Annotated in this window: 49 protein-coding genes; 28 read left to right on the forward strand and 21 right to left on the reverse strand. The window is 67.0% G+C overall.

What is annotated here, in order from left to right; genetic code table 11:
- From EG885_RS09765 to EG885_RS09775, 3 genes are all read left to right on the forward strand, one after another.
- On the forward strand, positions 1-1354 hold a 1354-nt coding region (locus EG885_RS09765), incomplete at its 5' end, for an ATP-binding response regulator (RefSeq protein ID WP_242679597.1).
- 90 nt (positions 1355-1444) lie between these two features.
- Entirely contained in the window at positions 1445-2056 is a 612-nt protein-coding gene (locus EG885_RS09770) for a hypothetical protein (protein ID WP_131574296.1), read from the forward strand.
- A gap of 134 nt (positions 2057-2190) precedes the next feature.
- Positions 2191-2493 carry a hypothetical protein gene (locus tag EG885_RS09775; RefSeq protein ID WP_242679598.1) on the forward strand — a complete coding sequence of 101 codons (303 nt, stop codon included), beginning with the start codon at positions 2191-2193 and terminating at the stop codon, positions 2491-2493.
- Between the two features lie 50 nt (positions 2494-2543).
- Here EG885_RS09775 and ubiB read toward each other — a convergent pair whose 3' ends face one another.
- Positions 2544-4076, reverse strand: coding sequence for a 2-polyprenylphenol 6-hydroxylase (gene ubiB / locus EG885_RS09780; protein ID WP_131574297.1), 1533 nt, complete (start codon positions 4074-4076; stop codon positions 2544-2546).
- 4 nt (positions 4077-4080) lie between these two features.
- Positions 4081-4827, reverse strand: a complete 747-nt coding sequence (gene ubiE, locus EG885_RS09785; protein ID WP_131574298.1) for a bifunctional demethylmenaquinone methyltransferase/2-methoxy-6-polyprenyl-1,4-benzoquinol methylase UbiE — start codon at positions 4825-4827, stop codon at positions 4081-4083.
- 136 nt (positions 4828-4963) lie between these two features.
- On the opposite strand from ubiE, the gene mutM reads away from it, so the two are divergent.
- The 9 genes from mutM (at position 4964) to EG885_RS09830 (ending at position 15411) form a co-directional block, all read left to right on the forward strand.
- A complete protein-coding gene (mutM, locus tag EG885_RS09790) occupies positions 4964-5809 on the forward strand; it encodes a bifunctional DNA-formamidopyrimidine glycosylase/DNA-(apurinic or apyrimidinic site) lyase (protein ID WP_131574299.1) in 846 nt (281 codons plus the stop codon).
- Between the two features lie 69 nt (positions 5810-5878).
- Positions 5879-6655, forward strand: coding sequence for an enoyl-CoA hydratase (locus EG885_RS09795; RefSeq protein WP_131574300.1), 777 nt, complete (start codon positions 5879-5881; stop codon positions 6653-6655).
- Between the two features lie 177 nt (positions 6656-6832).
- On the forward strand, positions 6833-7102 hold the full coding sequence (gene rpsT / locus EG885_RS09800; RefSeq protein WP_131574301.1) for a 30S ribosomal protein S20: 270 nt from the start codon (positions 6833-6835) through the stop codon (positions 7100-7102).
- 549 nt (positions 7103-7651) lie between these two features.
- Positions 7652-9013, forward strand: a complete 1362-nt coding sequence (gene dnaA, locus EG885_RS09805; RefSeq protein WP_131574302.1) for a chromosomal replication initiator protein DnaA — start codon at positions 7652-7654, stop codon at positions 9011-9013.
- An 87-nt stretch (positions 9014-9100) separates the two neighbouring features.
- Positions 9101-10219 carry a DNA polymerase III subunit beta gene (gene dnaN / locus EG885_RS09810; protein ID WP_131574303.1) on the forward strand — a complete coding sequence of 373 codons (1119 nt, stop codon included), beginning with the start codon at positions 9101-9103 and terminating at the stop codon, positions 10217-10219.
- Positions 10216-11289, forward strand: coding sequence for a DNA replication/repair protein RecF (gene recF / locus EG885_RS09815; protein WP_131574304.1), 1074 nt, complete (start codon positions 10216-10218; stop codon positions 11287-11289). Before dnaN ends, recF begins: the two co-directional genes overlap by 4 nt.
- A complete protein-coding gene (locus tag EG885_RS09820) occupies positions 11286-11921 on the forward strand; it encodes a LysE family translocator (protein ID WP_131574305.1) in 636 nt (211 codons plus the stop codon). The genes recF and EG885_RS09820 overlap by 4 nt, the downstream gene beginning before the upstream one ends.
- Before the next feature lie 123 nt (positions 11922-12044).
- Positions 12045-14483, forward strand: coding sequence for a DNA topoisomerase (ATP-hydrolyzing) subunit B (gene gyrB, locus EG885_RS09825; RefSeq protein WP_131574306.1), 2439 nt, complete (start codon positions 12045-12047; stop codon positions 14481-14483).
- Positions 14484-14664: 181 nt separating this feature from the next.
- Positions 14665-15411 (forward strand): outer membrane protein, encoded by a 747-nt coding sequence (locus EG885_RS09830; protein ID WP_131574307.1) that lies wholly within the window; start codon positions 14665-14667, stop codon positions 15409-15411.
- Between the two features lie 51 nt (positions 15412-15462).
- Here EG885_RS09830 and pdeM read toward each other — a convergent pair whose 3' ends face one another.
- From pdeM to EG885_RS09865, 7 genes are all read right to left on the reverse strand, one after another.
- Positions 15463-16152, reverse strand: a complete 690-nt coding sequence (gene pdeM / locus EG885_RS09835) for a ligase-associated DNA damage response endonuclease PdeM (protein WP_131574308.1) — start codon at positions 16150-16152, stop codon at positions 15463-15465.
- Entirely contained in the window at positions 16149-18524 is a 2376-nt protein-coding gene (locus EG885_RS09840) for a ligase-associated DNA damage response DEXH box helicase (protein WP_131574309.1), read from the reverse strand. The genes pdeM and EG885_RS09840 overlap by 4 nt, the downstream gene beginning before the upstream one ends.
- Positions 18521-20071: a cisplatin damage response ATP-dependent DNA ligase gene (locus tag EG885_RS09845; protein ID WP_131574310.1), complete on the reverse strand. Its 1551-nt coding sequence runs from the start codon at positions 20069-20071 to the stop codon at positions 18521-18523. Before EG885_RS09845 ends, EG885_RS09840 begins: the two co-directional genes overlap by 4 nt.
- The gene (locus tag EG885_RS09850; protein WP_131574341.1) at positions 20068-21060 is read right to left on the reverse strand and encodes a ligase-associated DNA damage response exonuclease; all 993 of its coding nucleotides are present in this window, start codon (positions 21058-21060) and stop codon (positions 20068-20070) included. Before EG885_RS09850 ends, EG885_RS09845 begins: the two co-directional genes overlap by 4 nt.
- 112 nt (positions 21061-21172) lie before the next feature.
- Complete coding sequence (locus EG885_RS09855; RefSeq protein ID WP_131574311.1) at positions 21173-22063, reverse strand: DMT family transporter; 891 nt, start codon at positions 22061-22063, stop codon at positions 21173-21175.
- Between the two features lie 193 nt (positions 22064-22256).
- Positions 22257-22556: an HU family DNA-binding protein gene (locus EG885_RS09860; protein WP_131574342.1), complete on the reverse strand. Its 300-nt coding sequence runs from the start codon at positions 22554-22556 to the stop codon at positions 22257-22259.
- Between the two features lie 147 nt (positions 22557-22703).
- Positions 22704-24188: an AMP nucleosidase gene (locus tag EG885_RS09865; RefSeq protein WP_131574312.1), complete on the reverse strand. Its 1485-nt coding sequence runs from the start codon at positions 24186-24188 to the stop codon at positions 22704-22706.
- 95 nt (positions 24189-24283) lie between these two features.
- Here EG885_RS09865 and EG885_RS09870 point away from each other — a divergent pair, with 95 nt between their 5' ends.
- From EG885_RS09870 to EG885_RS09880, 3 genes are all read left to right on the forward strand, one after another.
- On the forward strand, positions 24284-25144 hold the full coding sequence (locus EG885_RS09870) for an SDR family oxidoreductase (protein WP_131574313.1): 861 nt from the start codon (positions 24284-24286) through the stop codon (positions 25142-25144).
- Between the two features lie 63 nt (positions 25145-25207).
- The gene (locus EG885_RS09875) at positions 25208-26431 is read left to right on the forward strand and encodes an FAD-dependent monooxygenase (RefSeq protein ID WP_131574314.1); all 1224 of its coding nucleotides are present in this window, start codon (positions 25208-25210) and stop codon (positions 26429-26431) included.
- A gap of 57 nt (positions 26432-26488) precedes the next feature.
- On the forward strand, positions 26489-27400 hold the full coding sequence (locus EG885_RS09880) for a glutaminase (protein WP_131574315.1): 912 nt from the start codon (positions 26489-26491) through the stop codon (positions 27398-27400).
- Positions 27401-27465: 65 nt separating this feature from the next.
- On the opposite strand, the gene EG885_RS09885 is transcribed toward EG885_RS09880, so the two are convergent.
- Both EG885_RS09885 and EG885_RS09890 read right to left on the reverse strand, forming a co-directional pair.
- Complete coding sequence (locus EG885_RS09885; protein WP_131574316.1) at positions 27466-28887, reverse strand: UdgX family uracil-DNA binding protein; 1422 nt, start codon at positions 28885-28887, stop codon at positions 27466-27468.
- Entirely contained in the window at positions 28887-30119 is a 1233-nt protein-coding gene (locus EG885_RS09890) for a putative DNA modification/repair radical SAM protein (protein ID WP_131574317.1), read from the reverse strand. The genes EG885_RS09885 and EG885_RS09890 overlap by 1 nt, the downstream gene beginning before the upstream one ends.
- Positions 30120-30270: 151 nt before the next feature.
- Between EG885_RS09890 and EG885_RS09895 the strand changes: the two genes are divergently transcribed.
- The 4 genes from EG885_RS09895 to EG885_RS09910 all read left to right on the forward strand — a co-directional run bounded on the left by EG885_RS09895 (position 30271) and on the right by EG885_RS09910 (position 33795).
- The gene (locus tag EG885_RS09895; protein ID WP_131574318.1) at positions 30271-30861 is read left to right on the forward strand and encodes a LolA family protein; all 591 of its coding nucleotides are present in this window, start codon (positions 30271-30273) and stop codon (positions 30859-30861) included.
- A 98-nt stretch (positions 30862-30959) separates the two neighbouring features.
- Positions 30960-32201 carry an MFS transporter gene (locus EG885_RS09900; RefSeq protein ID WP_131574319.1) on the forward strand — a complete coding sequence of 414 codons (1242 nt, stop codon included), beginning with the start codon at positions 30960-30962 and terminating at the stop codon, positions 32199-32201.
- 63 nt (positions 32202-32264) lie between these two features.
- Positions 32265-33032, forward strand: a complete 768-nt coding sequence (locus tag EG885_RS09905) for a 5'-nucleotidase, lipoprotein e(P4) family (protein WP_207392254.1) — start codon at positions 32265-32267, stop codon at positions 33030-33032.
- 64 nt (positions 33033-33096) lie between these two features.
- Entirely contained in the window at positions 33097-33795 is a 699-nt protein-coding gene (locus EG885_RS09910) for a 5'-nucleotidase, lipoprotein e(P4) family (RefSeq protein ID WP_131574320.1), read from the forward strand.
- A 199-nt stretch (positions 33796-33994) separates the two neighbouring features.
- Here EG885_RS09910 and EG885_RS09915 read toward each other — a convergent pair whose 3' ends face one another.
- The 3 genes from EG885_RS09915 to EG885_RS09925 all read right to left on the reverse strand — a co-directional run bounded on the left by EG885_RS09915 (position 33995) and on the right by EG885_RS09925 (position 37774).
- Complete coding sequence (locus EG885_RS09915) at positions 33995-34558, reverse strand: hypothetical protein (RefSeq protein ID WP_131574321.1); 564 nt, start codon at positions 34556-34558, stop codon at positions 33995-33997.
- A 153-nt stretch (positions 34559-34711) separates the two neighbouring features.
- Positions 34712-37264 carry a rhamnan synthesis F family protein gene (locus EG885_RS09920; RefSeq protein WP_131574322.1) on the reverse strand — a complete coding sequence of 851 codons (2553 nt, stop codon included), beginning with the start codon at positions 37262-37264 and terminating at the stop codon, positions 34712-34714.
- Positions 37265-37774 (reverse strand): hypothetical protein, encoded by a 510-nt coding sequence (locus EG885_RS09925; RefSeq protein WP_131574323.1) that lies wholly within the window; start codon positions 37772-37774, stop codon positions 37265-37267.
- Between the two features lie 271 nt (positions 37775-38045).
- On the opposite strand from EG885_RS09925, the gene EG885_RS09930 reads away from it, so the two are divergent.
- Positions 38046-39425 carry an MmgE/PrpD family protein gene (locus tag EG885_RS09930; protein WP_165571099.1) on the forward strand — a complete coding sequence of 460 codons (1380 nt, stop codon included), beginning with the start codon at positions 38046-38048 and terminating at the stop codon, positions 39423-39425.
- A 37-nt stretch (positions 39426-39462) separates the two neighbouring features.
- Here EG885_RS09930 and EG885_RS09935 read toward each other — a convergent pair whose 3' ends face one another.
- On the reverse strand, positions 39463-40392 hold the full coding sequence (locus EG885_RS09935) for a LysR family transcriptional regulator (protein ID WP_131574325.1): 930 nt from the start codon (positions 40390-40392) through the stop codon (positions 39463-39465).
- A gap of 15 nt (positions 40393-40407) precedes the next feature.
- On the reverse strand, positions 40408-41532 hold the full coding sequence (locus EG885_RS09940; RefSeq protein WP_131574326.1) for a zinc-dependent alcohol dehydrogenase family protein: 1125 nt from the start codon (positions 41530-41532) through the stop codon (positions 40408-40410).
- Between the two features lie 174 nt (positions 41533-41706).
- On the opposite strand from EG885_RS09940, the gene EG885_RS09945 reads away from it, so the two are divergent.
- The 8 genes from EG885_RS09945 (at position 41707) to EG885_RS09980 (ending at position 49789) form a co-directional block, all read left to right on the forward strand.
- Entirely contained in the window at positions 41707-42714 is a 1008-nt protein-coding gene (locus EG885_RS09945) for a cyclase family protein (protein WP_242679599.1), read from the forward strand.
- A 30-nt stretch (positions 42715-42744) separates the two neighbouring features.
- Positions 42745-44028, forward strand: a complete 1284-nt coding sequence (locus EG885_RS09950; protein ID WP_131574327.1) for an ABC transporter substrate-binding protein — start codon at positions 42745-42747, stop codon at positions 44026-44028.
- A 114-nt stretch (positions 44029-44142) separates the two neighbouring features.
- Positions 44143-45048 carry a branched-chain amino acid ABC transporter permease gene (locus EG885_RS09955; protein WP_131574328.1) on the forward strand — a complete coding sequence of 302 codons (906 nt, stop codon included), beginning with the start codon at positions 44143-44145 and terminating at the stop codon, positions 45046-45048.
- 9 nt (positions 45049-45057) lie between these two features.
- Positions 45058-46098 carry a branched-chain amino acid ABC transporter permease gene (locus EG885_RS09960; RefSeq protein WP_131574329.1) on the forward strand — a complete coding sequence of 347 codons (1041 nt, stop codon included), beginning with the start codon at positions 45058-45060 and terminating at the stop codon, positions 46096-46098.
- Positions 46095-46865, forward strand: a complete 771-nt coding sequence (locus EG885_RS09965) for an ABC transporter ATP-binding protein (RefSeq protein ID WP_131574330.1) — start codon at positions 46095-46097, stop codon at positions 46863-46865. The genes EG885_RS09960 and EG885_RS09965 overlap by 4 nt, the downstream gene beginning before the upstream one ends.
- The gene (locus EG885_RS09970) at positions 46865-47545 is read left to right on the forward strand and encodes an ABC transporter ATP-binding protein (RefSeq protein ID WP_131574331.1); all 681 of its coding nucleotides are present in this window, start codon (positions 46865-46867) and stop codon (positions 47543-47545) included. Before EG885_RS09965 ends, EG885_RS09970 begins: the two co-directional genes overlap by 1 nt.
- Positions 47542-49011, forward strand: coding sequence for an aldehyde dehydrogenase family protein (locus EG885_RS09975; protein WP_131574332.1), 1470 nt, complete (start codon positions 47542-47544; stop codon positions 49009-49011). The genes EG885_RS09970 and EG885_RS09975 overlap by 4 nt, the downstream gene beginning before the upstream one ends.
- 28 nt (positions 49012-49039) lie before the next feature.
- Positions 49040-49789 (forward strand): SDR family oxidoreductase, encoded by a 750-nt coding sequence (locus EG885_RS09980; RefSeq protein ID WP_131574333.1) that lies wholly within the window; start codon positions 49040-49042, stop codon positions 49787-49789.
- Positions 49790-49831: 42 nt separating this feature from the next.
- Here EG885_RS09980 and EG885_RS09985 read toward each other — a convergent pair whose 3' ends face one another.
- The 5 genes from EG885_RS09985 to EG885_RS10005 form a co-directional block, all read right to left on the reverse strand.
- On the reverse strand, positions 49832-50641 hold the full coding sequence (locus EG885_RS09985) for an HpcH/HpaI aldolase/citrate lyase family protein (RefSeq protein WP_131574334.1): 810 nt from the start codon (positions 50639-50641) through the stop codon (positions 49832-49834).
- Positions 50635-51540 carry an HTD2 family dehydratase gene (locus tag EG885_RS09990; protein WP_131574335.1) on the reverse strand — a complete coding sequence of 302 codons (906 nt, stop codon included), beginning with the start codon at positions 51538-51540 and terminating at the stop codon, positions 50635-50637. The genes EG885_RS09985 and EG885_RS09990 overlap by 7 nt, the downstream gene beginning before the upstream one ends.
- 3 nt (positions 51541-51543) lie before the next feature.
- Entirely contained in the window at positions 51544-52641 is a 1098-nt protein-coding gene (locus EG885_RS09995; RefSeq protein ID WP_131574336.1) for a CaiB/BaiF CoA transferase family protein, read from the reverse strand.
- Positions 52641-53804: an acyl-CoA dehydrogenase family protein gene (locus EG885_RS10000; RefSeq protein WP_131574337.1), complete on the reverse strand. Its 1164-nt coding sequence runs from the start codon at positions 53802-53804 to the stop codon at positions 52641-52643. Before EG885_RS10000 ends, EG885_RS09995 begins: the two co-directional genes overlap by 1 nt.
- 98 nt (positions 53805-53902) lie before the next feature.
- Positions 53903-55411, reverse strand: a complete 1509-nt coding sequence (locus EG885_RS10005; RefSeq protein WP_131574338.1) for a fumarate hydratase — start codon at positions 55409-55411, stop codon at positions 53903-53905.
- Positions 55412-55540 lie beyond the last annotated feature (129 nt).

Consider the following 55540-nt stretch of genomic DNA (forward strand, 5'->3'; position numbering starts at 1 on the left):
CCCCCGGACCCTGCGCCTTCAGACCGGCCCCATCATGCTGCGTGACGACGATCCGCCCGCCCGGCAGGTCGAAAAGCTGATCCGGATCAACGCCGTGCTGATCGACCGCATCGACCGGCTGGAAGAAACGCGCGGGTCCGCATGGTCGGTCTTTCAGGGCGCCGTGGCGCTGGAACAAGAGGTTCTGGCCCGCACCCGCGATCTGGAACGCGCCATGGCCGATTTGTCGCAACGAAACCGCGAACTGGCCGTCGCCCGCGCCTCGGCGGAAGAGGCCAACCGCTCCAAGACCCGGTTCCTGCGCGCCGCCAGCCACGATCTGCTGCAGCCCCTGTCGGCGGCGCGGCTGTTTCTGTCGGCGCTGACCGACACCGCGATGGATGATCATCAGACCGAACTGACCGACAGGCTGGGCAGCGCCTTCGAATCGGTCGAACAGCTGATGCATGCGGTGCTGGACATCTCGCGCCTGGACAGCCAGCGGATCGAATTCAACCGCCAGCCCGTGCCGCTGGACGACCTGTTTCGCAGGCTGGCGGCCGAATTTGCCCCGGTGGCGCAGGCCAAGGGGCTGCGGCTGACCTTCATGCCGACCGGGGCGGTGGTGGACAGCGACCCGATCTTTCTGCGCCGCATCGCCCAGAACCTTGTGTCGAACGCGATCAAATACACGCAGCGCGGCGGTGTGGCAGTGGGCGCGCGCCCGCGGGCCGGCATGTGCTGGCTGTCGGTCTATGACACCGGGATCGGCATTCCAGCGGTGGACCGCAACCGCATCTTTGACGAATTCCAGCGTCTGACGCATGATTCGGCAACGCCCGGCATGGGGCTGGGCCTGTCGATCGTGCGCCGCGCCTGCGCCAAGCTGGGCCATCCCATCAGCATGAGCTCTGAGGCGATGCGCGGCACCGTCTTCCGCGTCGGCCTGCCGCCGGTGGGCGGGGCGGATGCGACCGCGCGGCTCAGCGATGCGGCCTTGCCGGGGCTGCGCGGGCGGGTGGCGCTGGTGGTGGAAAACGACCCCGACATGCGCCGCGGATACGAGATGATCTTGCGCGACCGCCTTGGCATGGTGCCCCGCCTTGCCGGGGGCACCGCCGAGGCGCTGGCCACGATGGGCGAGGAACCCCCTGACGTGATCCTGGCCGATTATCATCTGGAAAACGGCGATACCGGATTCGCCGCGATCGAGGCCCTGCGCGCCGCCGCAGGCCGCCGCGTGCCTGCGGTGATGGTCACCGCGCATCGCGATCCCTCCATCTCGCGCAGCTGCGCGGCGATGGGCATGCATCTGCTGGAAAAACCGGTCCGCCCGCCCGAGCTGGCCGAGATTCTGGGGCGGCTGCTGGCCTAAGACCAAGGGGGGATGCGGTCCATGCCGGGGCTTGCGCCCGGCCCCGTCCGGCGCCCATCATGGCCAAGGGACCGTTTGGGAGGACAGACCATGAAACACGCAATCGCCACGGCCATCTGGCTGGGGTTGGCAGGCCTTGCACCCCAGCCCCTGATCGCGGCCGAGGCCGGAGATGCGGTGTTTGCCGAACGCGGCCCCTGGGATCTGGACCGGTCGCTGGAATGGCGCTTGACCGTTCAGGGACCGCAGGCCGAGGGCTTTCGTCCCACCGCCAATGCCAGCCTGATCCTGTCCGAAGAGACCGACCCCTCGGACCAGCAGCCGATCCTGCAACTGACGCAGGACAGCGGTGAACGCAGCCGCAAGATCGGCCCCTTTCCGATCTCGGGTGGGGATCCGGTCCTGACCTTCTTTCTGGAACAGACCAGCCGCGACGTGGCGGCCCTGACCGGGGGCAGCGCCCATTACATCCGCAACCGGATGAAGGACGCCCTTTTTCGCGGCGGAGAGATCGCGCAGGGCGATGACGGCCTGACCGCCACCTTCCAGCCCTTTGCCGAAGACCCCAATGCCGACCGCATGGGCGGATTTCAGACACTGAGGCTGACCTTCGTGATGGCCGACCCCGCCCAGCCCATCCGCGAATTGCGCGCTGAAACCGATCCCGAACCCGGCTACACCAACAGTCTGGTGCTGCAATGAGGGCGCCGCGCCCCGCCTTCTTCTTCACGAAAATATCCCGGGGGTCAGCCAGTGGTTCGCCATCGGTTCGAGAACCGCTGGCTGACGCGGGGGGCTGGCCCCCCGCTCTGCTTGGCACCGTTCTCGCCCTGACCTTGGGCCTTCCTGCACAGGCGCAGGCCGTCAACGATTATCCCACCAATGCCCGCGTCGAATATGTCTTTGCCTGCATGGCCACGAACGGCCAGAACCGGGAAATGATCGACCGATGTTCCTGCGCGATCGACCGCATCGCCGAGGTGCTGCCCTATGATGATTACATCAATGCCGAAACCGTGCTGCGGATGCGCCAGACCACCGGTGAACGTTCGGGCATGTTTCGCGGCATGGCGCAGCTGACGGAAACCGTCGCCGTCCTGCGCCGCGCCGAGGCCGAGGCCGAGATCATCTGTTTCTGAAGCCCGCGCGGGGCTTGTCTCTGCGGGGCCTGCGACCCGCCACACAAGCCCTACAGCGCCAGCCCGATCCCGGTTCCTGCAGCCAGTGCCAGGAATGCCACCAGCCACAAGGGCACCGCGGGGCGGGTCTGGATCAGGGTCAGCCGCGCCTCTTCGGGATGGGCGCGCTCCCACAGGATCTGTTCGATGATGCGCGGCAGCAGGGGGCCATAGCGCCCGACCGTCTGCGCCACCTGTCCCAGATCGCGCACGGCTGCCTTGGGGCCGATGCTGGCCTTGATGTAATCGGACACGACCGGTTTGGCCGCATCCCAGATGTTCAGCTGCGGGTCCAGCGACCGGGCCACGCCCTCGACCACGACCATCGTACGCTGCAGCAGGATCAGTTCGGTCCGGGTGGGCATGCCGAACCGCTCGGTCACCTCGAACAGATAGGACAGAAGGTTCCCCATCGAGATGCGGCTGGCATCGGCACCGAAGATCGGCTCGCCCACCGCGCGCAGGGCGCGGGCGAAGGCGGCCTCGTCGCGGTCGCGGGGGACATAGCCCGCCTCGAAATGAACGCGCGCCACCAGCCGGTAATCGCGCTGGATGAAGCCGTACAGGATCTGGGCATAGACGCGGCGGGTATATTCGTCGATCTCGCCCATGATCCCGAAATCATAGGCGATCACGTCGCCATTGGCCGCGACCTTGAGGTTGCCGTGATGCATGTCGGCGTGAAAGAAACCGTCGCGCAGCGCGTGGGACAGAAACAGCTGGATCACCCGGCGCGCCAGATCGGTCGTGTCGTGACCGGCGGCGATCAGCGCGTCGCGGTCGCCCATCGGCAGGCCTTCGGCCCAATCGGCGGTCAGAACCCGGCGCGAACACAGCGCAAAATGCGGCATCGGCACCTGAAAGGCGGGATCGCGGGCGGTGTTTTCGGAAAACTCGGATGCGGCGGCGGCCTCCAGCCGCAGATCCTGTTCCCCCATGACGGTCTTTTCGAAATGGGTCACCACGTCGCGGGGCCGCAGGCGGCGGGTGCCGGGCGACAGCATCTCGACCATGCGGGCGCCGAAATGAAACGCGTCGATATCGCGCCGGAAGGCCGCGCCGATGCCGGGGCGCACGACCTTGACCGCGACCTCTCGTCCGGTCTCGCGCACCCGCGCGCGGTGGACCTGCGCGATCGAGGCCGCCGCGACCGGTTCGGAAAATTCGGAAAACAGCTGATCGACCGGGGCGCGCAGGTCAGCCTCGATCACCGCCTTGGCGATGTCGGTGGGAAAGGGCGGCAGGCGGTCCTGCAGCATGCGCAGTTGTCCGGCCAGTTCGGGGCCCACCACATCGGCCCGCGTCGACAGAATCTGTCCGAACTTGATGTAGGCGGGGCCAAGCGCGGTGATCGCCCGCGTGATCGGCGGCAGGGTCGGATCGCCCTTGTAGCCCAGCCAGCGGAACGGCCAGCCCATCACCCGCGCCGCCAGCCGCAGCCGCATCGGCGCATCCACCGCGTCCAGAACGGCGGCCATCGCGCCGGTCCGTTCGAACGTGGCGCCGGTGCGGATCAGGCGCAGGATGTTATGAGGGCCGCGCATGGGCCTAAAGCTTCCAGCCGGAATGCAGCGCGGCGATGCCCATGGTCAGGTTGCGCCATTGCACGCGGTCGAAACCCGCCTGCCGGATCATGGTCGCGAAATCCTCTTGTTCGGGGAATTTGCGGATCGATTCAACCAGATACTGATAGCTGTCGCGATCGCCCGTCACCGCCTGTCCCATCGCCGGAATGACGTTGAAGCTGTAGCGGTCATAGGCCCATTGCATCGCGGGCACCGGCATCTGGCTGAATTCCAGCACCATCAGGCGACCGCCGGGCCGCAGCACGCGGTAAGCCTCGGCCAGCGCATCACTGATGCGGGTCACGTTGCGGATTCCAAAGCTGATCGTATAGCGGTCAAAGCTGTTATCGGAAAACGGCAGCGCCATCGCATCGCCCGTGACCCAGGACAGGCGGTCGGCCTTGTCCACGGCATCGGCGCGCTTGCGCCCCTCGACCAGCATCTGTTCGGTCATGTCGCATACGGTCACCCGGCCGCCCGGCGCGCGGTCCAGAAAGCGAAAGGCGACATCGCCGGTCCCGCCCGCCACGTCCAGCAGATGCTGGCCATCGCGCGGCGCCAGCCAGTCCATCATCGCGGTCTTCCACAGGCGATGGACGCCACCGCTCATCAGATCGTTCATCAGGTCATAGCGCGAGGCGACGCTGGAAAAGACCTCGTGGACCAATCCGGCCTTCTGATCCTCGTCCACGGTCCGGAAGCCGAAATGGGTCTGTTTCTGATCGCTCATCACGCTTGCCGTTTGCCTGTTCCATGGCCAGATAGGTCCGGCCCGCCGCCGGCACAATGACCGCGAAGCGGCTAAGGTGCAATGCGACGGTTATGCCGCAGGTCCGTGGCAGGCGGGCCGCGCGAAAGGAGCCATCATGCCCGAACTGCCCGAGGTCGAAACCGTCCGACGCGGCCTTGCCCCCCATCTGGAAGGCGCCCGCATCGCGCGGGCCGAGGTTCGCCGCCCCGATCTGCGCTGGCCCATGCCGGTCGATCTGGTGCAGGTGCTGACCGGCGCGCGGGTGACGGCGCTGCGGCGGCGATCAAAATACCTGCTGGCCGATCTGGACCGGGGCGGCACGGTGCTGTGGCACTTGGGCATGTCGGGGCGGATGCTGGTCGAGGGCGCGGGGCTGGCGGGGTTTCACCGCGATCCGGGCATCCATGCGCGCCATGATCATGTCGTGCTGACCACTGATGCGGGCACGACCATCACCTTCAACGACGCGCGCCGCTTTGGCATGGTCGATCTGATCCGCGAGGGGGTGTCCCATCCCCTGCTGGATCATCTGGGCCCCGAGCCCTTCGATCCGGGCTTTACCGCCGATTATCTATCGCTGGCCTTTGCGGGCCGCCGCGTGCCGGTCAAGCAGGCGCTGCTGGATCAGCGGATCGTGGCGGGGCTGGGCAACATCTATGTCAGCGAATCCCTGTGGCGGGCGGGTATCGATCCGCGCCGCGCGGCGGGACGGATCGGGCAGGCGCGCATCGCCGCCCTGGTGGGCCATATCCGCGACGTGCTGACCGACGCGATCGCGGCGGGCGGGTCATCTCTGCGCGACCACCGCCAGGCCAGCGGAGAGCTGGGCTATTTCCAGCACAGCTTCCGCGCCTATGACCGCGCGGGCCAGCCCTGCCTGCGCGAGGGATGCGGCGGCACGATCCACCGGATCGTGCAATCGGGGCGGTCCTCCTTCTGGTGTCCGGCCTGTCAGAGGTGAACGGTTGGACGCCCGCGCGGCCCTCTGCTAGGACGGGGGCCTGACATTCTGGCAACGAGGTTCCAGCCTATGGCTTACGAAACCATCATCGTGGAGATCGAGGACGAGGTCGCCCTGATCCGGCTGAACCGTCCCGAGGCGCTGAATGCGCTGAACGCCACGCTTCTGGACGAGCTGTCGAGCGCGCTGTCCGATGCCGACCGCAACGACAAGGTCCGCTGCATCGTGCTGACCGGCAGCGAAAAGGCCTTTGCCGCAGGCGCCGACATCAAGGAAATGTCGACGAAATCCTTCGTCGAGGTTTACGATTCCAACCTGTTCGGCACCCAGATCGACGCGATCGGACGCATCCGCAAGCCGATCATCGCCGCCGTCAGCGGCTATGCCCTGGGTGGCGGATGCGAGCTGGCGATGGTCTGCGATTTCATCATCTGCGCCGAAAACGCCAAGTTCGGACAGCCCGAGATCAATCTGGGCGTCATCCCCGGCATCGGCGGCACGCAGCGCCTGACCCGATTCGTCGGCAAGGCCAAGGCGATGGACATGATCCTGACCGGCCGTTTCATGGATGCGACCGAGGCCGAGCGTTCCGGCCTTGTCAGCCGCGTCGTACCCACCGCCAAGCTGGTCCCCGAGGCGCTGGCCGCCGCGCGCAAGATCGCCGACAAGTCCCAGATCGCCACCAAGGCCGTCAAGGAGGCCGTGAACCGCGCCTATGAGACGACCCTGACCGAGGGGCTTTTGTTCGAACGCCGCAGCTTTCACGCGCTTTTCGCGACCGAAGACCAGAAAGAGGGCATGGCCGCCTTTCTGGAAAAGCGCGAGGCGCAGTTCCGAGACCGTTAAGAGGGGGATTTGCGCGAAAAGGGTTTCCTTTTGCGCAGCCCTGCCCTATAGGCCGCAACTTACATGCGTGTGGGCCCGCTTTGGCAAGAATCATGTCCGTCCCCGATCCGGGACGGCGCCATGGGGCTTTTGCACGTTTCGAATTCAGACATGCAACTGACCCGATAGGAAGACCCCATGGCCAATACGCCCCAGTCCAAGAAACGCGCCCGCCAGACCGAAGCACGCACCGACGTGAACAAGGCGCGCCGTTCGCGCATCCGCACCTATCTGCGCAAAGTCGAAGAGGCGATCGCCTCGGGCGACGCCGCTGCCGCGAAAGACGCGCTGAAGGCCGCCCAGCCCGAACTGATGCGTGGTGTGACAAAAGGCGTCGTGCACAAGAATACTGCATCGCGGAAAGTGTCCCGCCTGGCGGCGCGTGTGAACGCCCTGACCGCGGCCTGAGCCAACCCCTGAACGGTCGCGGATTCCCCGGCAAAGGGGCGGTTCAGACCTTATGATCCCGGATCGGGCGCAAGCGATTGCTTGGCGCCCGATTTGCATTTCCGCACCTGCAACATGCCCAGAATATTACACGTTTTCAGTGATTTGGCAAAATAGTGTGTTGAGTCAAAGGCATCGCAGATTCGAACCGATCAAGACGCTGTCAAGCGCAGAGTTCGGTTGCAGCGCGCCGTGCAAGGGGGCTAGTTTCGGCCTTGCGATTCACGTCGCTTTGGGGACAGACCGGACCTCATGAACCACATCGCTTGATGGGTTCGCGACCAACGGTCGGGCTGCGAAGACTTAGGTCTTCCGCCCCTCGGATTCGGGACGGCCGGCTGCCACCGGCATGTCAGGATCTGTGTCTGTGAACGGAAACGGGCTGACGCCCTCCAAGCGACCGTCTTCGGTCGCCGGGGCCGCTTTTTTCGTTTGCGACCAGAGTGACGTGATTTCTGTCCCGCCGGATCAACCGGCGGGGATCGGGGACAGGCACGGGACGATAGGGCGATGATGGATAAGATCTGGGGTCAGGCATGCGCGGAACTGGAACAAAGCGTGGGGCCGAACAACTATAACCACTGGATCAAGCCGCTTCGCCTGACCGCCATCGACGAGGGCGCGGCGCGGTTCGTCAGCCCGACACGGTTCATCTCGGACTGGGTGAACCGGCATTTCGCCAAGGACATCATGGCCTCGCTGACGCGCAATGGCGCAGTGGTCGAACGCCTGCGCTTTGACGTGGGTGCGGCGGTGGCGCGGCCCACGGCGCAGGCTGCGGCCCCGGCAGGCCAGCCCGCTGCGGCGCCGACCACCCGGGCGCCCCGCGCCGATCTGGGTGCGCCCCTGGACCCCCGCTATACCTTCAGCAATTTCGTCGTCGGCAAGCCGAACGAGCTGGCCCATGCCGCCGCGCGCCGCGTGGCCGAGGGCGGGCCGGTGGGCTTCAACCCGCTGTTTCTGTATGGCGGCGTGGGTCTGGGCAAGACGCACCTGATGCACGCCATCGCGCATGATTATCAGGCGGGCCACCCGTCGGCGCAGGTGCTGTATCTGTCGGCGGAACAGTTCATGTACCGCTTTGTGCAGGCCTTGCGCGAAAGCTCGATCATGGATTTCAAAAGCATGTTCCGCAATGTGAACATGCTGATGGTCGATGACGTGCAGTTCATCGCCGGCAAGGACAGCACGCAGGAAGAATTCTTCCACACGTTCAACGCGCTGGTCGATCAGGGCAAGCAGATCGTGATTTCCGCCGACCGCGCCCCCGCCGAGATCAAGGGGCTTGAGGAACGCATCAAGTCGCGCCTGTCCTGCGGGCTGATCGTCGATCTGCATCCCACCACCTATGAGCTGCGCCTTGGCATCCTGCAGTCCAAGACCGAGGTGTTCTGCGCCCAGCAGCCCGATCTGGAGATCGGCGCGGGCGTGCTGGAATTCCTGGCCCATCGCATCACCACCAACGTGCGGGTGCTGGAAGGTGCGCTGCAGCGTCTGTTCGCCCATGCCAGCCTGTTGCGCCGCGAGATCACGCTGGAGGTCGCGCAGGAATGTCTGGCCGATATCCTGCGCACCAATGACCGCAAGATCAATATCGACGACATTCAGCGCAAGGTCGCCGAACATTACAACATCCGTCTGGCCGACATGATGGGCCCCAAGCGCGCCCGCAACGTCGCCCGGCCCCGGCAGATCGCCATGTACCTGTCGAAACAGCTGACCAGCCGCAGCCTGCCGGAAATCGGTCGCCGCTTTGGCGGGCGCGATCACACCACGATCATGCATGGCGTCCGCAAGATCGAGGAATTGCTGGTTGACGACAATGCGCTGGCCGAAGATGTCGCCATGCTCAAGCGGATGCTGGAAGCCTGATCACGAAATTCTTGTGAGCGCCCGCCGGGGCGGTTACACATCAGGTCCGACGATGGGCCGGATGGGCCAAAGGCACAGGGGACTTGCATGAAATTCTCGATCGAGCGCGCCGTTCTGGTCAAGGCCGTGTCGCAGGCCCAATCGGTCGTCGAACGCCGCAACACGATTCCGATTCTGGCCAATGTGCTGATCGAGGCCACGGCCGACGGCGTCAGTTTCCGCGCCACCGATCTGGATACCGAGGTGGTGGACCGCGCCATGGCGCAGGTCGAACGCAATGGCGCCACGACCGTCAGCGCGGTGATGCTGAACGAAATCGCCCGCAAGCTGCCCGATGGCGCGCTGGTGCAACTGGCGCTGGACGAGGCGACGGGTCGTCTGTCGGTGCAGGCGGGGCGGACCTCGTTCAGCCTGGCGACCATGCCGCGCGACGATTTCCCGGCGATGGCCGACAGCAAGTATACCGCCAATTTCCGCGCCTCGGCCAAGGTGCTGCGGCGGTTGTTCGACAAGTCGAAATTCGCCATCTCGACCGAGGAAACCCGCTATTACCTGAACGGCGTCTATCTGCATGTGGCGCAATCCGAGGATGGGCCCCAGCTGCGCTGCGTGGCGACCGACGGCCACCGTCTGGCCCGCATCGACGCGCCCTTGCCGGTGGGTGCCGACGACATGCCCGGCGTCATCGTGCCCCGCAAGACTGTGGGAGAGCTGCGCAAGCTGCTGGACGATGACGATGCCGATATCGCCGTGTCGGTCAGCGAGACCAAGGTGCGCTTTGCGACGCCGACGATCACCCTGACCTCGAAGGTGATCGACGGAACGTTCCCCGATTACAGCCGCGTCATCCCGCAGGGCAACACCCGCAAGCTGGAGGTGGACGCAGCCGATTTCGCCCGCGCCGTGGACCGCGTCGCCACTGTCAGCAGCGAACGGTCCCGTGCCGTCAAGCTGTCGCTGGATGCCGACCGGCTGGTCCTGTCGGTCAACGCCCCCGATGCGGGCGCGGCCGAGGAAGAGCTGATCGTGGCCTATGCCGACGAGCCGCTGGAGATCGGCTTCAACGCCAAATATCTGCAGGAAATCGCCTCTCAGGTGGATCGCGACAATGCGGTGTTCCTGTTCAACGGCTCGGGCGATGCGGCGCTGATCCGCGAGGGCAGCGATCTGAGCGCGGTCTATGTCGTCATGCCGATGCGCGTGTGACGCTGCGCCAGCTGCGGCTGGCGCAGTTCCGGTCCTGGCCCCGGCTGGATCTGGATCTGGACGAACGGCCCTTGGCGATCTTCGGGCCGAACGGCTCGGGCAAGACGAATATCCTGGAGGCCGTGTCGATGCTGGCGCCGGGGCGCGGCCTGCGGGCCGTCGCCGCCCCGGAACAGGCGCGTCAGGGGCCTGATGCCGGATGGCGCATCCGGGCGGCGCTTGGGGACCATGCGGTCGAGACCGTGGCGCCCCCCGGTCAGTCCCGCACCGTCACATTGGACGACAAACCCGTGCCGCAGACGGCGCTGGCGCGGCTCGTCCGGGTAATCTGGCTGGTGCCTGCCATGGACCGGCTGTGGTCGGATGCCCCCGAGGGGCGGCGCCGGTTTCTGGACCGCGTGACCCTGTCGCTGCAGCCTGATCACGCCGATCATGCGCTGGCCTATGACAAGGCGATGCGCGACCGCAACCGGCTGCTGCGCGACCAGATCCACGACCCCGGCTGGTTCCGCGCGCTGGAGGCGCAGATGGGGCAGGCGGGGGCCGCCCTGACCCGCAACCGGCAGCAGGCTTTGGCCGCGATCATGGCCGCGCAGGATGGCGGCGCCGATTTCCCGGCCGCCCGCCTGACCCTCATGCCCGGCGAAGGTGCGGCGGACGATCCCGATGCGGACAGCATCGCCGCCCGGCTGGCCGCCATGCGCCCCCGCGATCTGGCCGCCGGGCGCACGCTCAGCGGGCCGCACCGGGCCGATCTGGGCGCCACATGGGGGCCGCAGGACATGCCCGCCGCCCTGTCCTCGACCGGCGAGCAAAAGGCGCTGCTGCTGTCGCTGATTCTGGCCAATGCGCGGGCGCTGTCGGACCACCCGGTCCTGTTGCTGCTGGACGAGGTCGCGGCGCATCTGGATGCGGACCGGCGTGCGGCGCTGTATGACCGGATCACCCATCTGCCCGCGCAAAGCCTGCTGACCGGCACCGGCCCCGAGCTGTTCGACAGCATCAACGCGGCGCGGCGGATCTCGGTGACCAAGACCGACGGGCGATCAGACATCAGCGAGGCGACATGACCCTGACGGCGCAGGCGATCTGGCTTTATGCGGGGGCTTTGGGCGCGATCTGGCTAACCCCCGGCCCGGTCTGGGTGGCGATCATGGCGCGGGGCCTGTCCTCGGGCTGGGCGGGGGTCTGGCCGCTGGCGCTTGGGGTGGCGATCGGCGATCTGCTGTGGCCGCTGATCGCGATCTTTGGCCTGACGCTGCTGGTCGGCGATCAGGCCGCGCTGCTGGCGGGTCTGCGCTGGATCGCGGTGGCGGTGTTTCTGGGCATGGGGCTGGCGCTGTTGCGCCATGCGGGACAGCCGGTGGCCGCGGACAGCCGCCTGACCCGGCACGGCGGATGGGCAGGCTTCAGTGCCGGGCTGCTGGCGATTGCGGGCAACCCCAAGGCCGCGCTGTTCTATGTCGGCGTGCTGCCGGGGTTCTTCGATGTGGCGCGGCTGACCGGTCCCGATATTGCCGTGATAACGCTGATGTCGGGGGCGATTCCCTTTGCACTGAACCTGGTGATGGGGGCCACGATCGCGGCGCTGCGGACGCGGCTGGCGACGCCTGCGGGGCTGCGGCGGATGAACCTGGCCTCGGGGTGGTTGCTGATCGCGGTGGGGCTGGTGCTGGGCGCCGGGCAGATATGGGCGGGCTGATCCGGACCGAGCGGTACCGCTTTGGCGGAAAAGCCCCGGTGCCGGGCAAAAAACCCTGTCAAAGCCGTGACTTTGCCTGCCCAAGGGCCTATATCAGGGCATGATGAACAGGAAGCCCCGCGCATGACCGATACCGCCCCGCTGCCCGCCGAATATGGCGCCGATTCCATCAAGGTTCTCAAGGGGTTGGAGGCTGTGCGCAAGCGGCCCGGCATGTATATCGGGGATACCGATGACGGGTCCGGCCTGCATCACATGGTCTATGAGGTCGTCGATAACGGCATCGACGAGGCGCTTGGCGGCCATGCCGACTATGTGACGGTCATCATCCACAACGACAACAGCGTCAGCGTGCGCGACAACGGGCGCGGCATTCCCACCGACATCCATGTGGGCGAGGGCGTCAGCGCGGCCGAGGTCATCATGACCCAGCTGCATGCGGGCGGCAAATTCGACCAGAACAGCTATAAGGTGTCGGGCGGTCTGCACGGCGTCGGCGTGTCGGTCGTGAACGCGCTGTCCGACTGGCTGGAACTGCGGATCTGGCGCAACGGCAAGGAACATTTCGTCCGCTTCGAACATGGCGACACGGTCAGCCCGCTGGTCGTGGTCGGCGACGCGCCTCCGGGCGAAAAGGGGACCGAGGTGCGCTTCATGGCCTCGTCCAAGGTCACCTCGCCCGAGGGGACGTTCAGCAATGTCGATTACGTCTTCAAGACGCTGGAAAACCGCCTGCGCGAACTGGCCTTTCTGAACAGCGGTGTGCGCATCATTCTGGAAGACCGCCGTCATGCCGAATTGCAGAAATCCGAACTGTTCTACGAGGGCGGCGTCCGTGAATTCGTGAAATATCTGGACCGCTCGAAAACCCCGGTCATGCCCGAGCCGATCTTCATCACCGGCGAGAAAAACGGCATCACGGTGGAGGTCGCGATGTGGTGGAACGACAGCTATCACGAGACCGTGCTGCCATTCACCAACAACATCCCGCAGCGCGACGGCGGCACGCATATGGCGGGCTTTCGCGGCGCGCTGACCCGGGTGATCAACAATTACGCCCAGTCCAGCGGCATCGCAAAACGTGAAAAGGTCGATTTCACCGGCGACGATGCGCGCGAGGGGCTGACCTGCGTGCTGTCGGTCAAGGTGCCCGATCCCAAATTCTCCAGCCAGACCAAGGACAAGCTGGTCTCCAGTGAGGTGCGCCCGGCGGTCGAGGGGTTGGTCGGCGAAAAGCTGGCCGAATGGTTCGAGGAAAATCCCGGACAGGCCAAGGCCATCACCGGCAAGATCATCGAGGCCGCGCTGGCCCGCGAGGCGGCCCGCCGTGCGCGCGAACTGACGCGCCGCAAGACGGCGATGGATGTGGCCAGCCTGCCCGGCAAACTGGCCGATTGTCAGGAAAAAGACCCCTCGCTGTCCGAACTGTTCATCGTCGAGGGTGATTCGGCAGGCGGATCGGCCAAGCAGGGCCGGTCGCGGCAGAATCAGGCCGTGCTGCCCCTGCGCGGCAAGATCCTGAACGTGGAACGCGCGCGGTTCGACCGGATGCTGGGCAGCGACCAGATCGGCACGCTGATCACCGCGCTTGGCACCGGCATCGGGCGCGACGAATTCAGCCTGAAAAAGCTGCGTTACCACAAGATCGTCATCATGACCGACGCCGATGTCGATGGCGCGCATATCCGCACGTTGCTGCTGACGTTCTTCTTCCGCCAGATGCCCGAATTGATCGAGGGCGGGCATCTGTATATCGCGCAGCCGCCCTTGTACAAAGTCGGTCGGGGCCGGTCCGAGGTCTATCTGAAGAACGAGGCCGCGCTGGAGGAATATCTGATCCAGCAGGGCGTGGACGGCGCCGGTCTGCGCTTGGCCTCGGGCGAAGAAATCCGCGGTCTGGATCTGGCCCGCGTGGTCGAAGAGGCGCGTCAGGCCCGCCGCATCCTGCGGTCCTATCCGACGCATTACCCGCCCCATATCACCGAACAGGCGGCCATTGCAGGCGCGCTGATGCCGGGACGCATCGATCAGGACGCGCAGGCCGTTGCCAATGACATCGCCGCCCGTCTGGACATGATCGCCGAGGAATATGAACGTGGATGGCAGGGCCGTCCCACGCAGGACGCGGGCATCCGCCTGTCGCGCACCCTGCGCGGCGTCGAGGAAAACCGCACGCTGGACGGCCAGATGCTGCGCAGCGGCGAAAGCCGCAGGTTGGGGGAAATGACGCAGGCGCTGCAGGACATCTATGGCAAGCCCGCGCGCCTGATCCGCAAGGATCGCGACCAGCCGATCCACGGACCTCTGGGGCTGCTGCAGGCGATCTTCCTGGAAGGTGAAAAGGGCCTGTCGCTGCAACGCTACAAGGGGCTGGGCGAGATGAATCCCGAACAGCTGTGGGAAACCACGCTGGATCCGGTCGCGCGCACCATGCTGCAGGTCCGGATCGAGGACGTGGCCGAGGCCGAGGATCTGTTCACCAAGCTGATGGGCGACGTGGTCGAACCGCGCCGCGAATTCATCCAGCAGAATGCGCTGAACGTCGAAAATCTGGATACCTGACCCGAGACGACCGGGGCACCCGTCCCGGTTGTTGCATAAAGCCCACGCGTGTGGACCAAATTGTTCTGTTTTGGCCGCTTCCTTTGATGGGGCGGGCAAATTATGCAATTATACGGCAAGATCATTTCAATTGTCCGGGCCACCTCCCCCCCTCTGGGCCCGCCGCGTCAGGAGTACGTTCATGTCCGTCAAATCCTTCCTTTCCGCCTGCACCGCCGCCGTCGCTCTGACCTCGGGCACCGCCATGGCCGGTGGCGTCATCGCGCCCGTCATCGACGTGGCCCCGATCGAGGTCACCCAGGTTCCCGTCGCCGGTGCATGGCAGGGTGCCTATGCCGGTGGTTCGCTCGGCTATATCTTTGGCGCCGAGGATCAGGTGGGCCTGGCGCCCTTTATCGGCGGCGTTGCCGGTCCGCGCGGAACCGGTCTGGGCGATCTGGACATCTCGGGCGCCACGGCGGGCGTGCATGTCGGCTATCGCTGGCAGCGTGATCGTTGGGTCTTTGGTCCCGAACTGGGCGTCGAGGTCGGCTCGGTCGATGCCAACATCTCGAACACCTTCGCCGGTGTGCCTTTCGACATGGAAGCCGATATGCAGAACATCGTCACGCTGGTCATGAAGACCGGCTATGCCGTTGATCCGCAAACGCTGGTCTATGGTACCTTCGGCATCGCCCGTGGCGATTTCGACTACGAGCTGAGCACCCCCGCTGGTTCTTTCAAGGACAGCTTCACCACCACCGGCGTCGCCGCCGGTCTGGGCGTGGAGCGTATGGTCCGCGACAACCTGTCGGTGTTTGCCGAATACCAGTACCGCGATCTGGGCAACGAGACTGTCACGTTTGACGTCGCGCCCGGCACGACGATCGACAGCGGCGCCAGCACCGCGCACAGCACGATCAAAGTCGGCGCGAACTTCCAGTTCTGATCCGATCACCATCAGGGAAAAGGGCCGGTGCATCACGCACCGGCCCTTTTTTCATGCCCGCCGCATGGTCGCGGACCGCGCCCCCGGACGGGCGCGGGTCATTCCCACCGGCACTGGCAGGGCGCGCGTACCGCAGGCGATGGCCAGACCCTGCGGGACCAGCGCCGACAGGGCGCGATCCTCGACCAGCAAACCGCCGGTATAGGCGCCGAAGGCGGGCAGGATCAGATGATCGCGGCCGACCAGAAAGCAGCGCCGCCGCTGACCGGCCAGCCGGATGCAGGGGTGATAGTGCCCCGAGACATCCGGCCCCGCGCCCGCCTGATGGCGCAGCGTCAGGCCGTCCTGCAGCTGATCCGCCGCCTCTCCGGGCAGGCGGGGAAAGATCGCGGCGGGATCGTGATTGCCGCTGACCCAGATCCAGCGGCGCCCCTGCGCCAGCGCGCGCAGCCGGTCGCAGACCGCGTCGGGCAGGCCCCGGCCCGCTGCATCATCGTCGAACCCGTCGCCCAGACTGATCACGACCGCCGGATCGGTGGCCGCGATCTCGGCCTGCAACCGGTCCAGCGTGGCCTCGGTCTCATAGGGGGGCAGCAGGGGGCCGCCGCGCCGGGCCATGCGTTCGGATTTGCCCAGATGCAGGTCGGCCACGACCAGCCAGCGCCGCGCGGGCCAATAAAGCGCACCCGAGGCCTGCGCCTGCAACCGCTGGCCGTCGAAATCGAAAAGGTGGAACGTCACGAAAGCCCTGCCTCTGCCATCAATGCCGCAGCCTCCGCCTCGGCCAGCCGTTCGCGGCCCTGACCGGCGATGGGCACGCGCCCGACCTCCAGCAGCAGCGGCGCGGCCAGGGGAGAGACGCGGTCCAGCATCCGATGATCGAACCCGTCCGTGCGGTCCAGCATCTCCTCGATCCGGCCGAAATCCACAAGGCCCCGCCGCGCCTCGTCGGCGGTGATGCGCAGCATCAGATGGTCGGGGTCGTATTTGCGCAGCGTATCATACAGGATATCGCTGGAAAACGTCGCCTGACGCCCGGATTTGCGCTGGCCGGGCAGGTTGCGCTGGATCAGCCCGCCGATGGTCGCCACGGTGCGGAAACTGCGCTTCATCACCGCATTGCTGGCCAGCCAGTCGCCAAGCCCCTCGCGCAGGCCCGCGCGGTCCAGCAGCGGCGCGGGATCGCTCACCGGGTCCAGCGACCAGATCAGCAGCGCATAATCGGTGGCCAGAAAGCCCAGGGGGGCCAGTCCCGCCTCTTCCATCAGGCGGGTCATCAGCAGGCCGAGGGTCTGCAGGGCATTGCGTCCCGCGAACCCGTAGAGCGCGACATGCCATCGGCCCTGATGGGGAAATGTCTCGCTGACCAGCATGCCGGGGCGGGGCAGCACGCTGACACGGACCTGCAGGGCAAGCCAGTCGCGGGTATGGGCGGGCAGGCCCGCATGGGCGGCGGGGTCGCCGATCAGCGCCAGCACCCGATGCGACAGCTGGGTCGAGGTCGCCAGCTTCATCCCCGAAAACACCGCGATCTTGGGTTCCTTCGCGGGCTGTTTCGTCACCTCGACCACCATGTCGCGCAAGCGGTCATAGCGGACGGTCTGCCCGCCGATCAGAAAGGTGTCACCCGGCGCCAGCGTGGCGGCGAAACTTTCCTCGACCTCGCCCAAGGGCGCGCCGCCGCGCCCGTGATAGCGGACCTTGAGCATTTCCGCCTCGACGATGGTGCCGATGTTCATGCGCAGATCGCGGGCCACGCGCGGATCGCGCAGGCGCCACAAGCCGTCGCGCTGCATCAGGCGCTGCCAGCGGTCATAGGCGCGCAGCGCGTATCCCCCCGTCGCCGCGAAATCCAGACAGGCATCGAAGTCGGCGCGCGTCAGCCCCGCATAGGGGCCGCTGCCCGCCACTTCGGCAAACAGCGCATCCGCATCGAACGGCCCCGCGCAGGCGGTCAGCAGGATATGCTGGCACAGCACGTCCAAGGGGCCGGGGCCGCGATCGTCGCCATCCAGATCGCGGTCGCGCACGGCCTGCAGGGCGGCCACGCATTCGATCACCTCGAACCGGTTGGCGGGCACGATCCGCGCCCGGCTTGGCGCGTTATAGCGGTGGTTCGCCCGCCCGATCCGCTGCACCAGCCGCTTGACGTTCTTTGGTGCGCCGACCTGAATGACCAGATCGACCGCGCCCCAGTCTATGCCCAGATCCAGAGAACCGGTCGCCACGACGGCGCGCAATTGCCCTGCCGCCATCGCGGCCTCGGTCCGGGCGCGGGCTTCTCGTGACAGGCTGCCGTGATGCAGACCGATGGGCAGGTTGTCGTCATTGGCAGCCCACAGGGCCTGAAAGAACAGCTCGGCCTGCGCGCGGGTGTTGATGAAGATGATCGTGGTGTTGGCGGCGGCGACCGCGGCCAGAACCTCGGGGATGGCATGATGCCCGCCCGCGCCGGACCATGGCGGCGGTTTCGCCGTCGCCAGCATCGCGATGTCGGGATCGGGGCCGGGATCGGCATGGATGATCCGGGCGCCGCCCATGAAGCGGGCCAGCCGCGCAGGGTCTTCCACGGTCGCCGACAGGCCGGTCACGATCACCCCCGGCGCCAGCGCGCGCAGCCGCGACAAGGCCAGCATCAGCTGATCGCCGCGCTTGTTTTCGGCCAGCGCGTGCAATTCGTCCAGCACCACCCGGCGCAGCCCGCCAAAGATCGCGGGCGCCTGTTCATAGGACAGCATCAGCGCCAGCGATTCGGGTGTGGTCAGCAGGATGTCGGGCGGATCGACCTTTTGCCGCGCCCGCTGGCTGGGCTTGGTGTCGCCGGTGCGATCCTCGATGCGGATGGCCAGCCCCAGATCCGCCACGGGCCGCGACAGGTTGCGCGCGATATCCGCCGTCAGGGCCTTGAGGGGCGAGACATAGAGCGTGTGCATCCCCCGATGCGGCGCGGTCAGATCGACCAGAGAGGGCAGGAACCCCGCCAGCGTCTTGCCGCCCCCGGTGGGCGCGATCAGCAGGCTGTCGCTGTTGGCCGCCAACAGGTCCAGCTGATGGGGATGGGGCTGCCAGCCCTGCCGCGCGAACCAGTCCTGAAAGGCCGGGGGCAGGGTCACGGGATCATGTCTTTCAGCGTTTCCAGCCGGTCGGCCTCGGCTGCCGGTTTGTCCCACCGGATGCGGCTGATGCGGGGAAAGCGCATGGCGACGCCGGATTTGTGGCGGGGCGAGGCGTTCAGGCCTTCGAACGCGACCTCCAGCACCAGCTTGGGCGCGACTGACCGAACCGGGCCGAATCGTTCTGTGGTGTTGTTCCTGACGAACCGGTCCAATTCCCGCAGCTCTTCATCGGTGAAGCCGAAATAGGCCTTGCCAACCGGGACCAGCGCCGCGCCATCCCACAGACCGAAGGTGAAATCGCTGTAGAAACCCGACCTTTTCCCATGCCCGCGCTGCGCGTACAGCATCACGGCATCGACGACCATCGGATCGCGTTTCCATTTGAACCACGGCCCGCGCGGGCGCCCGCCGAGATAAGGGCTGTCGCGGCGCTTGATCATCACGCCCTCGATCACGATGCTGGGGGGATCGGCGCGCAAGGTGGCCAGATCGTCCCATGACGCAAAGGGCAACAGCGGCGACAGATCGATCCGGTCGCTGCCGAAATCGGCGGTCTGGATGATCGCGCGGCGGTCCTGATGCGGCAGGTCGCGCAGATCGCGCCCCTGCCAGATCATCGCGTCATAGACCCGCAGGGCCGCCGGATGGCTGTCCAGCATCGCCCGGCCCACGATCTTGCGGCCAAGCCGCTTTTGCAGATCGCCAAAGGGGGCGACATCGGCGCCCCGGCGCACCAACAATTCGCCATCGACCGCGCCGTCGAAATTCAGCGCCTCAAGCAGGTCGGGAAAGGCTGTGCCCAGATCCTCGCCGGTGCGGGAATAGAGCTTTCGCGTGCCGCCATCGTTGATCGCCTGCACGCGGATGCCGTCCCATTTCCATTCCGCCACATACAGCGCCGGATCAAAGGCCCGCAGCTGATCCAGATCGACCGGCGTGGACAGCATGACGGGCCGAAAGGGCGCCAGCGCCGCATGTTCGGGGCGCGTGCCGCCCGCGATCCAGTCGAAGAGCGGCTGATAGGGGGGCGTCAGGCCATGCCAGATCTCCTCGATATCCTTGACCTGCGGTTCGCCCATCTCGGCCAGCGCGATGCGGGCCATGCGGGCCGACAGGCCGACGCGCATATTGCCCGTCGCCAGCTTGAGGAAGGCCAGACGTTGCGACGCGCCAAGCCGGTCCAGCATCGCGGTGATCGCAGCGGGCAGGCCCGCGCGCCCGGTGCCCGACAACAGATCGACCGCCTCGCGCAGGGGCACATCCTCATCCGCGTCGCTGTCCCACAGCAGGGCGATGGTTTCGGCCAGATCGCCCACGAAATCATAGGACATGGCGAAGAGCTGCGCGTCGATCCGTTCGGCCATCAACCCGCGCAACAGGCCGGGCGTGACCGCCCGCAGGCTCAGGTCGCCGGTCAGCGCGGCCAGAGCATAGCCGCGATCGGGGTCCGGGGTCTGTTCCAGATAATGCCGCAGCAGCCGCAGCTTTGCATTGCGCGCGGCGGTAAAGGCCAGCCGTTCTAGCAGATGGGCGAAAGCCTTCATTCCGGCTCGTCCTCGTATCCCACCAGCCGCAAGGGGCGGGACACGATGCCCTGCAATTCGCACCAGCGCATCAGCCCGTCTTCGGTGCCATGGGTGATCCAGACCTCGGACGGGGCCAGTTCAAGGATCGTCTGCGTGACCTGCGGCCAATCCACATGGTCGGAGATGACCAGCGGCAGTTCCACCCCGCGCTGGCGGGCGCGGGCGCGCACGGTCATCCACCCGGAGGCAAAGCCGATCACCGGATCGCTGAACCGCTGCACCCATGCGCTGGCAAATGCCGATGGCGGCGCGATGACCAGCTGCGCATCGACCCGGCTGGCCGTCGCGGGGATCAGCGGGCCAAGGTCGATCCCCTGTTCGACATGATAATCGCACAGCCGTTGCAAGGCACCGTGGATGGCGATGGGACCGTCGATGCCCGCCTGACGGGCCAGCGCGATCACCCGCTGCGCCTTGCCAAGCGCATAGGCGCCGATCAGATGCGGGCGTTCGGGAAATTCGGCCATGCTGGCGATCAGGCGGGTCATCTCGGCCAGCGGATCGGGGTGTCGGAACACCGGCAGGCCAAAGGTCGCCTCGGTCACGAAAATGTCGCAGGGCACGGGTTCATAAGGCGCGCAGACCGGGTTCGCGGCCCGGCAGTAATCGCCCGAGACGACGATCTTCGGCCCCCTGTCCGGCATCACCGCGATCTGGGCCGAGCCGAGGATATGCCCCGCCGGATGAAAGCTGACCTGCACATCGCCGATCCGTGCCACGCCATCCGCCACCTGCCGATGGGCGGTAAAATCCTCGCCATAGCGGATCGCCATGATCTCCAGCGTTTGGCGGGTGGCCATGACCGCGCCATGGCCCGCGCGGGCGTGATCGCCATGGCCGTGGGTGATCAGCGCGCGGGGAACCGGGCGGGTGGGGTCGATATGGAAATCGCCGGGCGGGCAGTAAAGCCCGGCCTCGGTCGGGTGCAGGATCTGGTCGGCGCGCATGGGACCACTCTGGCCAGAGTTGCGGGACATTCAACGCGGCATCGCACCGCCCCGGTCAACGCCGCGCAATGGGCTTGGGGTCCGTCGGCCGGCGGGCTTCAGCCGGAGCCCGTCAGCTGGGAGGAGGGCGCTTGACCGGCGGCGCCTTGGACAGTTGCACCGCCAGAATGCCCGCCATGATGATCGCCACCCCGATCACATCTCCCGCGCCCAGGTCCTCGCCCAGCAGCAGGGCGGCGGTGGCCACGCCGAAGAACGGCGTCAGGAAATGAAACGTCGCCGCCCGCACTGCGCCGATCCGGCCGACCAGCAGGAACCACACCCAGGTCGCCAGCAGCCCCGGCACGATCACCGTGTACAGGAACGCGACGATCAGACGGGGGGTATAGGTGACGGCCCAATCCTCGAACCACGGGGCGATCAGGCCAAGGGTGACGGCGCCGACCAGCATCTGCAGACCGACGATCATCATCACATTGCCGCCCGAACTGGCGCCGCGCACGGTCAGCGTGGCCACCGCCAGCGCCAGGGCTGCAACAAAGCACATTGCGATGCCGGTCAGGTCGCTGCCGCCTTGCAGCCGCGCGCCCATGATGATCGCGACGCCCAGAACGCCAAGCGCCAACCCCGCGACGCCCATCGGACGCAGCCGTTCGCCCATCAGCGTCCAGCCCAGAAACGCCACCAGCAGCGGCATGGTCGCCGCGATGATCGAGGCGAGGCCTGCCTCGATCCATTGCATGGCGGTCCAGTTCAGCCCCAGATACAGCGCGTTCTGGCACAGCCCCAAAATCACCACGGCGCGCCATTGCGCGCGCGTCAGCCCCCGCCAGCTTTGCCCCATCGCCAGCGCGATCGCCACGCCGATGCCCCCCGACAGCGCAAAGCGCAGCGCCAGCGACAGCAGCGGCGGCGCTTCGGTCACGATCATCCGGGTCGAGGTAAAGGCAGAGGCCCACATCACCGCAAAGCCAAAGCCCATCAAAAGCGCACGAATATCCATGGCAGGGGGCCTTTCTTGCAGGTGATGCAAAATGGCTAGCAGAGCGTTTCCGCCGCGGAAAGCCGCGAATGCAGGGCAGGCGCGGAAAATCCCCGAATGCAGGGCGTTGCCTGGCGCGTGGCCGACGGGCGCCATGAAAAAGGGGCCGTGCCCGAAGGCACGACCCCGATCTTGTCATCGTGTCAGGCGGGGATCAGCTGTTGACGCTGTCTTTCAGAGCCTTGGCAATGGTGAACTTGACCTGCTTGTCAGCGGGTTTGGTCATCATTTCCTGGGTCTGCGGATTGCGGACCTGACGCTCGGGGCGTGCGCGGCAGGCGATCTTGCCAAGGCCGGGCAGGGTGACCGCGCCGCCACCGGCGACTTCGCGGGTCACGACCGCCACGATCGCGTCCAGCGCGGCCGTGGCCGATTTCTTGTCCGAGCCCATTTCTTCGGCGATCGTCGCCACCAGCTGGGTTTTGGTCATCGGTTTTGCAGCAGCCGTAGCCATGGTCTGTCTCCTCTTGCCCTGTTCCGACGGGCCCACAAATTGCGCCTTTTGCGGCATAAAGCCTGCTACACACGGTTTTGACCGGCAGATCAAGCCTTTTTCGCCCGACACGCGAAAACCCGCGTTTGCTGGCGTTTTGTCGCCACGTTACAGGAATGCCGTCTCGGTAAAGGATCGCAGCTTGCGCGAATGGATCCGTTCCAGAGGCATGTCGCGCAGTTTCTCCATCGCGCGGATTCCGATCAGCAGGTGATTGGCGACCTGTGTGCGATAGAAATCGGTCGCCATGCCGGGCAGCTTCAGCTCTCCGTGCAAAGGCTTGTCGCTGACGCACAGCAACGTGCCATAGGGCACCCGGAACCGGAACCCGTTGGCGGCGATCGTGGCGCTTTCCATGTCCAGCGCCACGGCGCGCGACAGCGACAGGCGGTGAACCGGGCCGGACTGGTCGCGCAATTCCCAGTTGCGGTTGTCGATGGTGGCGACGGTGCCGGTGCGCATGATGCGCTTCAGCTCGTATCCCTCAAGCTGCGTGACCTCGGCCACGGCCTCTTGCAGGGCGACCTGCACCTCGGCCAAGGCCGGGATCGGCACCCAGACCGGCAGGTCGTCGTCCAGCACGTGATCCTCTCGCAGATAGGCATGGGCCAGCACGAAATCGCCAAGCGACTGGCTGTTCCTGAGACCCGCGCAATGCCCGACCATCAGCCAGACATGCGGGCGCAGGACGGCGATATGGTCGGTGGCGGTCTTGGCGTTGGACGGTCCCACGCCGATATTGACCAGCGTGATGCCCTGCCCACCGGCCCGCTTGAGGTGATAGGTCGGCATTTGCGGCATCTTGGACAGCGGCGTGATCTGCCCGTCCGCCTGTTCGATCTGCTGGTTGCCGGGCGCGACGAAGGCGGTATAGCCCAGATCCGGGTCCGACAGGACGCGGCGGGCAAAAGCCTCGAATTCGTCGACATAGAACTGATAGTTGGTGAACAGCACGAAGTTCTGGAAATGCTCGGGCGCGGTGGCGGTGTAATGGGCCAGACGGGCCAGCGAATAATCGACGCGCTGCGCGGTAAAGGCGGCCAGATGCTGGCTGCCATCGGCCATCGGACCGGCCACGCCATTGACGATATCGTCGTTCATCGTGGACAGGTCGGGCACGTCGAAGACATCGCGCAGGCTGAAATCCAGAACGCCTTCCTGCGGCACGGCCAGATCGCTTTGCGCGGCCACGGCAAAATGCACCGGCATCGGGGTCTGGGACAGGCCGATGCTGACCGGGACGCCGTGATTCTTGACCAACAGGCCCAGCTGTTCGACCAGATAGTTCTGGAACAGGTCGGGCCGGGTGATCGTGGCGGCATAGACGCCCGGCGCCACGACATGGCCAAAGGACAGGCGGCTGTCGATCTTGCCATGCGTCGGCACGGTCAGCCGCACCTCGGGGTAGAAGGCGCGATAGCGGGCCTGCGGGGCGGCGCCTTCCAGGATGCGGCTGAAATGGCCCAGCAGAAAGCCGGTGGCGGAATCGTAAAGCGCCCGCAGATGGGCGACGGCCTGCGCCGCATCAGTGAAATCGCGGCGTGGCTGGGGGTCTGGGGTCTGGACCGGCAGAAAGCGGGAATCCGTTGTCATGGGGCGATGTCCTTGTGGTTGCACCGACCCTGCCAGCGCGGGCTGCGGCAGGCAAGTCTCTGGCGCCGCCCGGCCGGGGCAGTTACGGTGGGGTCATGAAAATGCTTGTCTTTGGTCATGGTTATTCCGCCGGTTATCTGACGCCCCTGTTGCGGGCCCGGGGCTGGGACGTCACCGGCACCACCCGCGGCGATCCAGACCGCGTGGCGGCCTGTGGCGCCACCCCCCTGCTGTGGCCGGGGCAAGAGGATGAGGTCCGCGCCGCCATCCCCGGCGCCGATGCGATCCTGATCTCGGCCGCGCCGACCGAGGCGGGCGATCCGGTGCTGGAGGCGTTTCGCAACGAGCTGACCCGCGCCCGGCTGCGCTGGCTGGGCTATCTGTCCACGACCGGAGTCTATGGCGACCGCCAGGGCGGTTGGGTGGACGAGGACAGCGCGTTGGACGGGTCCGGGCCCCGCGGTCAGGCCCGCATCCGGGCCGAGGCCGACTGGCGGGCGCTGGCCACAGCGCATGGGCTGCCGCTGCACATCTTCCGGCTGGCGGGGATCTATGGCCCCGGACGCGGCCCGTTCCAGAAGGTCCGCGACGGCACCGCGCGGCGGATCATCAAGCCCGGTCAGGTGTTCTCGCGCATCCATGTCGAGGATATCGCGCAGGTTCTGCTGGCCTCGATCGACGCGCCGGCGCCGGTGGGCATTTACAATGTCTGCGACAACGATCCGGCACCGCCGCAGGATGTGATCGCCCATGCGGCGGAATTGCTGGGCCTGCCGGTCCCGCCCGCGCTACCCTTCGATCAGGCGCCCATGTCGCCGATGGCGCGGTCCTTTTATGGCGACAGCAAACGGGTCAGGAATGACCGCATCATCCGCGATCTGGGGGTGCGGCTGCGCTATCCCGATTATCGCAGCGGTCTGGCCGCCTTGCTGAAGGCCGAGGGCTCGGGTGAATGACGGGCGGGGCATGAGGCCGCGCGCCGCATTGCCTTTGCCCATGCCCCGTGCATTGATCCGGCCATGACATATGAATTCGACGTTCTGATTGCCGGGGGCGGGCTGAATGGCCCCACATTGGCGCTGGCGCTGGCCGGGGCCGGTCTGTCCGTGGCCGTGGTCGATCCGCGCGCCGCCACCGTGCGGTCGGGCGAGGGGTTCGACGGGCGCGCCTATGCGCTGGCGCTGGCCTCGGTCCGGTTGCTGAAGGCGCTGAATCTGTGGGACGGGCTGGCGGGCGACAGCCAGCCGATCCGTCAGGTCAAGGCCGCGCAGGGCCAGCCGGGCGAAGGCGCGGCCCCGTTCTTTCTGCATTTCGACGCCGCCGAGACCGAGGATGGCGCCCTTGGGCAGATGCTGGAGGACCGGTTTCTGTCCCGCGCCCTGATGGACGCGATGGCGGGCAAGGTCACCCATCTGCCGGGACTGTCGGTCACCGGCCATCAGCCCGGCCCGGCGGGGGTGTCGGTGACCCTGTCGGACGGGCGGCAGGTGACGGCGCGTCTGCTGGTCGGCGCGGATGGGCGCGGTTCCGGCGTCGCCCGGCGCGCGGGCATCCGTCGGCAAGGCTGGGATTACGGCCAGACCGCGCTGGTCGCGGCCATCGACCACGACCTGCCCCATCACGGCATCGCGCATCAGCTGTTCATGGCGACCGGGCCGCTGGCGATCCTGCCGCTGCCGGGCGACCGCTCCAGCGTGGTGTGGTCGGAAACGCGGGCCAATGCGGCGGCGATCGCGGCGCTGGATGACGCGGATTTCCTGTCGGTCCTGCGGCCCCGCTTTGGCGATTTTCTGGGCGGGTTGCGGCTGGCCGGGCCGCGATTCAGCTATCCTCTCAGCCTGTCGCTGGCGGAACGCTATGCGGCGCCGCGCGTGGTGCTGATCGGGGATGCGGCGCATGGCGTGCATCCGGTTGCGGGGCAGGGGCTGAACCTTGGCCTGCGCGATGTCGCGGCCCTGGCCGAGGTGCTGGTCGGCGCCGCCCGGCGAGGCGAGGATATCGGCAGCGATCTGGTGCTGGAACGCTATCAGGGCTGGCGGCGCCATGACGCCACCGTGCTGGCCCTTGGCATGGATGGGGTGAACCGGCTGTTCGGCACCGACAATGCGCTGGTCTCGGGTCTGCGGGGCTTGGGCATGGGGATCGTCTCGGCGCTACCGGGGCTGCGGCGCGGCTTCATGCGGCAGGCGGCGGGGCTGTCGGTCGATCCGATGCCGCGCCTGTTGCAGGGGCGCGCGCTTTAGCGGCTGGCCCGGCGCGCGGTTTCGCGTCATAGGGGTGCGGGCAACCCGGGGGGCGCCATGAGCTTGGATCAATTCCTGCAGGATCTGGACCGTGACATCCGCGACCGCGCCGAATGGGGCGCGGTGGCCGACTACATCCCCGAACTGGGCCGGATCGACCCGGCGCAATTCGGCATCGCCGTGGCCTTGGCCGACGGGCAGGTGTTGACGGCGGGGCAGGCCCGGACGGGCTTTTCCATCCAATCGGTCAGCAAGGTTTTTGCGCTGGCCTGCGTGCTGGGCCGGATCGGCGAACAGCTGTGGCTGCGCGTGGGGCGCGAGCCGTCCGGCGACCGCTTCGATTCGATCCTGCTGCTGGAACAGGAAAAGGGCCGGCCCCGCAATCCCTTTATCAATGCCGGCGCGCTGGTCGTCACCGACGAGATGCTGACCGGCCGCAGCCCGCAGCAGGCCTTGGCCGAGGTTCTGGGATTCGTGCGCGCCGCCGCGGGCGATGACGCCATCCATATCGACAAGGCCGTCGCCCGGTCCGAGGCCCGCACCGGGCACAGGAACACCGCGCTGGCCCATTACCTGCGCAGCTTTGGCAATCTGAAGGCGCCGCCGGACCATGTGCTGGGCACCTATGTCCATCAATGCGCCATCGAGATGAGCTGCGTGCAGCTGGCCCGGGCGGGCCGGGTGATTGCCGGGCTGGATTGCGCGCCGACGCTGCTGTCGAAGGTCAAGCAGCGACGGATCAACGCGCTGATGATGACCTGCGGGCAATATGACGGATCGGGGAATTTCGCGTTCCGCGTCGGCATGCCCGCAAAGTCGGGGGTGGGCGGCGGGCTGCTGGTCATCGCGCCGGGCAAGGCATCCATTGCGATCTGGTCGCCGGGGCTGGATGGCTGGGGCAATTCGCAGATGGGCACCCTGGCCGCCGAGCGGCTGGCCGAGTTCACCGGCTGGTCGGTCTTTGGCTGAGAGGCCGCAAATGGGGGCTGCCTGCCCCCCTGACCCCCGGGGGATATTTTTAGACCAATGCAGGGTCAGGCGGTGAGGTCGGCGGCGCGGGTCAGATCGGCGCGCAGTTCCGCCAGAGCGGCCTCGGCCCGGTCGGGGGGCAGGCGCAGGATCAGGCTGGGATGCCAGGTGATCAGCACCGGGCCCTGATCGAAGGCGGGTTCGATCGTGCCGCGCCGGGGCGTCAGGGGTTTGCGGTTGCCGGTCAGTGCAAAGGCCGCCGTGGCGCCCAGGGCCACCGTCAGGCGCGGGGCGGTGAAGCGGCGTTCCAGATCCAGCCACCAGCGGCACTGTTCGATATGCGGGCGGTCGGGGGTCTGGTGCATCCGGCGTTTGCCGCGCGGGGTAAAGCGGAAATGCTTGACCGCATTGGTCAGCCAGGCGCGGTCGGGGTTCACGTTCGCCTGCGCCATGGTGCGGTGCAGCAGCTGGCCTGCGGGGCCGACGAAGGGGCGGCCCTGCAGATCCTCGTGATCGCCCGGCGCCTCGCCCACGATCATCAGGGGGGCGTCGGTGGTACCCTTGCCCCAGACGGTCTGGGTGGCTGCGTGGCAAAGATCGCAGCGGGTGCAGCGGGCGGCCTGGGTCTGTGCCTGTGCCAGGCTGTCGGGGGGCCGGTCGTCGGGCTGCTGGCGCAGTCTGGCGGTGATTTTGGGCGCGAAGGCAGGGGCGTCGGTGGCACCTGCGTCGCGCATGGCCTGCACGCGGCGGGGTGCATCGGCCAGCATGTCGGGGATCAGGCGGGTTTCGGGCAGGTTCTTCCAGTATTTCATCGGCATTTCGGACCGCATGGCCTGGGTCTTGATGCGGGCCGGGTTGAAGATATTGGCGAAGTAGGTCTGCCACAGCCCGTGGCTGGCATCGTCGGGCAGATCGGGACGCGGGGCCGGGTCGTCATAGGCGATGGCGCTGCCGGTGAACCGGGCCGTGCCCTCGGGCGTGGCAATCAGCCAGTCCATATCGGCGAAACGTTTGGCGAAGAACGGGGTGCCCGCCTCGAGGATCGGATGTTCGGGTTCGAACCATGCGCCAAAGCCGCGGCGCGGGCCATCCGAGGGCAATTCGTGAAAGCGGACGAAGGCGTGCATCTTGTGGATGTCGCGGCGCACGGATTTGGCCAGCCGTGTCAGACGGTCCGTCGTCGGATCGGCGGGATTGTCCAGAAAGCGGCGGTCGGTCTGCGCGCGGATCAGCGCGGCATACAGCAGCGACCAGCGTTCGGGGTCGGAATGGCTGGCGACCTGACGGGCCAGTTGCAGGAAATCCTGCGTCGCCCGGACCGGCTGATCGCCGGGTGAGGGCGGCGGGTCGGCGCCGAACAGATCGGCGGGCGTGTCGGGATCGGCCCATGTGACGGTCTCGGGGGGGATGCGGGCGCTGGCAAGGTCGCGGGCGGCCGCGCGCCATGCGTCGAACCGGGCAAAACGCGGCAGCTGGACCCGGATCATCAGAACAGCGACAGCTGTTCGGGCGGCGGCGCATAGCGGGCGCGCAGATCCGCGCTGTCGGTCAGCGCCCCCGGCGTCCAGTCGGGCAGGGTCACGAAGGGCTGCGCCTTGGACATGATCGCGCCGATGCGCAGCAGATCGGCGTATCGCAGCGCCCCGTTGCGGCGCGCGGCCAGAATCCGGGTGACGGTCTTGGTGCCGAAGCCCGGCACGCGCAGCAGCATCTCGCGCGGGGCACGGGCCACATCGACGGGGAATTGCGCGCGGTTGGCCAGCGCCCAGGCCAGCTTGGGGTCGATGGCCAGATCCAGATTGCCCGAAGGGTGGGCGGCGCCGATCTCGTCCGCGTCGAAACCGTAAAAGCGCATCAGCCAATCGGCCTGATACAGGCGGTGTTCGCGCATCAAGGGCGGCTTGATCAGCGGCAGCGCGGCCGAACTGTCAGGAATGGGCGAGAAGGCCGAATAATAGACCCGTTTCAGCAGATAGCCGGAATAGAGATTGGCCGAGGTCGCCAGAATATCGCGATCGGTGGCCGCATCGGCGCCGATAATCATCTGCGTGGACTGGCCTGCGGGCGCGAAACGCGGCGGGCGCTTGCCGGTATGGCTGCGGTCCTTGGCGGCCTCTCGGCCCAAGCGGACATCGGCCATGACGGCGCGGATCGTCTCGGGGCGTTTTTCGGGGGCCAGCTGGCGCAGGCTGGCATCCTGGGGCAGTTCGACATTCACCGACAGCCGGTCCGCGAACAGCCCCGCCTGCGCCACCAGATCGGGCGAGGCGTCGGGGATGGTCTTGAGGTGGATATAGCCCTTGAAGCCATGCTCGATCCGCAGCATCCGCGCGATGCGCACCATGTCGCCCATCGTCTGGTCGGGGCTGCGGATGATGCCGGATGACAGGAACAACCCCTCGATCATGTTGCGGCGATAGAATTCCAGCGTCAGTTTCACCACCTCTTCGGGGGAAAAGCGGGCGCGTTCGACATTGCTGCTGACGCGGTTGATGCAATAGGCGCAGTCATAGATGCAGAAATTCGTCATCAGGATCTTCAGCAGGCTGATGCAGCGCCCGTCCGGCGTATAGGCGTGGCAGATGCCCGACCCGCCCGCCGACCCGATCCCGCCCGACCGCGAATCGCGCCGCGTCGTCCCGCTGGACGCGCAGGAGGCATCGTATTTCGCCGCGTCCGACAGGATCGCCAGTTTCTGGTCAAGGGTGCGCTGTGCCATGGTCCGCAAGATATGTTCTGTTTGTGTTCCCGGCAAGGCGCTTGCATTGAAACAATGCGCGGCGAACGGTCACGGACATGCGATGGGGGCGGGGGCGGATCATCCGGCAGACGTGATGTGCAAGCGCTGCGCGAAGGGATATGATCGGGGCATGAACATACGCACCCTCGCCCTTGCGCCCGCCCTTTTGTTTGCCATGGCCTTTCCGGCACTGGCCGAACGCATCCCGCTGAACGAGATCTCGCGCTATCTCAACAGCCTGACGACGCTGACGTCGGAATTCACGCAGGTGAACCCCGATGGCACCGTGTCCACCGGCACCGTCTATATCCAACGCCCCGGACGGGTGCGGTTCGAATACAACAACGACCCGACGCTGGTCCTGGCCTCGGGCGGCAGCGTCGCGATCTTTGACGGCAAGTCGAACAGCGGCCCGCAGCAATATCCGCTGTCGCAGACGCCGCTGTCGATCATTCTGGACGCGAATGTCAATCTGGGCCGCCAGGGGATGGTGACCGGACATAGCGAACAGAACAATGCGACCGTGGTGACCGCGCAGGATCCGCAGCGTCCGCAGAACGGCAATATCCAGATGGTGTTTTCCGCCCCGACCGAGCTGCGCCAATGGGTCGTCACCGATGACAGCGGCCAGAAGACCACGGTCATTCTGGGCGAGATGCAGAAGGGTGGCGCGATCCCGGCCTCGCGCTTCTCGATCCAGAACGAGTTGCGACGCCGCTGAGGCCCCCCTTCGGCGGGTGGATTGCATCCCCACAATTGCGTGATTGACGTTGTCCCCGACCGGGGGCAACCCTGCGGAACCGCATCGAGGTTTCGCCCATGTCTCATTCCCGCATCCTGACGCCGGTTCTGATCGGCGGATCGCTGATCCTGCTGATCAACTTTGCGCTGCGCGCCAGCTTTGGCGTCTTTCAGATCCCGATCGCCGCGGATTTCGGCTGGCCGCGCGCCGAATTCAGTCTGGCCATCGCCATTCAGAATCTGGCCTGGGGCGTGGGGCAGCCGATCTTCGGTGCGCTGGCGGAACGGTGGGGCGACCGGTGGGCGATCATTCTGGGTGCGATCCTGTACAGCTCCGGGCTGATCCTGACCGCCTTTGCGACCACCCCCGCCGGCATCCAGTTGCTGGAGATCATCGTCGGTTTCGGCATCGCGGGCACCGGCTTTGGCGTCATTCTGGCCGTGGTGGGCCGGGCGGCCAGCGACGAGAACCGCAGCTTGGCGCTTGGCATCGCGACCGCCGCCGGATCGGCGGGGCAGGTCTTTGGCGCGCCTCTGGCCGAGGTGCTGCTGGCCTTTTACCCGTGGCAGACGGTGTTCATCATCTTTGGCGTGATCGTGCTGGGCACGATGGCCTTCCTGCCGATGCTGGGATCGGGCAAGCCCGCCACCCGCAGCGAGCTGGAGGAAAGTCTGGGCACCGTGCTGAAGCGGGCGTTCCGCGATCCGACCTTCATGATGATCTTTGTGGGCTTTTTCTCCTGCGGCTATCAGCTGGGCTTCATCACCGCGCATTTCCCCGCGATGATCACCGAGATGTGCGGCCCCATCGATCCGGCGGGCATGCTGGCGGGGCTGGGGATCACCACGACCTCGATCCTGGGGGCGGTCGCGATTTCGCTGATCGGGCTGGCCAATATCGGGGGGGCCCTGCTGGCGGGCTATCTGGGCAAGCGCTATACCAAGAAATACCTGTTGGCGGGCATCTATACGCTGCGCACCATCGCGGCGGCGGCATTCATCCTGACGCCGATCACACCCGCGACGGTCATCGTCTTTTCGCTGGTCATGGGGGCGCTGTGGCTGGCCACGGTGCCGCTGACCTCGGGGCTGGTCGCCTATATCTATGGGCTGCGCTATATGGGGACGCTGTACGGCTTTGTGTTCCTGTCGCATCAGATCGGGTCGTTCATGGGGGTCTGGCTGGGCGGCTGGCTGTATGACGCCTCGGGCGATTATCTGCTGGTCTGGTGGATCGGCGTGGGTGTCGGCGCGTTCAGCGCGCTGATCCATCTGCCCGTCCGCGAGGCACCGGTCAGGATCGCCGCCCCTGCCGCCTGATGGTTTGACCGGCGCCCCCGCCTTCCCTAGGGTCAGCCGGATCTTTCAGGAAAGGGACCGCCGATGTTCACCACGATGACCCGCGCCTTGCTGGCCGGGGCCGCCATGCTGGCCGCACCCGCCGCGATGGCGCAAGAGACCGGCGATTGCCCGGTCGCCCAGTTCACCATGGGCCTGCGCTATCAACAGCAATCGGCCGAGGTGCGGGCGCTGCAATTGCAGGCTTATAATCTGGCGACCCTGCGTCTGGATCAGGCGGTCGAGGGGGTCGAGGATCCCTCGACCCTGGCCGTCGTCACCGATCTGGACGAGACGGTGATCGACAATTCCGCCCTGCTGGCCCGCGATCTGGCTGATTGCCACATGTATGACGCATGGGACACCTGGCTGCCGTGGGAACGCGACGGCATCCCCGCGATGATCCCCGGTGCGATGGAGTTTCTGACCCATGCCGATGAATTGGGCGTGACGATCCGCTATGTCTCGGACCGTTCGGACGAACAAAAGACCGACACGGTGGCGACGCTGATGGCGCTTGGCCTGCCGCAGGTCAGCGACGCCTCGGTCCTGCTGCTGGGCCCGCCCAAGGTCGAGCGTCGCGAGATCGTCAGCGCCGATCATCAGATCGTGCTGTTGCTGGGCGACACGCTGCATGATTTCGACGGGCGGTTCCGCAAGACCCCGCTGGAGGATCAGCGCGCCACCGTGACCGAGGAATCGGCGAAATGGGGCGCCGAATGGATCGTCTTTCCCAATGCGGGCTATGGCACCTGGTCCGAGGCGCCCCTGACCGAATGGGCCGCAGCCCCGCTGGTCGAACCGTGGGAGTGACCCGCATTTGACCTTGGCGCGCGCCCGGCCTAAGCCAAGGGCGCGCGCAAGCCGAGGACCGTTGATGACCCTTCCCCCCCGCACCCCCCATGACCACGCCATCGCCGTTCGCTATCAGCAGGCTTCGGCCGAGGTGCGCGCCCTGCAACGCCAATGCTATGCGCTGGCGACGCTGCGCCTGCAGGCGGCGGTGCGGGATGCGGGGGATGGGGCCGGTCTGGCGATTCTCAGCGATATCGACGAGACGATCCTGGACAACAGCGCCGTCATGGCCATGGCGATGGGGCATGACGGAATGTTCCAGAACCTGGACACATGGAAGCTGTGGGAGCGCGAGGGCAGCCCGCATCTGATCCCGGGTGCTGCGGATTTCTTTGATCTGGCCGACGATCTGGGCGTCACGATCTTTTACGTCTCGGACCGGTTCGAGGAAAACAAGCTGGCCACCATCGCCACCCTGTCGCGCCTTGGCCTGCCGCAGGTCCATGCGGAACAGGTGCTGCTGTTCGGCCCGCCCAAGGCGGAACGCCGCGCCCGTGTCGAACGCGACCACCGGGTGATTTTGCAGCTGGGCGACACGCTGCATGATTTCCACGGCGCCTATGCCGGGGCCGCGCTGGAGGATCAGCACCGTCTGGCCGAGGATCACGCCGACCGCTTTGGTCAGGACTGGATCGTCTTTCCCAATGCCGCGCATGGGACATGGATGGGGGCCGAACTGCGCCCCTGGCAACCCGCGACGGTGGTTCGCCAGCCCGCATGACGCCGCCTGCTTGACGCCGCGCGCTTAACGCTGCCCGCTTGAAGCCCCGGCCCCAGCCTGTCGGCTTATCGCCAGCCGCGCGGCGAAAGCCCAAGACGCCCGGCGGCGCGGCTCAGCGCGCGCAGCGGCGCCGTCACCCGCCACGAGGTGCTGGCCACCATCGCGGCCTCGCGCCGCGTCGCGCGGTCGCGGGCCTCGGTCAGTTCGGCCAGCGCCCTGTCCCGTTCGGCCTGTGCCGCGTCGCGCGGTCGCGGGCCTCGGTCAGTTCGGCCAGCGCCCTGTCCCGTTCGGCCTGTGCCGCGTCGCGCTGCGATGTCAGCGCGTCCCGCATCCGGTCCTGTCCGGCGCGGGTCTGCGCCAACTGGGCCAGCAGGCCATCACGCTCGGCCGTCAGGGTGGGCAGGGTTTGCGCCAGTTCGCGCGATTGCAGCGCCAGACCTTCGGCCTCGGCCCGCAGCCGGGACAGGGCCTGCGCCACCCGGCTGCCCAGCTGCGCGGCATCCGCCTGCAGGATCGCGGGATCGTCCAGGGCCAGCGCGACGCCCAGCCTGTCGCGCAGATCCTGCGCCCCCGCCATCTGCCACTGCCGGGACAAGGCCGCTTGCAGATGCGGATCGGCATCCGGCAGCAGGTGCGACGAATCGGCAATGTCGGACGGGTTGAGACCGGCCCCCTGATCGATAGGCGACAGCCCATCCGCCAGAGTGCCGCTGTCGGGCGGGGTTGCGACAGAGGGGGCGTCGAAGGCTGCGGGCTGGCTCATCTGGCGCGATCTCCGGGTCAGGGCGGCGCCCCGGCGCACGCGTGACGGCGCGACAGGCAAAGCGCCCCTCTGCCCATCGCAAATGCCGGGGCGCCGATCAAGAAAAACATTGTCGCAACAGTCATCTGTTCACGATGCGGTGGCGTGCGGATGTCAGACGCGCGGCTCGTCCGGCTTGTGCAGAAAGACCGCGTCCAGATCCAGCTGGGCCGCCATCGCGGGCCACAGGCGTTCGATCAGATGCAGTTCGGTCCCGTCAAAGGGGATCGGCTCGTTCGGCCAAGGATAATCGGGGCCGAACAGGGCCAGCATGCTGCGGGCCACATCCGCGCGGGTCCAGAACATGTTGCCCACCGGGAACAGCAGCGGATTGTCGGGCAAAGGCCCGGCAAAACGCCCTGCGATCCCGGGCAGACGGCGGCGCGAATCGTCCCATGGGACGAAATGAGGCTCGAACGGGGCGACAAGGCCGATGCCGTCTTGGGCGATCCGCGTCAGGGCCGGGGACAGGCTGTCGCCATCGCCCAGCAGGATCTGATGCAGGAACCGCCGCCAGACATCGCCATGGCTGCTGGTCTGGACGGATTTCTTCTGATGCAGGTGGCACCAGATCCGGTCGTCGCCCGCCAGCCCGCCGGGCGCGAACAGCCGCAGAAAGGGCAGGATGTCGCGGCCCTGATTGGGGACCGCCAGCGCCTCGACCGGCAGATGCAGGGTGGCGCCCATGTCGCGGATCCGATCGGCCTTGGCGGCGGTGTCGGTGGTGATCACGATGCGCGCCGCCCGGGCAAAGGCCGCGTGCCCCTGCAGAGAGCGTTCCAGATCGTCCAGATAGAAGGCATGGATATGGACGGCAAAGGCGGGCAGGTCCGCTGTGATCGCGGGCAGGGGGCGGTAATCCTCGATTCTCAGGCGACGATGGATCCAGTTGTCCGAGGCCGCGATCGTGGCCCGTGCCTCGTCCACATCGCGCCACAGCCGCCTGCGGCCATAGCGCAGCAGCTTTTCGCGTTCCCGCTGGCGCAGGGGCCGGTTGGCGGACGATCCGGTGAACAGCAGCGGAATGTCGATCGCGCTTTCGCCGATGACAAAGTTGCGCTGCCGCGCCAGCCGGTCCTGCAGCACGGTCCGGATGCGGTCATAGGCCGGGATGCCCGCATCGGCGTCAGGGACAGGGTCGTCGCTGCCGGTCTTGCGCGGCAAGGCCAGTAGTGCCTCCAGCGCGGCCGATGGATCGGCGTAAGCGACCGGCGTGATCCGGCCAGACGGGCGATAGCGGTCGTCGGCAAAGCCCGTCGCGCCGTTGAAGCAGACCACCGGCAGGTCATGCGCCACGGCGCGAAAGGCCGCATCGGGCAGCGGGTCCAGCCGCGATGACAGGAACATCGCATCCGAGGCCTCAAGCAGCGGCGCCACCAGCGGACCGTCGGGCAGCACGAACAGATTGCCCGCGCCCGGCTGGTGCAGATGCTGGTCGAACCAGATGCCAAAGCCCATATCCTGATGGTTCAGCCCGTCGCCCGCCCAGACAAACACCGTCCGCGCATCGCGTGCGGCACAAAGCCGGGCGGTCTGGGCAAAGATGTCGCTGCCCTTCCGCCAGCCCAGATCGCCCAGCCCGCAGATCAGCCGCAGATCCGACAGATCGCGCCCCAGCACCGCGGACAGGCGCGCGCGCGCGGCCTGTTGGCGGGCCGTGCCGACCCGGCCCGGCACCAGCGCGGCGGGGGGGATGACGGCGCTGTCATGGTCCATGTCGAACCCCACATCGGCCAGCCGTCCCGTCCACCCCCCCCGCAGATGGTCCGAGGCAAAGATCAGCATGTCGGAAAAGCTGGCCACGGTCCGGACCCGCGCGGGATGCACGCAATCGGCATGCTCGTGCACATAGGTGACAAAGGGGATGCCCTGCGCCACCAGCGGATGGACGAACAGCATGGCCTCGACACCGCTCAGGATCGCATGGTCGATCCCGGCAAAGGCCGGATCGGTGACATAGGGCATATCGCGCAGCGGGTGGGCGGTGATCAGGGCCGCGCAGCAATCGGTCAGCAGATCGTCCAGCATCGCGCCACCGTCATGGAGGGCCACGGCGACGTTATGGGTCTGACGGGCCTGCCGCACCAGATCGCGGCCGGTCCTTGCCAGATCGCCGTCCGTCAGGCTGTCCAGACAGATCAGCACCGTGGGCCGGTCGGCGCGCAAGGGCTGACCGCCCCGGTGGATCGAGCGTTTCAGATCGGCCAGCGTGCGGCGACCGCCCTCGATCGCGCCGAATTGCAGGTAATGCAGCAGCGGGTTCATCCGTGCCGCCAGAATGTCGGGATGCCAGTCCAGATAGGCCTGCATCGAGAAATCCGAGATCTGCGCATCGACCGGCGCGCCCAGCTGGATCAGCTCGAATGCCAGCTCCAGCGCGCCGGGATGCCCGGCATCGGTCAGGGCGCGCAGGGCGGGATCGGTGATCAGGGGCGCAAGGGCCGTGTCGATATGGGGCGCCTGCGCGCGCAGCCGGGCATAAAAGGTCGCGTGGCGCCCCTCGGCCTGCCCGTGATCGGTGAAATGGCGGCGCAGGGTCGCGCAATCCCCGGTCAGATCGGGATAGGTCCGGGCATAGAATGCGGGGTCAAAGCGGAAATCCGCGCGGCGGTCGATGACCCCTGCCGGATGCGCCCACCGGGCCCAGATGTCGTCCAGCGGGTCCATTCACGCTCCTGCGAAGGCGGCGGCAAGAAAGGCAAAGCGGCGGTCGTCGGTCAGATCGGCGCGGCACAGATCCCGCGTCACCGTCGCCAGCAGCGGGCTGGCGGCGACCGCAGGGGCCAGACGAAAGGCCGTGACCGCCCCGGACGCATCGCTGCGCCAGCAGACCGGCGGGCCGGCGGGGATCGAGGCGGGCGACACAGAGGCCGAGGGCAGGGATGCGGATGCCAGCGGCGCCTGACCCGCGCGGCGATAGGACAGGGGACCGGAATGCCGCGCCAGCACGGCGGCGAACAGCGCCGCGCATTCCGCCAGCAGCGCATGGGCCGAGGGTTGCGGCTGCAGCAGCGTCAGCCGCAGCACGTCGCCCCCCACCGCGCCCGCCGGTCGGGGCAGATCCAGCCCGTCAAAGGCGGTGACGGCCCCGGCCAGAACGATCAGATCGCCGCCCCGCGCCATATCCGGGGGCAGGGCACTGACCTGCTGATCCGGCTGTGCATGAAGGATGATCATCGCGCCCGTCTTTCCCGACCCATCCGGGGCGACCGCCTCCGGTATCTGAACCAATTGGTACAGACATTCCCCTTGTCCCGTTATGACGCAGCCCGGACCCTTGTTGCAATTCGTCATTTGCGGATCGGACCGGTTTGACCGCCCCCTGACCGCCCCCCTGACCGCAGCCGCGTCAGAGGGTTTCTCAATGCCCCGGACAGGAAGAACCTATTGGCCGCGCGCATGGGTCGGGGCGATGCTGGCCCGGCTTTCGTCAGACAGAGGATACCCCATGACCGATCCCCAAGCGACCGCCGGTCCGAGCGATCCCGTCGATGTTCTGACGGGGCTTGCCGCGCTGACGCCCCACCGCATGCCGGATGATGTGCTGCGGCTGGCGCGGCTGTCGCTGCTGGATTGGCTGATCTGCGGGATCGCGGGCCGGTCCGAGCCCGTCTCGCAGGCATTGCGGCGGTATGCGCAGGACGAAAGCGGCCGGGATGCCGGGTCCAGCCTGTTCGGCGGCGGGCGGGCCCCGGCCCGGCTGGCGGCGATGGCGAACGGGACCATCTCTCATGCGCTGGATTATGACGACACGCATTTCGCCCATGTGGGGCATCTGTCCGTCGGCATCTGGCCCGCCGTGCTGGCCATGGGCGAACAGCAGGGCGACAGCGTGGCGCGGATGGCGCAGGCCTTTCTGGTCGGGGCCGAAGGTGCGATCCGCATCGGCTGCGTGCTGGGCGCCGTGCATTACAATCGCGGCTTTCACCAGACGGCCACGGCGGGGGCCTTTGGGGCGACGCTGGCGGTGGGGCGGCTGGCGGGGGTGGACGGCCAGACCCTGCGCCGCGCGCTTGGGCTGTGCGCCACGCGGGCCTCGGGGCTGAAATCGCAGTTCGGCACCATGGGCAAGCCGCTGAACGCCGGGCTGGCGGCATCGAACGGGATCGAGGCGGTGGCGCTGGCCCGTCTTGGCCTCAGCACCGCGCATGACGGGATCTTCGGGCCGCAGGGTTTTGTGGAGACGCATTCCGACGCGCCCGATCCGGCAGGTTTTGAGGCGGGACTGACCGGCCCGGACATGCCCGGCTTTCGCTTTCGCGACAACCGTTTCAAGTTTCACGCCTGCTGCCACGGCCTGCATGCGATGATCGAGGCGTTGCTGGACGTGCTGGCGGACACCCCGATCGATCCGCAGAACATCGCCCGGATCGAACTGCGGACCGCCCCGCGCTGGCTGCGGGTCTGCGATATCAAGCATCCCCGCACCGGGCTGCAGGTCAAGTTCAGCTATGGCTGGCTGGCGGCGATGGTAGTGACGGGGCAGCCCACGGGCGACGACCGGGTCTATACCGATGCGATGGCGGGCGATGCCGGGCTGGCCGATCTGGCGGGCCGGGTCGATGTGACGGGCGATCCCGCGATCAGCGACCAGCAGGCGCAGGGCGCGCTGCATCTGCGCGACGGGCGGATTTTGCCCTTTGCCCATGATCTGGCCCGGCCCGTCGCCACCGACATCCTGCTGGACAAGATCCGCGCCAAGGCCCGCGCGGTGCTGAAGGACGACGCGCAGCCGCTGCTGGATCTGTCGGGCGCGCTGGACGGTGCCCCCGACACGGTCGGTGCGCAGGATCTGGGCGCGCTGATCCGGGGCCTGACCGCCAGATGACCGCCCAGATGACGGGCGGGGCCGTGATCGCCGGGGTCTAGACCAGCACGGCCTCCCAGATGCCGCGGCGGACCAGTTCGCGGGCCACGTCCAGCGTCACCTGCTCGACCGAGCGGCAGGCGCGGGTCATCACCCGCGCGGGGTTCGACACCAGATAGACGGGCCGGGTCATCTGCGGCTCGACGATGGGGGCGCGCAGCAATTCGCCGCGCCCGACATAATCCTGCGCCGCGACCGGGGCAAAGATCGTATAGCCCGATCCGCGTGCGACCAGTTCCTTGATCTGGGTCATCGCGTCCATCTCGATCACCACGTTCAGGGTGACGCCGTTCTTCTGGCAATAGGTCTCGATCGTCTGGCGCAGCCCTTTCGAGGTCAGGATCATGTCCAGCCGCTGCAGATCGCGCAGCGCGACCGGGGCGCCGGGGGGCGTTTCCAGTGGCCAGGCATCGGGGGCGGAATAAAAGAACAGCTGTTCGTCCATGACATGGGTCGCGCGCAGATGCCCCGCATCGGACAGGTCATAGAGAAAGCCGATATCGACCGTGCCGTCCTGAATCCAGTCCCTGATATAACCGCTCATGGCTTCGACGGCGCGCAGCCGCACCTCGGGCAGTTCCAGCCGCACAGTTTCGGCCAGCGCGACCAGAATGACCATCGAACACGAGGGCGGCATCCCAAAGCCGACCTTGCCCCGGATCACCCCGCCCAGTTCGCGCATATCGGCCACGCAGGCATCCAGACCGGCGCAGATGCGCCGGGCATGATCGACCAGCACATGGCCTTCCTGCGTCAGCAGCGATCCGCGCGGGGACCGGTCGATCAGCTTGACGCCCAGCTCTTCCTCCATCCGCTGGACATGCTGGGACAGGGACGGTTGCGCCACGCCCACCGCCAGCGCCGCCGCCGAGATCGACGGCGCATCCGCGATGGCGAGAAAATAGCGAAGCTGCCGGATATCGACCATGACGCCCGCGTCCCTTCAGGTGAACTCGACGATCTGGCGGATGGCGCTGCCATCATCCAGACGGTCCATGGCCAGATTGATATCCTGCAGCGGCAGCCGGTGGGTCAGCATCTTTTCGACCGGCAGCTTGCCCTGGGCATAAAGCGCGAACATCCGCGGCAGATCGCGCTGCGGCACGCAGGATCCGATATAGCTGCCGCGCAGGGTGCGTTCCTCGGCCACCAATTGCAGGGCGTTCAGCGACATCCGGGCATCGGGATGGGGCAGGCCCGCGGTGACCGTCAGCCCGCCGCGACAGGTGCAGCCCCAGGCCGTCTCCAGCGCCTGCACGGAACCGGCCAGCTCGATGGCGACATCGACGCCGCCGCCGGTCAGGTCGCGCACGGCCTCGACCGTATGGGCGTCGGATTTGATGGCGCGCGTGGCGCCCATGTCCAGCGCGGTCTGCAGCTTGGCGTCAAAGGGGTCGATGGCGATGATCTGGCCCGCGCCCGCCGCCACCGCGCCCAGCACCGCCGACAGCCCGACACCCCCCAGCCCGAACACCGCGACCGTCGATCCCGGCATGACTTTGGCGGTGTTGAAGACCGCCCCCGCCCCGGTCAGCATCGCGCAGGAAAACAGCGCCGAGATATGGGGCGGCAAATCCGCATCGACCCTGACCAACGAAGGGCGCGCCAGCACCGCATGGGTGGCGAATGCCGACACGCCGACATGGTGATGCACGGGCTGGCCGTCCATCGACAGCCGCCTGTGCCCGGTCATCAGCTGCCCCTGCCCGTGATGGGTGGCGGCGCGGGTGCACAGGGCGGGCCGGCCTTCGGCGCATTTCAGGCAATGGCCGCAACCCGGCGCAAAGATGCACACCACATGATCGCCGCGCTGCAGATCGTCCACGCCCGCGCCCAGCTCCTCGACATAGCCCGAGGCCTCGTGGCCCAGCACCATCGGCACCGGGCGGGGCCGGGTGCCGTTGATGACCGACAGGTCCGAATGGCACACGCCCGCTGCCGCCATGCGGATCAGCACCTCTCCCGGGCCGGGGGGCGCAAGCTGCACCTGCCGCACCTGCAAGGCCTGCGCGGCTGCGAACCCGTGCTGGATGCCGCCCTGTTCCAGAACCGCTGCCCTGATGTCCATCCGTCCCCTCCCTGTCATCGTCCCCCGGTGGCGCAGACTAACCTGTCCGGCGCAGGGGGGAACGCCCATCCGTGCTGCGATAGCACAAACCTATCGCTGAAATCGGTATAGCATATTGGCCGCCCCGTCCCCTGCGGCGTAGCCTTTTCCCAACTCGGGCTCTGGGAGGAAGCGATGGGGATTTCGGACATCATGCCAGCGGGCTGGCACGGACGCGCCCGGGCCGGGCTTCTGGCCTGCACCGTGGCGCTGGCCCTGCCGGGCCTGTCGCTGGCGCAAGAACAAGGTCAGCCCGACAGGCCCGCATGGGCCGACAACCGGTGGGGCGAGGGCGACCAGCTGGGTGCGGCCAATCACATGACCGCCGAACGGACCCGGCTGGCCGCTGAACTGGTGACGACCGGCAAGGTCTATAGCCTTGGCATCGTGGTCGGTCCCGACACCCCGGCCTTTCCGCCCCGCAGTTTGGCATTGACCGTGCTGCAACCCGGCCAGACCGACAATTCCGGGCTGGGCGACAATGCCTTTACCTATAACGACGACATCTTCATGGGCTGGCTGGGCATCGGTCCGCAGATCGACGGTCTGGGCCATGCGGGCGAGGATCACGTCTATTACGGCGGGCGCCATTATCACGATTTTGCGCCCGCCTCGGGGCTGACCGAACTGGGGCTGGATCAGCTGCCCGGTCTGGTCGGGCGCGGCGTTCTGCTGGACATGACCCGCCATTTCGACACGCCCATGGTCGAAGAGGGCGTGGCCTATACCGAAGACGACATCCGCGCCGCATCCGAGGCGCAGGGGGTCGAGCTGCGTGAAGGCGATGTCGTGCTGTTCCATTCCAACTGGATGGAGCTGCTGGACGGTCAGAATGCCGATCCCGAACGCTTTGGCGCCGCCGAGCCGGGTCTGGGCGTCAGCGGGGCCGAATATCTGGCCGGTCTGGGCGTGATGGCGGTGGGCGCCGACACCTGGGGCATGGAGGTGGTGCCCGCCGAGACCGAGGGCGAGGCATTCCGCGCCCATCAGATCCTGCAGGCCCATCACGGCATCTATATTCTGGAAAACATGGAAACGCGCGAACTGGCGGCGGACGGGGTCAATGAATTCATGTTCGTGCTGGGTCAGGCGCGTCTGAAAGGCGCGGTCCAGATGATGATCAACCCGATCGCCATTCGCTGACACCAAAAACACCAAAAGGGGGAGGATGCCATGACACGATTTCTGCTGACCACGGCCCTGTGCGCCGCAGCACCGCTGGCCGCGCTGGCGCAAGACAAGCCCGAGGCGCTGCAGGTGGGGATGACGACGTTCCTGACCGGCTCGGCCTCGGTCTTCGGGGTGCCGGCGCGCGACGCGATGGACATGATGGTCGCCGAACTGAACGAGGCGGGCGGCATCAACGGCGTGCCGGTCCGGATGACCTATATCGACGAGGGCGCCGGGGCCGAGGCGCTGACATCGGAATTCCGCCGCGTGGCCGGGCAGGCCGAGGTGATGATGGCGGGGATCTCGTCGGGGAACTGCCAGACGCTGGCGCCTTTGGCCGAGGATCTGCAGGTGCCGAACCTGATGTGGGATTGCGGCACGCAACGCATCTTCGAAGAGGCCGAATACGACTATGTCTTCCGCACGCAGGCCAATGCCACCGCCGAGATGATGGCGGCGGTCGTCTATCTGCTGCAGACCAAGCCCGATTTCCAGACCATCGCCGTGGTCAATCAGGATTATGCCTGGGGCCGCGACAGCTGGGACATCTTTTCCAACGCGCTGCGGGTGATGAAACCCGATGTCGAGATCGTCGGAGAGTTCTTTCCCAAATTCGGCGCGCCGGATTTCTCGGCCGAGATTTCCCGTCTGCAGGCCCTGCAGCCCGACGTGATCCTGTCCACGTCATGGGGGGGCGATCTGGACACCTTTGTTCAGCAGGCGTTTCAGCGCGGGCTGATGAACAGTTCGACCTTTGTGCTGCCGCTGGCCGAAAGCTCGTTGCAGCGGTTGGGCAGCAGCCTGCCTGCGGGCCATATCGTGGGGGCGCGGGGCGATCATTATTTCCTGCACCCCGAACGCCGTGACGATGCGGATTTTCAGGCTTTCGTGACCGGCTTTCAGGAAAAGACCGGCAGCATCCCGATCTATTCCGTCTTCCACGCCGCTCAGGCGCTGGAGGCGATGAAGGCCGCCTATGAAAAAGCCATCGCCGACAATGGCGTCGACTGGCCGACCGAAGACCAGCTGCTGGCCGCCTTCGAGGGGCTGGAGTTTCAGGCCTTCGGTCGCCCGATCACCCTGCGCGAGGACAATCAGGGCGTCGAGGCGCAGCTGATGGGCACCAGCGTGCAGACCGGCGATTATCCCTTTGCGACGCTGGAAAACATCGTGATCTATGATGGAGCGCAGCTGCTGCCGCCGGTGGGCGAGGTCTCGCTGGAATGGATCGGGGGGCTGGACGCGTCCTATCTGGATGGCGTGCAGTCCGACAGTTTCGAAAACTGAACAGGCCGTGTCCGGCGGGGCGCCCCGATATGGGCCCCCGCCGGTCGATCCTTGCGGCCCCTGATCGTCCCGAACCCTGACCCCGCCCGACCCTGAAACCAGAATGGTGCCCGGATGAACCTGACCCTTTTCCTGCTGGCCTTGTTCGACGGCATTTCCTATGCGGCGCTGATTTTTATCGTGGCGCTTGGGCTGACGCTGATCTTTGGCGTCATGCGCATCCTGAACGTGGCGCATGGCTCTCTTTATGCCATCGGGGCCTATGCCACGGCCTCGCTGACCGGCTGGATGCTGTCGCTTGGCTTTGCGCCGGTTCTTGCCTTTCCGCTGATGCTGGTCTCGGCCATTCTGGTGGGGGTGCTGCTGGGCGGCCCGATCGAGTGGCTGCTGCTGCGCCGCATCTATCACAAGCCCGAGGTGCTGCAGCTGCTGGTCACATTCGCGGTCTTCATGATCCTGGAAGACGTGCAGCGGCTGGTCTGGGGCACGCAGCCCTATTTTCAGGCCAGCGCCCTGCAGGCCCTGGGCAATGTCACGGTGCTGGGCGTCACCTATACGGTCTATCAGCTGATCCTGTTGCCGGTTCTGGCACTGGTCCTGCTGTTGGGGCTGCGGGTGTTTCTGCGCCACACGATCATCGGCAAGCTGATCCTGGCCACGACCGAGGACCGCGAGGCGGCGCAGTCGATCGGCATCGACGCCGACCGGGTGTTCCTGTTCACCTTCATCGTCGGCGCGGTGCTGGCGGGTCTGGGCGGCGCGCTGGCCTCGCCGACGACCTCGATCCTGCCCGGCATGGGGGCGGACATGATCGTTCTGTCCTTTGCCGTCATCGCCACGGCCGGGCTGGGCCAGATCGAGGGCGCGGCGGTGGCGGCGCTGATGATCGGGCTGGGGCGGTCATTCGCCGTTTATCTGTGGCCCGAGGTCGCCGTTCTGGTGCCCTATCTCATCATGGTGCTGGTGCTGCTGGTGCGCCCCGAGGGGCTGTTCGGCAGCCCCGTCGCCCGCAAGATCTGAGGAGGCGGCATGACCGTTCGATCCCCCGACACGACCGCGCCCCACCCGGTGGCGTCCCATCCCCCAACGTCCCGGACCCCGGCATCCGGCAGGGTTCCCGCCCGGCATGTGCTGACGGCGCTTGGCATTCTGGCGCTGATCGCGGTGCCCTTTGTGGTCCCGCAGCTGCAGTTGCTGATCAATCTGGCGCTGGCCAAGGGGCTGGCGGTGCTGGGCGTCACCGTGATCCTGCGGGCCGGGCAGGTGTCCTTTGGCCATGCGCTGTTCTTCGGCATCTCGGCCTATGCGGGGGCGTTCCTGATCTCGGCATGGCCGGGGGCGGATCTGATCGTGGTGCTGATCGCGGGCGCTCTGGGTGCGGCGGTCTCGGGCCTGCTGGTCGGGCTGTTCGTCGTGCGCTATCGCGGGATCTTCTTCGGGATGCTCAATCTGGCCTTCTCGATGATCTTCTGGTCGATCCTTGAAAAGTTCTATCATTACACCGGCGGCGCCGATGGCATCCGCCTGACCCGGCCCACCGTTCTGGGCCACGAACTGGGCCGCGCCGATTTCGAACTGATCCTGTTCTATCTGGCCATCGCGCTGATGGTGGGCCTGGGCTGGTTCACGCTGCGCTGGCTGGCCTCGCCCGCGGGGCAGCTGTTCCAGACGCTGAAGACCAACGAGACCCGGCTGGAATATCTGGGCCTGTCGCCGCGCCGGGTGCTGCTGTCGGGCTATGTCCTGTCGGCGGTGCTGTGCGGGGTCGGCGGGTCGCTGATGGGCATGACCCAAGGGGTCGTCACCCCGGAATATGTCTGGTGGGTGCGGTCGGCGGAAATGGTGTTCATCGCGGTGCTGGGCGGTGCGGGATCGGTGCGCGGCGCCTTTGTCGGCGCGCTGGTCTATGAAATCGTGCGCATCTATGCCTCGGCCTTTGCGGCGGATATCTGGCAGTTGCTGTTGGGGGTGTTCCTGCTGGTCATCATCCTGTTCGCGCCGGGCGGCATCATGGGCATTCTGGACGGTCTGACCGGGCGCGCCCGTCCTGCAGGAAAGGTTCTGAAATGACCGCATCGCAGACCGCCGCCGTGCCCCTGCTGGAAACCCGCAACCTGACCATCAAGTTCGGCGGCATCACCGCCGCCGACGATGTCAGCATGACGATCGAGGCGGGCCGCAATCTGGCGATCATCGGCCCCAACGGTGCGGGCAAGACGACGTTCCTGAACATCTGCACCGGCTGGATCAAGCCGAAATCCGGTCAGGTGCTGTTCGAGGGGCGCGACATCACTCCACTGCCGCCGCGCAAGATCGTGGCGCGCGGCGTGGCCCGCGCCTTTCAGATCCCGCAGCTGTTCACCGAACACACCGCGCTGGAAAACCTGCTGATCGCCGTGTCGGCGCGCGAAGGCTTGCGCAACCCCCTGCGCCCCATGCACCGCATCCGCCAGCGCGACGAGATGATGGCCCTGCTGGAGATGGTGAACTGCGCCGATGTGGCCGACCGGCTGGTCGTCGAGCTGTCCGAGGGCCAGCGCAAGCTGATCGACATCGCCGTCGCGCTGGCGCTGAAGCCGCGTCTTTTGCTGATGGACGAACCCACCTCGGGCGTTGCCTCGTCGCAAAAGCACGAGGTGATGGAAATCCTGATCGCGGCGCTGGCCAAGGCGCGCGTTACCTCGGTCTTTGTCGAACATGACATGGGCATCGTCAGCCGCCATGCCGACGAGGTCGCCGTCTGGAACACCGGGCGCGTGCAGCTGCGCGGGACGCCCGCGCAGATCCTGGCGCATCCCGACGTGATCCGCGACGTCATCGGAGAGGAGATCGCCTGATGCTGGAATTTCGCAACGTGCAGGCCTCGATCGGGATCATCCAGATCCTGCGGCATCTGGATTTCCGCATCGCCCCGTCCGAGACGCTGGCCCTGATCGGGCGCAACGGGGCGGGCAAGACCACCTTTCTGCGCAGCATCATGGGATTCACCCGCGTCGAGGGCGAGATCCATTTCGGCGATATCCGGCTGGACCGCCTGCCGCCGCCCAAGCGCCCGGGTCTAGGCATCGGCTATTCCCCCGAGGACCGGCGCCTGTTCTCGGCCTTCACGGTCGAGGAGAACATCCTGCTGCCCGCGCAGGCCGCCCGGCTTAGCGGTGCCGAAACGCGCAAGCGGCTGGACCGCGTCTATGACATCCTGCCCGAACTGCGCGAGATGGCCGGGCGTCCGGCGGGCAATGTGTCGGGCGGTCAGGGCAAGATGGTCGCCTTGGGCCGGGCTTTGATGTCTGGCACGCGGCTGGTGATGCTGGACGAACCGTTCCAGGGCCTCGCCCCCGCATTGGCGCAGCGCTACGCCGCAGCGCTTCGGGCCTTGCGCGATGCGGACCGGACCATCACGCTGATCATCACCGAATCCAACCCCTCGCTGCTGCGCGGTTTCGCGAACCGCACGCTTGTGATCGAGCGCGGCGAGATTACCGAAGGCTCGCTGGAGCCGGAAAGAGCGCACGCATGAAAGACCTTCCCGTATCGGACCGCAAACTGGCGCTGCCCCGGCCGCTGAACCTGATCGGCAACGATTTCGTCCCGGCGGCCTCGGGGGCCGAGATGGATGTTCTGTCGCCTATCGACGGGCTGCCCTTTGCCCGCATCGCCGACAGCGATGCCGCCGATATCGATGCTGCGGTCGCTGCGGCCCGCCATGCCTTTGACGCGGGCGAATGGGGCCGCCTGCCCGCGATGGAGCGGGGCCGTCTGATGCTGACGCTGTCGGCGCTGATCCTTGAGCATGCCGAGGATCTGGCCCAGCTGGAAAGCGCCGATAACGGCAAACCCATCGTTCAGGCCCGCGCCGACATGCAGGTCGCCGCGCGCTATTTCGAATTCTATGGCGGCGCGGCAGACAAGGTGCATGGCGAGGTCATCCCCTTCATGGCCGGATACAATGTCGAGATGCGCCGCGAACCCCACGGCGTCACCGGCCATATCATCCCGTGGAATTACCCCGCGCAGATGCTGGGGCGTTCGGTCGCGCCCGCGCTGGCGATGGGCAATGCGACGGTGCTGAAACCGGCCGAGGATGCCTGTCTCAGCGCGTTGCGGATCGGCGAACTGGCGGTGCAGGCGGGCTTTCCCCCCGGCGCGCTGAACATCGTGACCGGGCGCGGAGAGACGGCGGGCAAGGCGCTGTCGGAACATCGCGGCATCGATTTCATGTCCTTTACCGGCTCGCCCGAGGTGGGGGTGATGATCCAGATCGCGGCGGCGCGCAATTTCATCGGCTGCACGCTGGAACTGGGCGGCAAGTCGCCTCAGGTGATCTTCGAGGATGCCGATCTGGACGCGGCGATCCCGACCGTCGTCAAGGCGCTGATCCAGAATGGCGGACAGACCTGTTCGGCAGGCAGCCGCGCGCTGATCCAGCGCAGCATCTATGACCGCGTGGCCGCCGATCTGACCGCCCGGTTCAAGGAGATCGCGGCCTCGCCCTCGGGCGAGGATGCGGTGCTGGGGCCGCTGATCTCGGCCCGGCAAAAGCGGCGGGTCGAGGGATATATCGACGCTGCCGACGCGCCGCTGCTGGGGCGCGGGCAGATCCGTGCCGATGCGCCCAAGGCCGGGTTCTATGTCGCCCCGGCGCTGTTCGGCCCCTGCGATCCCGCATCCCGCATCGCGCAGGAAGAGGTGTTCGGCCCGGTGCTGACCCTGATCCCCTTTGATGACGAGGCCGATGCGATCCGCATCGCCAATGGCACCGAATACGGCCTTGTCGCCGGGGTCTGGACCCGCGACGGCGCGCGCCAGCAGCGCATGGCCAAGGCGCTGCGCTGCGGTCAGGTGTTCATCAACGGCTATGGCGCGGGTGGCGGTGTCGAACTGCCCTTTGGCGGCATCCGCAAATCCGGCCACGGGCGCGAAAAGGGCTTCGCGGCGCTGCTGGAATTTTCGCATATCAAGACCGTCGTGAACAATCACGGCTGATCATCCCAGAATGACAAGGAGGGCCAATATGCGCCTGAACGGAAAAACCGCACTGGTCACCGGTGCCGCCTCGGGCTTTGGCCGGGGCATCGCCCAGACCTATATCCGCGAAGGCGCCCGCGTGGCCATCGTGGACATGAACGCCCAAGGTGCGCGCGCCGTGGCCGAAGATCTGGGTCCGAATGCCATCGCCGTCACCTGCGATGTGACCCAGGGCGATCAGGTCGAGGCCGCGGTGCAGCAGACCCTGAGCGCCTTCGGGCAGCTGGACATCGTCGTCAACAATGCCGGCTGGACCAACCCCAACCAGCCCCTGATGGAGACCGACGAGGCGACCTTCCGCAAGATCTATGACATCAACGTGCTTTCGATCTTTCACATGACGAAATCCTGCGTGCCGGTCTGGCGCGGGCAGGGGGGCGGGGTGATGCTGAACGTGGGATCGACCGCAGGCATCCGGCCCCGGCCCGGCCTGACATGGTACAATTCGTCCAAGGGCGCGGTGAACCTGATGACCCGGTCGCTGGCGGTCGAGCTGGCCCCCGACCGCATCCGCGTCTGCGGGATCGCGCCGGTGATGGGGGTGACGGGGCTGCTGGAACAGTTCATGGGCATGCCCGACACGCCCGAAAACCGCGCCAAATTCATCGCGACCATCCCGCTTGGCCGCCTGTCCGAGCCTCAGGACATCGCCAATGCGGCGCTGTATCTGGGCTCGGACGAGGCGGCATTCATCACCGGCGTGATCCTGGAGGTCGATGGCGGGCGGACGGTCTGAGGGCCGCGGCGGGCGGGGTCCGGCAAGGATGCCGCGCCCCGCTCAGCCCCCTGCCGCTGACAGGATCGCCCTTGCGCGCAGGCGCACCGGGGCATCCACCATCTGTCCATCGACAGCCACCGCGCCGCCATCCCCGGCCCCCGTGCTGGCCGCCAGCACGCGTCGCGCCCAAGCGATCTGATCGTCTGATGGCTGGAATGCGCGGCGGACCGGCGTGATCTGACGGGGATGGATGCACAGCTTGCCACCCATGCCCAAGGCCCGCGCCTCGGCCGCGTCCGCGTGACACAGTTCGGGGTCGTCCAGCTGCGCGGTGACCCCGTCCAGAGGTGCCGCGATCCCTGCCAGCCGCGAGGCCATGACCAGCTCTGACCGGGCGGGCAGCAGCAGGTCGCGGCGGTGATCCATGCCCAGATCGGCGCAGAAATCGATCGATCCAAAGGCCAGTTGCCGCACAGCGGGCGATGCCGCGATGTCGCGCGCGGCGGCAAGACCCCGCGCGGTTTCGATCAGCGCGACCACCGCCAGACCGGGCAGGCTGGCCGCCATCGCCTCGATCGCCGCGCGGCATTCGGCCTTGGGCAGCAGGACGGCGGCAACGGGCTGCGCGCGCAGGGCGGCGATGTCGTCGGGGTACCATTGCGTGCCGATGGCGTTGACGCGCACGACGACCGGCAGATCGGTGAAATCGCAGCACAGCGCCGCGCGGGCGCGGTCCTTGGCGCCGGGCGCAACCGCATCCTCCAGATCCAGAATGACGGCATCGGTCCCGGACAGGGCGGCCTTGGCAAACCGGTCGGGACGGTCGGCGGGCACGAACAGCGGGGCGATTGCCGGGGTAAACCCTACCATGACGCCTGCGCTTGCATCGCCACCGGGCCGCCGGGCCGGGCGGTCCACAGCGCCATGTTTGCCCCGTCGGGGTCATCGGGGCCATCGGGGCTTGCGTTCAGCATGACATCGGCGGTGTCGAACAGCGGCGACAGACTGCGAAACCGGAACATCGACGGGGGCCGCCCCGCCACATCCGCCGCCATCTGGGCCAGCAGCGTGGCCTGCAGGGGGCCATGCATGATCAGGCCGGGATAGCCCTCGACCCCGGTGGCATAAGGGGCGTCGTAATGGATGCGATGCCCGTTGAAGGTCAGCGCGGAATAGCGAAAGAGCAGCGTCGCGTCGGGGCGGATCATCCGCTGATGCACGCCCGCAGGGGCCGTGTCGGACGTGACAGGAACCGGGGGGCCATCCGCCCCGCGATAGACGATGTCCTGCCGTTCGGTGACAGCCAGCCGGCCCGCAGCCTCGATCCGGTGATCGACGGTGACGAAACATAACGGCCCGCTGCGGCCCTGCTTTTGCTGGATGTCGCGGATGCGCGACTGCCGGGTGACCCGATCGCCGATCCGCAGCGGGGCGTGGAAGGTGAATTGCCCCCCCGCCCACATCCGCCGGGGCAGGGGCACGGGTGGCAGGAAACCGCCGCGCGCCGGATGCCCGTCCGGGCCAAGGGCCGAGGCGCGGATGGCGGGCTGGGTCAGGCACAGATGGATCAGAAGCGGCGCGTCAGCCCCGTCATCCAGCGGGCCGTCGCGATCGAATGTCGCCAGAAACCGCTGGACCTGGGCTGCGGTCAGCACCTCGGTGGCCTTCTCGGTGCGGCCGATCCAGTCCTGCAGGGCGGGCCAATCCTGGGTGGTGGTCCAATCCTGGGTGGTGGTCGGATCTTGCAGGGTGGGCGGGTCGATGGGCATCGCTTAATCGATCCTCTGGCCGATGGCCGGGACGGCGCGATAATCGCGCGGGGCGTGGCGCACCAGCGGCGCCGGGGCCGGGCACCGGACCGGGCCGTTCGGCGTGTCCAGCGTGATGCGGCGCAGATGCGGATGGGCCGACAGCCCCGCCATGTCATTGACCGAGGCCATCGCGATATCGGCCTGTTGCAGCCGGGCCATCGCCTCGGGCCCGGTCATCCGCGCAAAGGCCTCGGCAACGATGCCGTCGGTCTGCGGGCGGTTCGCCACCCGCGCGACATTGGTGGCAAAGCGTGGGTCATGGCCCAGATCGGGCTGGTCCAGAAACAGCTGGCACAGCTTGCGCCATTCCCGGTCGCTCTGGACCGAGATCAGCACCAGCTGTCCGTCGCGCGTCCCGAACGCGCTGTAGGGCGAGATCGAGGGATGGGCCAGACCGACCCGTTCGGGCGACTGCCCGGCCTCGTGATTGAGCAGCGGCACGGTCATCCATTCCGCCATCACATCAAACATCGAGACCGAGATGGTCGCCCCCCGCCCGGTGATCCCGCGCGCGATCAGCGCCTCGAGAATGGCGGCATGGGCGGTGGCGCCGGTGGCGACATCGACGATGGACATGCCGACGCGGGCGGGTTCTGTCGGGCCGCCGGTGATGGAACACAGCCCCGATTCCGCCTGAATCAGCAGATCATAGGCCTTGCGGTCGGCCATCGGGCCTTGGTTGCCATAGCCGGTGATGGCGCAGGTGATCAGCCGGGGATGGCTGTCGGCCAGGGCCTCGGGGTCGAACCCCAACCGGGCCAGCGCGCCGCGCTTGAGGTTCTGGACCAGCACATCGGCCCCGGCCAGCAGATCCGTGAAGCGCGCCTTGTCGGAAGCTTGGGTCAGGTCCAGCACGACCGAGCTTTTGCCGCGATTGAGCCAGACGAAATAGCTGGACTGTCCCGCCGCCGCCCGGTCATAGCCGCGCGCGAAATCGCCTTCGGGGCGTTCGATCTTGATCACCTCGGCCCCCGCATCGGCCAGCCGGGCGGTGGCAAAGGGGGCCGCGACCGCCTGTTCGACGGCCACCACCTTCAGCCCCTTCAGCGGCAGATCCATCAGAAGCTCCGCGGCAGGCCAAGCACATGCTCGGCGATGTAGGACAGGATCAGGTTGGTCGAGATGGGCGCGACCTGATACAGGCGGGTTTCGCGGAACTTGCGTTCGACATCGTATTCGCAGGCAAAGCCAAAGCCGCCATGGAACTGGATGCAGGCATTCGCGGCCTCCCAGCTGGCCTTGGCGGCCAGATATTTGGCCATGTTCGCCTCGGCCCCGCAGGGCTGGCCGTCGTCGAACAGGCGGCACGCCTTATAGCGCATCAGGTTCGCGGCCTCGATCTCGATATAGCTTTCGGCGATGGGGAACTGGACGCCCTGGTTCTGCCCGATCGGTCGGCCAAAGACGACGCGGTCGCCGACATAGCGGGTCACCCGGTCCACGAACCAATAGCCGTCGCCGATGCATTCCGCCGCGATCAACGCGCGTTCCGCATTCAGCCCGGTCAGGATATAGCGAAAGCCCTGACCTTCCTGCCCGATCAGGTTTTCGGCAGGAATTTCCAGATTGTCGAAAAACAGCTCGTTCGTCTCGTGGTTGACCATGTTCAGGATCGGGCGCACCGCCATGCCTGCGGCCATCGCCTGTTTCACATCGACCAGAAAGATCGACAGGCCTTCGGATTTCTTCGTCACATCGGCCAGAGGCGTGGTGCGCGCCAGAAGGATCATCAGGTCGGAATGCTGCACCCGGCTGATCCACACTTTTTGCCCGTTGATCACATAACGGTCGCCCTTGCGCACCGCCGTGGTGCGGATCTTCGTCGTATCGGTGCCGGTGGTGGGTTCGGTCACGCCCATCGATTGCAGCCGCAATTCGCCGCTGGCCAGCCGGGGCAGGATGTCGCGCTTTTGCGCATCGGACCCGTGCTTCAGCAGGGTGTTCATATTGTACATCTGACCGTGGCAGGCACCCGAATTGCCGCCCGCGCGGTTGATCTCTTCCATGATGACCGAGGCTTCGGTCAGGCCCAGCCCCGATCCGCCGTATTCCTCGGGGATCAGCGCGGCCATCCATCCGGCGCGGGTCAGCGCATCGACGAAGGCCTCGGGATAGGCGCGGTCCATGTCGATCCGGCGGTGATATTCGTCGGGAAATTCCGCGCACAGGCTGCGGATCGCCTCTCGGATGTCCTGAAACGCGTCGGTCGTGGTCGTCAGCAAGGCGGTCCCTCCGGCAGGCTTGGGCACAGGCCCCGACTGTGGCGCAGATGCGCGCAAGGGATGAAATACAGCTTTGTCATGGGGGCCATATGCAGCGCCTATGACAGCCAGGGTGCCCGCCGCCATTCTGCCGGGCCCAGCACATGGATCGACTGGCCAAGGCTGTCCACCGCAACCGTCACCGGCATGTCGCGGACCTCGAATTCACGCACGGCCTCCATACCCAGATCCTGGAAGGCGATCAGGCGCGCCGACCGGATCGCCCGCGCGACCAGCACCGCAGCCCCGCCCACGGCGACCAGATAGCTGGCACCCGCCGCCGCGATCTGCGCCACGGTCTCGGGCCCGCGTTCGGCCTTGCCGATCATCCCCAGCACGCCCTGATCCAGCATCATCCGGGTGAACCCGTCCATCCGGGTCGCGGTGGTCGGCCCGGCAGGCCCCACCACCTCGTCACCCACCGGATCGACCGGGCCGACGTAATAGATCAGCCGGTCGCGCAACGAGAACGGCAGCGCCTCGCCCCGCGCCAGCAGGTCGGCGATGCGTTGATGGGCGGCGTCGCGGCCGGTCAGGATATGGCCGCTGATCAGCAGGGTCTGGCCGGGCGCCCATTCGGCCATCTGCGCCCGGGTCAGACGGTCCACATCGACCCGCAGCAGGTCAGTCGTCTCGGTGGACCCGGTGATGCGGGGCCACAGGGACAGATCGGGCGGGTCAAGATAGACCGGGCCGTCGCCGGTCAGGGTGACGCTGGCATGCCGGTTCGCGGCGCATTGCGGCATCAGCGCGACCGGCATCGAGGCCGCATGGGTGGGGCAGGTCGTCAGCTTGACATCGACCACCGTCGTCACCCCGCCCAAGCCCTGCGCCCCCACGCCAAGCGCATTGATGCGGTCATGAAGGTCGATCCGCATCCGTTCCTCGGCCGAGACCGGGCCGCGCGCCCGCAGCGCGGGCATGTCGATCGGGTCCATCAGCGCGCGTTTGGCCATCAGCATCGCCTTTTCGGCACTGCCGCCGACGCCGATGCTGATCATGCCGGGCGGGCACCAGCCCGCGCCCAGCTGCGCGACCGTATCGACCACCCAATCCGCGACCGAGGCTGATGGATTCAGCATGACATAGCGGGCCTTGTTTTCGGACCCGCCCCCCTTGGCCGCGATGTGCAGGGTCAGGTTGTTGCCAAGGCAGGTCTCGACATGGGTGATCGCCGGGGTGTTGTCGCGGGTGTTGGTCCGGGTGAACAGCGGATCGGCCACCATGGATGCGCGCAGCGGATTGCCCGCATCCAGATAGGCCAGCCGCACGCCGTCATCGATGCAGGCGGCCAGCGTTCGGTCGCCCTCGATCACCACCGACTGGCCAAGGCGGGCAAAGACGATCACCATGCCGGTGTCCTGACAGATCGGCCGCCGCCCCAGGGCCGCCAGACGCGCGCTTTCCAGAATCTGCCCGATGGCCGATTTCGCCGCCGGGCTTTCCTCGCGCGTATAGGCCGCCGACAGTTCGGCCAGATAGTCGGGTGCGTGATAGCAGGCGATATATTGCAGCGCGGCGCGGACCGTTTCGGTGATATCGGCGCCGCTGATCCGGGTGATGGTCATGGATGGCCCCCCTTGCAGACCCTTGCCCCAGCCTATCGGCTGGCCTGCCACGGGGGCAAGGCGGCGGGTCTGTCCGGGCCATTGGCCTGGCCTTTGACCATCCAAGCCTGAGCCAATCTCTGCGCATCG

Source organism: Paracoccus nototheniae (genome assembly GCF_004335005.1).
Classification (GTDB): domain Bacteria; phylum Pseudomonadota; class Alphaproteobacteria; order Rhodobacterales; family Rhodobacteraceae; genus Paracoccus; species Paracoccus nototheniae.

What these genes read in the sequence shown, in the direction of transcription:
- EG885_RS09770 (WP_131574296.1), top strand. Translation starts at nt 1,445, where the DNA reads ATGAAACACGCAATCGCCACGGCCATCTGGCTGGGGTTGGCAGGCCTT.
- ubiB (WP_131574297.1), bottom strand. Translation starts at nt 4,076, where the DNA reads ATGCGCGGCCCTCATAACATCCTGCGCCTGATCCGCACCGGCGCCACG.
- ubiE (WP_131574298.1), bottom strand. Translation starts at nt 4,827, where the DNA reads ATGAGCGATCAGAAACAGACCCATTTCGGCTTCCGGACCGTGGACGAG.
- mutM (WP_131574299.1), top strand. Translation starts at nt 4,964, where the DNA reads ATGCCCGAACTGCCCGAGGTCGAAACCGTCCGACGCGGCCTTGCCCCC.
- EG885_RS09795 (WP_131574300.1), top strand. Translation starts at nt 5,879, where the DNA reads ATGGCTTACGAAACCATCATCGTGGAGATCGAGGACGAGGTCGCCCTG.
- rpsT (WP_131574301.1), top strand. Translation starts at nt 6,833, where the DNA reads ATGGCCAATACGCCCCAGTCCAAGAAACGCGCCCGCCAGACCGAAGCA.
- dnaA (WP_131574302.1), top strand. Translation starts at nt 7,652, where the DNA reads ATGATGGATAAGATCTGGGGTCAGGCATGCGCGGAACTGGAACAAAGC.
- dnaN (WP_131574303.1), top strand. Translation starts at nt 9,101, where the DNA reads ATGAAATTCTCGATCGAGCGCGCCGTTCTGGTCAAGGCCGTGTCGCAG.
- EG885_RS09820 (WP_131574305.1), top strand. Translation starts at nt 11,286, where the DNA reads ATGACCCTGACGGCGCAGGCGATCTGGCTTTATGCGGGGGCTTTGGGC.
- gyrB (WP_131574306.1), top strand. Translation starts at nt 12,045, where the DNA reads ATGACCGATACCGCCCCGCTGCCCGCCGAATATGGCGCCGATTCCATC.
- EG885_RS09830 (WP_131574307.1), top strand. Translation starts at nt 14,665, where the DNA reads ATGTCCGTCAAATCCTTCCTTTCCGCCTGCACCGCCGCCGTCGCTCTG.
- EG885_RS09845 (WP_131574310.1), bottom strand. Translation starts at nt 20,071, where the DNA reads ATGAAGGCTTTCGCCCATCTGCTAGAACGGCTGGCCTTTACCGCCGCG.
- EG885_RS09850 (WP_131574341.1), bottom strand. Translation starts at nt 21,060, where the DNA reads ATGCGCGCCGACCAGATCCTGCACCCGACCGAGGCCGGGCTTTACTGC.
- EG885_RS09855 (WP_131574311.1), bottom strand. Translation starts at nt 22,063, where the DNA reads ATGGATATTCGTGCGCTTTTGATGGGCTTTGGCTTTGCGGTGATGTGG.
- EG885_RS09860 (WP_131574342.1), bottom strand. Translation starts at nt 22,556, where the DNA reads ATGGCTACGGCTGCTGCAAAACCGATGACCAAAACCCAGCTGGTGGCG.
- EG885_RS09865 (WP_131574312.1), bottom strand. Translation starts at nt 24,188, where the DNA reads ATGACAACGGATTCCCGCTTTCTGCCGGTCCAGACCCCAGACCCCCAG.
- EG885_RS09870 (WP_131574313.1), top strand. Translation starts at nt 24,284, where the DNA reads ATGAAAATGCTTGTCTTTGGTCATGGTTATTCCGCCGGTTATCTGACG.
- EG885_RS09875 (WP_131574314.1), top strand. Translation starts at nt 25,208, where the DNA reads ATGACATATGAATTCGACGTTCTGATTGCCGGGGGCGGGCTGAATGGC.
- EG885_RS09880 (WP_131574315.1), top strand. Translation starts at nt 26,489, where the DNA reads ATGAGCTTGGATCAATTCCTGCAGGATCTGGACCGTGACATCCGCGAC.
- EG885_RS09885 (WP_131574316.1), bottom strand. Translation starts at nt 28,887, where the DNA reads ATGATCCGGGTCCAGCTGCCGCGTTTTGCCCGGTTCGACGCATGGCGC.
- EG885_RS09890 (WP_131574317.1), bottom strand. Translation starts at nt 30,119, where the DNA reads ATGGCACAGCGCACCCTTGACCAGAAACTGGCGATCCTGTCGGACGCG.
- EG885_RS09895 (WP_131574318.1), top strand. Translation starts at nt 30,271, where the DNA reads ATGAACATACGCACCCTCGCCCTTGCGCCCGCCCTTTTGTTTGCCATG.
- EG885_RS09900 (WP_131574319.1), top strand. Translation starts at nt 30,960, where the DNA reads ATGTCTCATTCCCGCATCCTGACGCCGGTTCTGATCGGCGGATCGCTG.
- EG885_RS09905 (WP_207392254.1), top strand. Translation starts at nt 32,265, where the DNA reads ATGTTCACCACGATGACCCGCGCCTTGCTGGCCGGGGCCGCCATGCTG.
- EG885_RS09910 (WP_131574320.1), top strand. Translation starts at nt 33,097, where the DNA reads ATGACCCTTCCCCCCCGCACCCCCCATGACCACGCCATCGCCGTTCGC.
- EG885_RS09915 (WP_131574321.1), bottom strand. Translation starts at nt 34,558, where the DNA reads ATGAGCCAGCCCGCAGCCTTCGACGCCCCCTCTGTCGCAACCCCGCCC.
- EG885_RS09920 (WP_131574322.1), bottom strand. Translation starts at nt 37,264, where the DNA reads ATGGACCCGCTGGACGACATCTGGGCCCGGTGGGCGCATCCGGCAGGG.
- EG885_RS09925 (WP_131574323.1), bottom strand. Translation starts at nt 37,774, where the DNA reads ATGATCATCCTTCATGCACAGCCGGATCAGCAGGTCAGTGCCCTGCCC.
- EG885_RS09930 (WP_165571099.1), top strand. Translation starts at nt 38,046, where the DNA reads ATGACCGATCCCCAAGCGACCGCCGGTCCGAGCGATCCCGTCGATGTT.
- EG885_RS09935 (WP_131574325.1), bottom strand. Translation starts at nt 40,392, where the DNA reads ATGGTCGATATCCGGCAGCTTCGCTATTTTCTCGCCATCGCGGATGCG.
- EG885_RS09940 (WP_131574326.1), bottom strand. Translation starts at nt 41,532, where the DNA reads ATGGACATCAGGGCAGCGGTTCTGGAACAGGGCGGCATCCAGCACGGG.
- EG885_RS09945 (WP_242679599.1), top strand. Translation starts at nt 41,707, where the DNA reads ATGGGGATTTCGGACATCATGCCAGCGGGCTGGCACGGACGCGCCCGG.
- EG885_RS09950 (WP_131574327.1), top strand. Translation starts at nt 42,745, where the DNA reads ATGACACGATTTCTGCTGACCACGGCCCTGTGCGCCGCAGCACCGCTG.
- EG885_RS09955 (WP_131574328.1), top strand. Translation starts at nt 44,143, where the DNA reads ATGAACCTGACCCTTTTCCTGCTGGCCTTGTTCGACGGCATTTCCTAT.
- EG885_RS09960 (WP_131574329.1), top strand. Translation starts at nt 45,058, where the DNA reads ATGACCGTTCGATCCCCCGACACGACCGCGCCCCACCCGGTGGCGTCC.
- EG885_RS09965 (WP_131574330.1), top strand. Translation starts at nt 46,095, where the DNA reads ATGACCGCATCGCAGACCGCCGCCGTGCCCCTGCTGGAAACCCGCAAC.
- EG885_RS09970 (WP_131574331.1), top strand. Translation starts at nt 46,865, where the DNA reads ATGCTGGAATTTCGCAACGTGCAGGCCTCGATCGGGATCATCCAGATC.
- EG885_RS09975 (WP_131574332.1), top strand. Translation starts at nt 47,542, where the DNA reads ATGAAAGACCTTCCCGTATCGGACCGCAAACTGGCGCTGCCCCGGCCG.
- EG885_RS09980 (WP_131574333.1), top strand. Translation starts at nt 49,040, where the DNA reads ATGCGCCTGAACGGAAAAACCGCACTGGTCACCGGTGCCGCCTCGGGC.
- EG885_RS09985 (WP_131574334.1), bottom strand. Translation starts at nt 50,641, where the DNA reads ATGGTAGGGTTTACCCCGGCAATCGCCCCGCTGTTCGTGCCCGCCGAC.
- EG885_RS09990 (WP_131574335.1), bottom strand. Translation starts at nt 51,540, where the DNA reads ATGCCCATCGACCCGCCCACCCTGCAAGATCCGACCACCACCCAGGAT.
- EG885_RS09995 (WP_131574336.1), bottom strand. Translation starts at nt 52,641, where the DNA reads ATGGATCTGCCGCTGAAGGGGCTGAAGGTGGTGGCCGTCGAACAGGCG.
- EG885_RS10005 (WP_131574338.1), bottom strand. Translation starts at nt 55,411, where the DNA reads ATGACCATCACCCGGATCAGCGGCGCCGATATCACCGAAACGGTCCGC.